A 46851-nucleotide genomic window follows, 5' to 3' on the forward strand; every position below is an offset into this window, starting at 1 on the left:
ATCACTAATGCCAAATCGTATATATTGCCCTTTTTGTCAAGTACAATTTATACCAAATTAGATGAGCTTACCCTGCTAACACTGCGTTGGTGCGGACGGAAAAGAGGTTATCGGTGGGTGCTCTAACCTGTCTGCCGCCACACAACTTTATCGTTATCTCGCAAACGCTGCCTGACCTTGGAGATGATTCGGAAGCTCGATCGAGAGCTTGACCTACAGAAACTTGGTAGAATAAATAGACACGCTTCGATCGCGCACCATGCAACAAGCTAGTAGATCCAATCTTTTCGCCAAACCTCGAACGAGGAGATTCTCAAATGCCATTGGCTGAACTAATGTCACAGATCCAGGAACTTTCAAAAATTGACAAGCTTCGGCTGATGCAGTTTCTGGCAACAGAACTCGTCAAAGAAGAAGATGCAACAAACTTTTTTGTTGCCGATCGAGAGTATCCGGTCTGGTCGCCTTACAATTGCTCTGAGGCTGCCAATGTTTTAATGAATCTTCTGACGACAAAACAACAAGAACAGAATGATTGACGCTCAGTGATTTCCCTACAAAATCATTGACAGCAGTTTTGGCATGGTCGATCGAATGCCGTATCTACCATTGACACTCAGCCTGAACGGTCAATCCTTGAACGCTGAGGGCTTACTAGATACAGGCGCAAGCGTTAATGTTTTGCCCTACGAGTTAGGGCTACAACTGGGCTTAGTCTGGGAAAATGAGACACTCTCAGTCGTATTGGCTGGGAATTTGGCTCGATTTGAAGCCCGCGCAGTCGTTGTTAATGCTCGAGTTAGTTCATTCCCAACGCTTAACCTGGCATTTGCCTGGACACAAGCAACCAATGTACCTTTGATATTGGGGCAAGCTAATTTCTTCTTCGAGTTTGATGTCTGTTTCTTCCGGGCACGTTCAGAATTTGAAATCCGTCCTAAGCAGAGTGAATAGAAATGAAGACACTCCAACTATACCGTTATCTCGTAAACGCAGCCTGACTTTGGAGATGATTCGGAAGCTCGATCGAGAATTAAGGATTCCGCTGGATAAATCTCGCCCTACATTACCAACACTAATTGCTGCTTTATTCTACGATTTATCAATAGATAAAAAAATCAAAATCCCTTCAATCGGTGAAAAACGGGAACGGGATTTGCGATTTCCTACAGCTAGGACTTGATATGATATCTACGAGCAAGCCAACTGGTTGAGCCAACAATCCCCGTTTTAGGTCGGGGAGTGTCAACAACAACTATCAAGGCAACTCAACCGAACTCGGTTTAGCAATGTGAGGCAAGCCCCAGCCCAATTTTTCCCGCAAAATGTGGAAAAACTCAAAAGATTGCACCCGAATAAACCGGGCTTGGTACGGAGCTCGCTCGACTTGCACCCAATCCTCCGGCAGAACATAACATCCGCCGTTCCCGTCTACCACCATTACCAGGCGGTTCGGACTTGCCGGCAAAATCTTGACCGGCTCGGTGTTGGAAAACACCAAAGCCCGCGAAGCCATGGAATGCGGGCAAATAGGCAGCAACTGCAGCACCGGCACTCCGGGAATGATGACAGGGCCACCGGCAGAAAGGGCGTAAGCTGTCGATCCTGTGGGAGTCGCGATGATGACTCCATCTGCGGCAATGTCAATAGAGGCGTGCTGGCCGATCGCCACTTCAAAATGACACATACAAGTCAGCGGTTCCCGGTGCAGCACCATTTCATTGAGACAAAGGGCTTCCCAGAGGCAGTCGTTTTCTCGAAACAGCCGCACGGCCAGCATTGACCTTTCTTCGATTTCGTATTCTCCGGCGATCGCCTTTTCCAAAGCTTGCGGCAGCAAGTTCAGGTAAGTTTCTGTCAAAAAGCCCATGTGACCGGTATTGACAGTCAGCAGTGGCACTCCGATGGGAGCAACTTGGCGAAATGCCGACAGCACCGTACCGTCGCCGCCCAAAACCACTGCAAACTCCATGTCGCTGTCAAAACCGGGGGGGACGAGTTGGTCGATCGGGTTGTGGCACAGGGGGCGATCGGGGCTAGAATAGCCCAGAATTCCTCCGGAACCAGAAACCGAGCAAACCTCCCAGCCGCGGGCAGTCAGCTTGTCTTGCAACTCTGCGGCGATACGACAAGCCACAGGTTTAACGTCGTTGTATATAATCCCAGCTTTCGGCACTTTAAAATGTAAAGGGCATTTTTTGTTTACTCCGTTTTTTAGTTTTAAGCTGCTCGTACTCTATTTCCTTGAGCTTCTTCAGAATCAGATTAAAGTATTCTTCCAGATAAGACTCCAAAGTAGTAGTTTCTTTAGGGTCGATTCCGAAGACACTGTAAACGTCATCCATCGGAGCTTTCAAGGGTTTTCCGGCTGCCAAAACTTCTGAAAAAGCCAATCTGTCAGCTACGTTCCAACTCCACTGAAAGAACTTAGCAAATTGACGAGTAGCCTTCAACAAGGCGTCTGGGGTGCGCGTAATTTTGGCTTGCTTCCCAGACAGCCGTTCGCACAACCGCACGATTTCTTCAGCATCCCAAGCGCGATTTCCCACAACCGGAAAGCTTTTTTTCTCGGTTTCGGGAACGGAAAGGGCCCGGACGGCAAATTTAGCAACGTCCTGAGTGTTCATGTAGGCAAGGGCTGACGGCTTGTTGGGCAGCCAGACTGCCTGATTATCCAAAATCGGCATTGCATACAGACTCAGCAGTCCTTGTAAAAAGCCGCAAGGTCTCAAGATTGTATAGTCTAGACCGGATTCTGCTAAGAACAATTCGGTACAGCGCTTGATTTCCAACAAGGGGACTTGGGGATATTTCTCGGCATCGAGAAAGGAAAAGAATATGTAACGCTTGATGCCTGCTGCTGCTGCTGCTTGAATCAGCGATACTTTTCCGTCCCAGTCTACTCTTTTGATGCTGACAGAATCCGCAGCACTGGCTGTTGCTGCATCGATAATAGCACTGACGCCTTCTAGGGCCGGAGGCAGACTGTCTGGCTGGCAAAGGTTCCCCGGTACGAGTTCAGCGCCCCATTCTTTCAAAAATGCAGCTTTTCTGTAACTTCTGACTAAACAGCGCACCTGGTAGCCCTCGTCTAGGGCGCGGCGGGCTATTTGGCGGCCGAGAGTGCCGGTGGCACCTAAAATCAATAAAGTCATCTAGGGATTAATTATGAATCTTAAACTTTCTATAAGATGGTATCAGGTTTTTGTTAAGTTTTTATAAAAAACTTAACAAAAACCTGAAATTTTCTCATATTAGGCTTGAGATATTCGGCAGAATGCTTGCTTTCGGCAGAATCTAGAAGGCAGAAGGCATAAGGTAGAAGGCTTCTGAATTGGTTGAAAAAAACTTATTCTTCGCCGCCTTGCAATTTGAGCAGGAGGAAGCCTCCACCTATACCCACGAAAATTAGGGAAAAGGACAAAAAGGCTGCATTGAAAATTTCAGGATTCATCAAAATTCCTCGGGTCTAAAACCCCGTCCTTACAGGACGGCTTTACATTTAATTTGAATCCCCTTGCGGGGTAGGGGGGTATGGTTGCCCCCCCGTGAGGATATGGTTGTCCTCAATCTCCCATTTCTGGGGTAAAGTTAGCTTTGCCAATGTTTAGTGAGCTTGTTAGGCTAGCAGCACTGTTCCAGTGACCTTAGAACTGTTTAACCACTAGCGACAGAGCAGGGAACTAGCTTCGCATTCGCCCGGTGTCGTGACTCAAAAAACGTAGTCAGTTAAGACTTAGGCGGATCAAGATGGCTTGTTAGATTTCTCTTTCAAGCCTCATGCCTTTAGGCTGAGGTTCTTGACGATTTGATATGTCCAATTGGGCGATCGCATTAAATAAAGATAATATAATTTGGGGCTACTAGCTACATGAATGCTAAAATTTCAGTGCCCAAATTCCTGTATTTTGTTGGAGAGAACTGCCTTGAGTCTCGATCGGGAAGCAAAACTAGCTGTAACTCTGGGAGATCCGGCGGGAATTGGCCCGGAAGTGATTCTCAAGGCTTTGGCAGATCCCGCTGCTGCTTTGAGGGCGACGGTTCTAGGCTCTAGGATAGTTTTGCAGCAAACTTACGATAAGTTGCGATCGAGCAATCCAGCAGCAGCAGCGGCAAATCCCGAAACATTAAACATTATTGATATCGAACCAGACAGCAAGTGGGGCGAAATTGTCCCCGGTGTCGGGAGTGCAGCTAGCGGGGCGGCTAGCTTTGCTTACATGGAAAGCGCGATCGCCCGTACCCTCGCCGGCGAATTCTCCGCCATCGTAACCGGCCCGATTTCTAAAACTTGCTGGCAGGCGGCCGGTTACAATTATCCCGGACAAACAGAACTCCTCGCAGAAAGGGCGAAATCGCAGCGGTTCGGAATGCTGTTTGCCGCCACATCTCCCCACAGCGGCTGGACGCTCGTCACTTTACTCGCTACCACACATATTTCTCTGCGTCAAGTCCCCGATGCTTTGAGTCCAGAATTGCTGAGTGAAAAACTAGAATTACTGATAGACTGTTTGCGGGAAGATTTTGGGCTGGAAAGACCGAAAATAGCGATTTCTGGCTTAAATCCTCACAGCGGCGAAAATGGCAAACTGGGAAATGAAGAGCAAGACTGGATGATACCTTGGTTGGAAACGCAGCGCGATCGCTTTCCTCAAGTGCAGTTAGACGGGCCAGTCCCCCCCGATACCCTGTGGGTAAAACCGGCTAAAGTTTGGTACGGTCTAGCCACAGAAGCTCACGACGGTTACTTGGCCATGTACCACGACCAGGGGTTGATTCCAGTAAAATTGATGGCTTTCGACAAAGCTGTCAACACTACAATTGGCTTGCCTTTTGTCCGCACATCTCCGGATCACGGCACAGCTTTTGATATTGTAGGTCAAGGGATTGCAGATGCCTCCAGCATGAAGGCAGCATTGCAGTTGGCGGCTCTGTTGGCTAGTCGCAGAACAGCAGTTAAAATAGGGCGAGAGCTTTAGTACGCCTGACGCTTGGAAAAATTGTGTCATTCCTATTGATTTTCGCTGGGGTGAGGCGGCAAGCAAGCTGATAATTTCCTTCGGTAGATTAAAATCACGTTTGGGTAGCGCAGTATGACACCATCTAATGATAATTCAGGCAAAATATATCAGTCAGAAAAAGAGGTTTCTGATGCAACTATGGCAAGTTCTCAAGCAGGAGAGCAACTTCAGGAATTGCTAACCATACTGACTGAATTTCAGTTATTAAAAAAATCAAAAAAAGAACCAAGCGAGCTGAAATTACCGCTTTCGGAAAAGTCTGTTCAGCGATTTGAGGATGAGGAAAATCGGCGCAACCAATTGTCTTTTCGGATCGAATCACCGCCTATTGTACCCGAAGTATTAACTGACAATGAAGAGATGCCCTCTCAAAGAGAAGAAAAAAATAATGAAAAACCTGATTTATCTATAATCGCGAATGTAGAAAAAAATTATAGACCGTCGGAGGAAGAATTAGAACAAGCAGTGGAGGAGTTTAAGCGGTTGCAGCAACTGCTGTTTGAAAGAGATTTACCGGAATTTTACAGTAATGTTTTGAGCGTGGAACAAAGGTTAGAAAATTTTGAGCAGCTCATGTCTGAACCCCAAGAGTTGATGAATTTACTGAGACCGTTAGTTCCTGAGTTAGTGAGAGAAGAGTTAGAGGGGTTGAAGTCTGAATTCAAAAAGGCGATCGAACTCGCGAGCAATAATAAAATTAATGGACTCGAATTGCCGACGAAATTAGCGGATTTGGAAAATCAAATTGCTAAATTCAACCAGCAGCAACTGCCGAATGCAGAACAGTTAATGCAACGGCTGATACCGGTGGTGGGCGAGCTGCTCAACCGCAAGCTAGAGGAGTCTAAGTTAGAAGTAGCTTCGGCGATCGCACCGACAGTCAATCAAGTAATTTACAATCAAAACGGACTTGAAAAACACGTAGTAAGAATTGAAGATAGAGTTGCGAATATTCAGCAGCGTTACCAGCAGCAACCACAAGATTTAATCAAGCAGCTAGTACCGGTAGTTAGCGAGTTGCTGAACCGGAAAATTAGTGAATTGAAGTTAGAGGTTATAGCAAGTGTCGCACCCTCTGTACAGGTAAGAATAGCTTGGGTAGAAATAGAAGAAAAAGTATTGAGTATCATCGAGCGCCGGCTGGCTACGCAACAGTCGCCCATTCAGAAGCCAGAAGAGATAATGGCGATGCTAATGCCAGCAATAACTGATTTGCTGAACCGGAAAATTGATGAATCAAAATTAGAGGTAGCAGCGGCGATCGAACCTTTGATAGAATCAGCAATTCTTCAAAGAGAAGTTCAAGGAAAATTGAGCGAGGTAGAAAGTAGACTAAATAATCTTCAGCGACAGCAAAAGTCTCAGCCGGAAGAAATAATGGCAAGGTTGATGCCGTTAATGATTGAGTCGCTGAACCGGAAAATCGACGAGACAAAGTTAGAGGTGAGAGAGGCGATCGCGCCGGCTGTCAACAGGGCTATTCAAAACAGCGGTATTGCAGCACAAATATTAAATAATGACAGTAAGATTGTCGCAGTTCAGCAGCAAGTTTTAGCCGAAATAGAAGGCTTGATGGCAAGAATAATGCCAGTGATTGTAGAGATGCTGTCCCGAAACATCGGCGAAGCAAAGCTAGAGATAGAATCTGCGATCGCCCCGGCTGTTGATGCAATCATTCAGAATAAAAGGATCGATCAAAGACTCGGGAAGATCGAACAACAGATTGTGGCGATAGAACACCGGATTTATGAATCGACAGACTTGTTTACAGATTTACTGAAACCTTTGATTGATGAGCTGATGGTTAGCCATCACGCCCAACTAAAAAAGTCGGTGCTCGAATCTATTTTACCATTGTTAGATGAAGTTGTAGGTTATAATTACAGACTCAACGATAAAGTAGGGGAACTCGATCGCAAAATTACTGATGCTGAATGGGGAGGCAATCGGGAAGAATTACTCGCCAGAATTAAAATCATCTTTCCCGAAATGATGATTCAAACAATTAATGAGTCAAAAAAATCATTTGCCGATACCATAGCTCCGATAATTGATGAAGTAATTAATACCAAAACCAGAGAAAACAGGCAATCTATGGGAGTAGCCATATCGCCCGCTCTTCCTGTAGGAATTAGCCACAGAATCAGTGAATCGCCCGATGAAATTGCAATGGCGCTCGCGCCGGAAATGGCCGCCGCTATCAAACAGCAAATTCATCTCAAGCGAGAAGCAATGTCGGATGCACTTTATCCGATTATCGGCAGCACGATTTTAAAATACATCGCAGAGATGATGCGGGAGATTAATGAAAAACTCGAATCATCTTTAAGCCCAGAGGGAATTAGTCGCAAAATTAAAGCCAAATTGCAGGGAATTTCTGAAGCAGAATTGCTGATGAAAGAAACAACACCACTGAGTGTGAAAGCTGTCTTTTTAATTCAAGCAAAATCGGGCTTAGTAATTTCAGCAGTGCAGCAGTCTGAACGCGAACAGCTAGAATCAGACATGGTAGCGGGGATGCTGACTGCTATTCGGGCTTTTGTCAACGATTGCATATCTCAGTCGGGAAATATTGCAGAGATAGATGCTATAGAATACGGCACATCTACGATCGTATTGGAAGTAGCGGGTTCGTGTTATCTAGCAGTAGTGATGCAAGGAGAAACTCGTCAGTGGTTTAAGTACAAAATGCGATCAATATTCAAAAAGATTGTTCAAGAATACGGGGTTCAAATCCAGTCATTTAACGGCGATCCAGCCACTGTGCCGGCAGAAGTAAACTCCTACTTGCAAAAATTAATAGATACAGAGGTAAAAGTTAAATCTCCTCAATTTCCAATTTTACCAATTATCTGTTTGGCAGCGTTAGGTGTAATTGGTGTACCTTGGGGAATTCATCAATACCGCAGCGGAGTTGAAGCGAGCTTAGAAGCAGATACGAATTTAGCTTTACAATCTGCTCCGGAGTTATCGGTTTATCGCCTCGCGGCAGATGTTAAAGATAAAATATTGGAGATTTCTGGACGAGTGCCGAATCAAAAGCTGCGATTGAAAGCGGAAAAAATCGCTCAGCAAGCGGCTCCAAAATTAGGAATTCAAAATAAAATTATAGCTGTTGAAGTACCTCCAGATCCGGTTTTAGTCGAAGCCGATGTCAAGCGGACGGCAGCTCTTTTGAATAAAGTAGAAAGCATTGATATCTCGGCTCGCTATGCAGAGGGAAAAGTGGCCGTTGCAGGCAGTGTGAGCAAAGTGCCAGATGCTCAGAAAATAACTCAAGCTTTTGAGAAAATTCCGGGGGTGAAGTCTGTAACAAATACAGTAATAATAGGAAGTCAACCGCCGGCAAAAATAATGGCAGTTCGCGTTTATTTCGCTACTGGTTCTGCAATTTTGCCGCCGAAAGACGTAGCACAAAAGCTTAGCAAAGTCAAGGAATATATGGAGGGAAATAGCACGAAGAATTTAAGGATAATTGGCTACAGCGATTTTAAAAGCACTCCGGTCGAAAATCAAAATTTGGCACTGGAAAGGGCGACAAATGTGAAAGGTATTTTGGTTAAACAAGGGATAAATGGCAACAGAATACAAGTTGCTTCTACTAAGGGTCGTCCCGAAGGTGTGGAGGCAAATCAACCGCTGTGGCTGAGCAGATTAGTAATATTTGAGGTGGTAAATTAAAATAGGGAATAGGGCATCGGGCATCGGGCATCGGGCATCGGGCATCGGGCATTGTTAATTGGGAATTTTCCCTAATGACTAATGACTAATGACTTTTTTCTCTTAATTTATAGTAAGTGGCAAGAAGGTTAGGACATTTTTGTTCGCTGAAAATATTGCTCTGACTGCATTTCCTTTCTTCCTTCTTCCTTCGGACTGACATCCGTTACATCCGTTGCCGAACTTCCTTCTTCCTCTTAAATTAATCGAACTCGGCCGGAGGTAAAGGCTTGTATTCGATCGCCCGCCAAGCATATTAGCAAGCGGCCGCATCCATCAATGCCCGCTGCTTCTCCGCAGATGGTTTCTGAGGAAAGTTCGATCGCCACCGGGCAGCCAATCAACGCATCGCGGCGGCGCAATTCCGGCAAAAGTAGCGCTAAACCGGACTTGGAGGCTGGCTTGTCTGTGGTAGAAAACATATCGGCTAGTTCGAGTAAATAGTGCCGCAGTCGATCTACCAAACACAGTTCATCTGGTACTGTACTAGCAATAGAATGCAAGCTTACCGCATTGCCGATCGCCCTTTCATCCAATCCCGCAGCCGCGAAATCTACGCAGCGGTTGAGTCCAATTCCCACAACGGCGCGAGTTGTACCCAAAGCATTGCCGTTCGTAGCTTCGCAGAGAATTCCGGCTAATTTGTGGCGATCGATCCAGACATCGTTTGGCCATTTCAGGCGCAGCATATCGCGACAGTCGGGAACCAAATCTTCGATCGCGTAAATCACAGCTAAACCCGCTGCTAAACTGAGCCCGGGCAACAGAGTGGGGTTGAGGTTGTCGAGAACAAAACTAACAGTTAAGACACCGGTTGGGGCGTGCCAGGTGCGCCCGTGTTGGCCGCGCCCGCTGGTTTGTCGCTTGGTAAATACTGCATCTCCGTGGTGGAGTTGGGCCGCGCGGGCGATCGCCCAACTGTTGGTACTCGGACAGGTATCCAAGGAGTGTAGCCAGTGAGGGAGGTTTGGGCGATCGGGTTCTGGGGTTGCGGGCACGGGAGTTAAGGGCAATTCAGACAAGGTGTGATTTGTAGTATTTGATATTTAAAAGCTGATTATCGCATTTTCCAGAAGTGCGACCTCGCGCGACGGCGAGAATTCACAGAAATTGGAGTGTAGTACAGTTTCAGCATCAGATTTACCTTACGCCACCACATCAGTTTAGCCGCACAATTTCTTGATTTATAAGGGTTTGGGGGAACACAGAGGGTTAGTTGGAGCGATCGATACCCCTTTAAAAAACCCAATTTTAAAAAAAGTTGTATTACCCCCTTGACAGCCTTGTATTATGTTATGTAGTATAAATGTATGGCGAAGAGGAAAGAGCTTCAAAGCCTTGCCCCACGAGCAATATGAACCTTGAAAACCGAATAGGAAGTTAATCGTGTCACATAATTGTGGACATCGGCGGTGTAGACTCCGGCAACAATAGCCCGATCGGGTTGTCGTACGCGGAATCAACCGCCACCCCGTCCCAACTTGAGTAATTCAAGGACAGAATATTGTTCATTTTCGCGGGGGTATAGCTCAACCGGTCAGAGCAGTCGCCTGTCGAGCGAAAGGTTGCGAGTTCAAGTCTCGTTACTCCCGTCAAAGTCCCGTAGGCAAAAGTCAAGCCGTCTCCCCCTCAAGGAGAAGATTGCGAGTGCAAACCTCGTCGGGACTCCCAGGTTAGGTGGCCGAGTGGTTGAAGGCGTCGGTCTGCAAAACCGAATTTCGCGGGTTCAAATCCCGCCCTAACCTCTGTTCCAAATCAGAAATTAAAAATTAGAAATTAAAAGATTAAACTAACAGTCTTTTAATTAATTTTTTTAACTTTGAAAAGGAACGAAGCGAAAGTGACATTGCAGCGTAGCTTAATGGTAAAGCGCCAAGTTCATACCTCGGTCAATGCGGGTTCAAATCCCGCCGCTGCAACCAAAAGCAGGGATGGTGTAACTGGCAACACTCTGGTCTCCAAAACCAGCATTCTGAGTTCAAATCTCAGTTCCTGTGCCAATTTATAGTGCTGTAGGCAAATGGTTTAAGCCGCTTGGTTTTCACCCAAGTGATTGCGGGTTCAACTCCCGTCAGCACTTCCCAACTGGGTCGGCCCTCCTATTGGCGTGGGTAGCTGTCTGTAAAACAGTAGCTTAAAGCGTTGCTGGTTCAATTCCAGCCCGACCCATTTGTAACTGTATTTAATCCGCAGTTGCAATTTTGAGAACGTGGTGTAGCCGGATAACATCTCAGTTAATAAAACTGAAGATTGAGGGTTCAAATCCCTCCGTTCTCGCACTCGGAGAGGTGGCCGAGAGGCTTATGGCACCTGTTTGCTAAACAGAATCGGGTAACACCGACGCAGGTTCAAATCCTGTCCTCTCCGTTTAAATTTCCCCCGATAGCTCAGTTGGTAGAGTGCTTGTGTGAAGAACAAGAGGTCGTCAGTTCGATACTGACTTGGGGGATTGCGTTGCCTTATAGCTCAATGGTAGAGCAAGCGGTTGTTAACCGCTAGGTTGTAGGTTCGAGTCCTACTGGGGCAGCCATTTTACACAACGTTAAAAAGTTGGTAAAGCATAGTGCCGAGCTCATTTATAATAATAATTACTTGAGTTTTACACTTTTCATGAAATACACCAAAGAAATCTTGGAAGAAGCTGTTAAACATTCATTTTCTATCAGTTGGGTTTTAAGGCAACTTGGTATAGCAGGTGGTGGAAGTCATGGTCACATAACTAAGCGAATTAAAGAGTTGGGTATTGATACCTCTCACTTTAAACAATCCAATCAAAGTTTGAAAGGGCTTAATCCCAAAAAGCCTTGCCAAGAAATTTTGGTTCTAAGTTCGCGCAAGCAAAGAACACAAACATTCCAACTTAGAAGAGCATTAATGGAGATTGGGAGAGAGTATAAATGTGAAAATACTAAATGTTTGGTGCAAAATGAATGGTTAGGAAATAATTTAGTTTTAGACATCGATCACATCAATGGAAATTGGCAAGATAATAGGCAAGAGAATCTGAGATTTCTTTGCCCTAACTGTCACAGACAAACTGAAACTTATGGAAGTAAACGCAAAGAGCCGGAAGCAAATAATTACATAGCTCACCAGAACAAAAGAGTTCCTCATATGAAAGCCAGAAAAGTTGAGCGTCCCTCTAAAGAGGAGCTAGAAAAAATGCTTTGGGAAAAACCAACCACTTGCTTAGCAAAAGAGTTTGGTATCAGTGGCAAGGCCATAGAAAAATGGTGTAAGACTTATGGAATTCAGAAACCGCCAAGAGGATATTGGAACCGAAATAAAAAATATTAAATATCTAAATATTTAGTAAGTTGAGTAAATGTTATTGGGAAGTCGCCTAATTGGTATGGCACCGCTCTTTGAAAGCGGAAAAATGCAGGTTCGATCCCTGCCTTCCCAGTTCTGCTATTACCAAAGCAGATCGCTCGTACTCCTGTAGCCCAATTGGCAGAGGCCGCAATTTCAAAAATTGTGTTGTGTGAGTTCAAATCTCACCAGGAGTACCAAATTTTCAACTGAGTTTCTAGTTGCTCCTGTGGCGGAATTGGCAGACGCGGCAGACTTAAAATCTGTTTTATTTTGAGTGTGAGTTCAAGTCTCACTAGGAGCATGAACGGGATGTAATTCAGCGGCCAGAAGCCATGCTTTGGGAGCATGGAGTCGTTGGTTCAAATCCAACCATCCCGACTTTACCCCTGTGATGTAATTGGAAAACATCACTCGCTCAGAACGAGTGTTTTTTGCAGGTTCGAGGCCTGTCAGGGGTATGAGGTTTTATTCAATCTCAAATCTCAAATCTCAAATCGGTTTTGCCCCTGTAGCCCAATCGGTAGAGGCGCTAGATTTAGGATCTAGTTAGTGCTGGTTCGATGCCAGTCAGGGGTATTTGGTGACATCGCGGGTGAAGTAGCCTGGGTAGGCTTGGAGGTCTCATAAGCCTCTTAATAGCAGGTTCAACTCCTGCCCCCGCCACCAAAAATGCAGGTGTGATGTAACTGGCAACATGAGGCTCTTGTAAAGCTTTCTTGCGAGTTCAAATCTCGCCATCTGCTTGTAACTACGCTAGAGATATTATTTCTGTTAATTTTTTGCTAAGGAATCAGAGAAAAAATTATGAGACGGATTGCGATCGCTCAAGACACACTAAAAATTATTGAAGCAGGCTACTATTGCTCTCCTGAAGGTAAACGCATTGAACTTGTTCAAAAAATAGCATACTGTGTTGAACAGACAAAATGCTATGAACCCGACGCTCTTTCTAAGATCAAACAAGGCGTTCTTTCTGGTACTCCCCAATTCTCAAACATTGAATTTGAAGTGAGGAATGAGACGACTTTGATGGGAGCAGAACGTATGGCAAGAGGACAACTGTTTCAAAAAATAGGAGTCCTTAATTTTGCTTCTGCTAAAAATCCTGGTGGTGGATTTCTCAAAGGCGCACAAGCTCAAGAAGAGAGTTTAGCACGCAGTTCTGCTCTTTACAAAAGTATCTTGAAATGTCGCGATCACTACGAATTTCATCGCTCTCATGATTCGCTCCTGTACTCAGATAGGATGCTATATTCACCTGATTGTCCAGTTTTCAGAAAAGATGATGGAACGCTATTAGAAACACCTTATCTTGTTGATTTCATCACAAGTCCAGCTCCTAATGCTGGTGAAGTTTGGAGAAAACAATCCCAGGATGCTGAAAAAATATGCGAAGTTCTGTATGAACGCGGTGCAAAATTGTTAAGCCTAGCTATTTCTAATGGCTGCGACGCTATAGTTTTGGGAGCTTGGGGATGTGGTGTATTTAAAAATAATCCAGCAATGGTTGCCCAAATGTTTGCAGACTTATTGTTGCCAAATGGTCAATTTAGGGGAAGAGTAAAAAGCATCTTATTTTCTATACTTGACTCTTCTGAACAAGCAAAAATATTGGCAGAATTCCAGAGTAGATTTATTTCCGGCAACTAAAACTTACACGACTTTCCAAAAATTTGCCATAATCGAGGTAGAGTAGTTCAAGGTTAAACTATGCTAACAACTGACAACACCTCAATGGGAAAAATTATTACCGCACTGACCGTGACTAACCGGATCGACCAGGCCGAAGTAGAACGCGGGATTATCCCTCCCGAACAAGTACGTTCCGTGACTCTGGATAATGTGCTAGTTGATACAGGGGCAACCACTCTTTGCTTACCACCGCAGATTATTGCCCAACTCGGTTTGTCGCTGCTCAAAGAAGTGGATGTAGAGACGGCTAATGGTATTGGGAAAGCCAGAATTTTTCAGGATGCTAAAATTTCTTTGGTAGGACGCGAAGGAACGTTTGAGTGTTTGGAATTGCCGGGAGGTATGAATCCTCTATTAGGCGTGATTCCTCTGGAAGCGTTGGGAATTGAATTAGATTTGAAAAATCAGCGGTTAATAATTTTACCCATCAGTCCAACGCAAACTTACTTGACAATTTTGTAGAGGCTGTATGTTGAGATTTAATAGTTGCAATCTGTAAAACTAATTGAAGTGCGGATATGGTGCAACGGTAGCATCTGAGTCTTCCAAACTCGCGATACGGGTTCGAGTCCCGTTATCCGCTTGGCTAAACAAGAAGTTTGTTAAATCCAAAATCTCAAATTTCAAATCTCAAATCGGTTTGCGGGTGTGATGTAAAGGCTAGCATCTGAGTATGCCATTCTCAGCGCATGGGTTCGAGTCCCATCATCCGCTTTTGTAGTCCTGAGCTTCGATGGTAGAGCGTTTGCCTTACAAGCAGACGCGGGGTAATATCCTGCCAGGACTACTAATTTATGGGAGTGTAGCTCAATGGATAGAGCGCCGCGCTTCGGACGCGGATGTTGTGGGTTCGAGTCCTGCCACTCTCGTTGTTTTTGCTTTAATTTAAGGAGGTTGATTCCATTGAATGGATAATTTTTTATATTAAGATCGATCGCCCTTTGCGTGTCCCAATCTTTGGAGCCTACATACTTTAGTACGAGAGGAAAGGTAACGCTGTCAAAATCAGCGGGCGTTTGAGAACGGGGAGTGCGATGAACCCGGCAGGTTGGCTTAAAGGTAGCCATCCTTTAAAGAGTGTGTAATAACTCACCGGCGGAGTCCCTCTAGTAACTGAGAAAACGCAATGCTCTGATAACTTGCACGGAAAGTGCGATCGCGCATTAACAAAAAACATGGGAGCGTAACTCAACTGGATAGAGTGTCGAGCTTCTACCTCGAATGTTGTGGGTTCAAGTCCTACCGCTCCTGCTGTCTGGGGTTCGTAGCTTAATTGGTAAAGCATCTAACTGGCTGTTAGAAAGATATCGGTTCAAATCCGATCGCAATCCACCACACCAATTTTAGATTTTAGATTTTAGATTTTAGATTTACTCCACAGGTGAATCTTTTATGCGCGGTCATTCGATTTTAGATTTTAGATTTTAGATTTTAGATTTACTCTACAGGTGAATCTTTTACGCGGGGTCATAGCTCAATTGGTAGAGCGCTTGCTTTGCACGCAAGAGGCCAGGAGTTCGATTCTCCTTGACTCCACTTCCGGTGTCTGAAGTCGAAGCGGTCGAGACGCTAGCCTGTGAAGCTAGTTATTAGCGGGTTCGAGTCCCGTCGGATACCCCTTGGAAGATGCCGCTAAACGGTTGGCAACCAGTCTTGAAAACTGGGGTACAGGTAACTGTAAGGGTTCGATTCCTTCATCTTCCTTTTAACCACCGGAAGTCGAAAAGTGAGACACCGTGCTGATAACGCGGCGATAGGAGGGGCAGTACCTCCTCGGTGGATGGATTGGTTTATAATAAGTCTAGATTTGCTAGTCATTCAACATAGAAGCCATGAGCATTCAAGTTCTCAAATTAGAATTGATTCAGTGGATTTTGTTATTAAAGGATATTCAACTTTTAAACGAAATCCAAAAACTGAAAGAAAAGTCACCCGAAAAGACTGCTGTTCTCAAACCTCGTCAATTTGGCTGTGGCAAAGGGATTTTTACTTACGTTGCAGATGATTTTGATTGTTAATCCTGTCAATTTTATTAACCGTATTGTTAATCAGATGGTGGACGGAAGCCGTATCCCTTTGCTCGTAGATTTACATCAGTCAACAAAAATACACATTCAAAATTTTAGCACTTGAGGGTAAATCAGGATATAGCCAAAAGCTTACAGGATATAAAGTTTTTAATAAAAAAGAATCCCCGCACTTATAGGGCGGGGAGTGTCAAGCACTTGCACGAGTTAAACCTCAGTTGCCCTTGAGGTCTAAATCGGGGTCATAGCTGCCGGTTGGCCGCAGTCTGGTCATCAACTGCCTCAGCAAGAAGCCATTGCAGTTCCAAGCGGTATAAGGATTAGCCCCTTTTCCCTTCAGCAACAAGGTTTGTCGAGCTTTGTTATGGCCGATATTTGCCAGCAGGCTGACGACTGATACTAAGCCGAGTTCATCGACAAGGGCTTCGAGTTCATCTTGAGTCACACGCAAACCTCCTGGGTTGAATATTCCAGAAATATCCTTATAGTACCCTTAAAGGGTACTATAAGTACCCTTTAAGTTACTCAAACTCTGGTTCGTCCACGAGGTTGTATTCCTTGACGGCCGCCATGACTAGCAGAGTGGACATGGGAACTCCAGTCTGCTGGGAGATTTTTCTCAATTTTTCGTGCAAACGCTTGGGAACTGTGACTTTAATCACAGCATTCTCTTCTTTGTCAGCCATTTCAAGCAGTCATGTTTAGTTGACACCAGCTTATCCTCTTTCGGAGTACCGATCGCGAGTTGCTGTGACTTTTGTTTGCATTTTGCGGACGATTTTTTGATTTGAGATTTGAGATTTTTGATTAGGACTTACGCACGCCTCCCAAAGAAACCAGGTTTTTACCTAATTGGCGGGCTACAAGGAAATATGTTCCTAAAAAACCCGGTTTATGGCCTCCCGTACATAAGTCCAAATCAATCAAAATTTTTACATGGAAGCTGCTGCCGCAGGGACGGCGACTTGTTTTGAAAACAAGAGTGCAGTTAACTGTAGGGGTTCAATTCCTCCAGCTTCCGTTGAGATTTTATGGGTGGTTAGCAAAGCGGTTATGCACCCGGCTTTTAACCGGTACCAGATAGGTTCAACTCCTATACCACCCACTCAATCGATTTTAGATTTTAGATTTTAGATTGAGGGATATCTGTGAGATTTTAGATTTTAGATTGAAGGGCATATTGTTGCATGGGATCTGCTGCATTTATCTGCGTTCATCTGCGTTATCTGCAATTATCTGCGGTTAAAAATCCCAAAACTTGGAAAGTGCGGCTGTGTGGACGGCAACTGGTTTGGAATACCAGCGTACAGCGACAACTGTAGAGGTTCGACTCCTCCACTTTCCTTTTTAATCATTAGTCATCATTCATTAGTCATTAATAACAGGCTAAGGACTAAAAACTCATGATTAGAAACCAAAAACAACTCTCAGAGGAGAATAAAATGTAATGTCACGCACTAAATTTGAACGGAACAAACCCCACGTCAATGTCGGTACTATCGGTCACGTTGACCACGGCAAAACAACCCTAACAGCGGCGATCACAATGACGCTGGCTGCACAGGGTCGGGCCAAGGCTAAAAAGTACGATGAAATCGATGCTGCACCGGAAGAAAAACAGCGGGGAATCACGATTAATACGGCTCACGTTGAGTATGAAACTGGCGATCGCCATTACGCTCACGTTGATTGTCCGGGTCACGCTGATTACGTGAAAAACATGATCGTGGGTGCCGCTCAAATGGATGGTGCAATCCTCGTCGTGTCGGCTGCAGATGGCTCGATGCCTCAAACTCGCGAACATATCTTGTTAGCGCGGCAAGTGGGAGTGCCGAAGTTAGTTGTCTTTTTGAATAAGAAAGATATGGTGGACGATGCGGAAATTTTGGAGTTAGTCGAGTTAGAAATTCGCGAACTTCTCAGTTCTTACGGTTTCCCGGGCGATGATATTCCAATTATCGCAGGTTCGGCACTGAAAGCGCTGGAAAAGATGACTGCTAATCCGAAAATACACCGCGGCGAGGATGAGTGGGTTGATGGCATTTACAATTTGATGGATGCGGTAGATGACTGGATTTCTACGCCCGATCGCGATATTGACAAACCTTTTCTGATGGCTGTTGAAGATGTGTTCTCGATCAAAGGTCGGGGAACTGTCGCCACGGGCAAAATCGAGCGGGGTAAAATCAAAGTCGGCGATACTGTGGAATTGGTGGGAATCCACAACACTCGCACGATAACTGTGATCGGTGTTGAAATGTTCCAGCAAATTCTGGATGAAGGAATGGCTGGAGATAATGTCGGTTTGTTGCTTCGCGGCATCCAAAAAGACGAAATAGAACGGGGTATGGTGCTTGCTAAACCCGGTTCTATTCAACCTCACACTGAATTCGATTCTGAGGTTTACGTGCTGTCGGAAAAAGAAGGCGGCCGCCGAACTCCTTTCTTTGCGAGATATCGCCCTCAATTCTTCGTGCGGACAACGGATGTTACAGGTACGATCGCATCTTTTACCGCTGATGACGGGACCGCGATCAACATGGTAGTTCCGGGCGATCGGGTTAATATGACTGTTAAGTTGTTGCAGCCGATCGCGATCGAACAAAATATGCGTTTTGCCATCCGCGAAGGTAATCGCACTGTCGGCGCCGGTGTCGTCTCCAAGATTCTCAAGTAGGCAAAAGGGCGATCGGCTAAAATCAGTAAGGTGGGCTTTTGCCCCCCTTACTAATTTTTACGATTATGTTTGAGTTAGTATGAGAGTAATTTAAATTATGAAATTCCCGTTATGAAGATTATTGAGTTAGAAAGCGGGCAGACACTAGATGAGGCGCTCGCCCTAGCAAAAGGCGAAGCAGTTGTTTTGCGCCAGCCTGACGGCAAAATGTTTGCCCTCGCGCCAATTGATGATTTTGAATTCGCAGTGGAACTGCTCAAAAAAAATACTTAGTTTATGGCTTTTTTGAAAAACTTATCTCAAAAGAAAGCAACAATTTCACTGAGTTTATTGCGAAAATAGTTAGGATTGTGAATACAGTCAAACATTGCGACCGTGTTTAATAAATAATTGAATTTAATCAAAAAATACAATGAGTGAGGAATTATGTCAAGCAGTTCGCTATCAGGATTTTGAGAGAGTTATTGCTCTCCTAGAGCGAGGTGACTATATAAATTTCCGAGATGAAAGTTGCTTAGATAGCAGCCCTCTACACCAAGCAATTATGATAAAATCATTCAGGATGGCTGAAATATTAATTGCTAGGGGCGCAGACGTTAACGCACCAGACAGAAGTAACTATACACCTCTACACTTATCTATCCACTATAAAAATATAGAATTAGCAAAATTGCTGATAGACTCTGGTGCTGATGTAAATTTCCGGTGCAGTTGTGGATCTATAAACACTCCTTTACACGCCGCAGCTTGGTACAATCAATTCGAGATAGTTGAAGCACTTATTGCTGCTGAAGCAAATATCAATACAGTCAACTCTCTTAACGAAACACCCATTCAGGTTGCCGCTTCTAGGGGACATCGAGAAATTGTAGAACTACTTTTTTCTAAAGGTGCGGTTATTAACACGCACGTTTCTGCTGCGCTCGGTAATATCCAGGATGTTAAGCTTTATCTCGAACAAGGGGGAGATCCAAATGCTCGTATAGTAAGAGAATCTAACGGTCATACTTTGTTGTTCTTCGCAGCAGCAAATAACCAGCTTGAGGTAGCTAAACTACTGATTGAATGCGGTGCCAATGTGAATTATGAATGCGCTCAGGGTTATTATGCCTTAAGCATTGCTTCCAATTGGGGTTTTGTGGAAATGGTGCGGCTATTAATCTATAATGGAGCTAATATAGATGTCGTTACAGATTGGGGTGATGGAGTCTTAGATTTAGCAGTAGATAACGGACACCAAGATGTTGTACAGCTATTGCTACAACGCGGACTTTCCGTAGAAGGAAGTCCTCATAGCTGGAATGGAAATCTTATCGATCGAGCCGCTGCTGGAGGACGAAAAAATCTTATTGAGTTTTTACTTTCTCAAGGAGGAACAATTAGCAAAAAAGCAATTCACTATGCTGCTGAACAGGGACATAAACCCGTTGTAGAACTTCTAATCACTTGTGGAGTTGATGTCAATGCTAAAGACTATAGCGAAAATACAGCTTTACACAAAGCAGCTCTAGAGGGACATTTGGAAATTGCGCAACTCCTCTTAATTTCAGGAGCATATGTCAATGCTAGAGATAATAACGGAGATACACCCTTACACAAAGCTGTTTTACTCGGTCATTTAAAGATTGTACGATCGCTGTTAGCTTCGGGAGCAATGGTGAATCCACAAAATCAACGGGGCTGTACCCCTATTCAATTGGCTAATTGCAGAAATTATCGAGATATCTTTGATGTTTTGCTCGCTCACTCGCTCAAAATAGGATTAAATCTGCGCTCGGCTGATAAGAAGCGATGTAAATCATTGTAAGATTTTACTGCAACAGACTCCTTATTTTATAAGGTATTATAAAAGCGATCGCCCACAAATTACGATTATGAATTCGACACCAAGCACTCAAACAAGCATTATCCGAACAGGACGCGGACTGACGATCGGAGGTACGCGCATTACCCTATACGACGTGATGGATTATGTCACCGCCAGTTATCCGCCAAAATTGATCCGTGAAAAGCTTTGTCTCACTGACGAACAAGTCAATGTCGCCCTTTCTTACATTGAAGCAAATCGCGCTCAAGTCGAGGCAGAGTATCAAGAAGTTTTGCAAATAGCAGAGGAAAATCGACAGTATTGGGAAGAGCGAAATCGCGAACATTTTGCTCGCATCGCTCAACTGCCACCGAAACCAGGTACAGAAGCTCTCTGGGCAAAACTCCAAGCACAGAAAGCAAGGCACGCATCAAACGCCTGAGTTTTTTGATAGACCACAATCTTGAGGGACACGCCGTTATTCTCTTAGGAAATATTGCCAATCAGGGCTGGCTTGCTCTCTTACCTATCCGCTTTGTTACCTTTGAAGAAGTTGGGCTATCAGTTGATAGTGACGATCGCATTGTCTGGCGATTTGCCCAAGAAAACCAGATGATTTTGCTGACCGCAAATCGAACTATGAAAGGAGAAGACTCCCTAGAACAGGTGCTTCGTGAAGAAAACACGCCCGATTCATTTCCCGTGCTGACAATCGGAAATGTTGATAGAATCGACGATCGCGATTATCGAAATCAATGTGCCGATAGAATAGTTGAGATTGCGCTCGATATCGAGCAATACATGGGGGTTGGTCGGCTATTTATCCCGTGAACCATCAAGCCTAGTTTACGTTCCATATATTGTAGGGGCGGGTTCACCAGTATTCTGAAATTCAAAGCCAACAAATTCATAAACCCGCCCCGCCATATCTTTGTGTCACGAATTCGTGCGGACAACGGATGTTACAGGTACGATCGCATCTTTTACGGCTGATGACGGCAGCGAGATTAACATGGTAATTCCGGGCGATCGGGTGAATATGACTGTGAAGTTGTTGCAGCCGATCGCGATCGAACAAAATATGCGTTTTGCCATCCGCGAAGGTAATCGTACTGTGGGCGCCGGTGTGGTTTCCCGAATTCTGAAGTAGACGCTTTCGGAAGCAATTAGAATCAGTAAGGTGGGCAAAAGTCCACCTTACTCATTAATTCACAGCAAGTTTTTCAGTGTGGATGCAGTAGAGCGCCAAGATGGAGTTAAGCGAATTGTCTAGATTGGAGATGGCCAAGTATCAGATTTGGTTGGATAGTCGGCCACAGGTTTTGCACAACTCTGGGGAGGTGCTTGAGGTCGATCGCGCTTGCATTCAAGTCAGAATCAGAGCGCTCGCATTTTAATTAGGTATTGAATAAGCAATAGTCCGGACAGTTTTTATAGGGCCCAATGGCTTATGTTCTAAGACTTCGCAGCCCCTGTGGATAATTAAATCAATGTCAGCTCCACCCCTGACTTACATTTAATTCGACTTTTTTATGCTCCTTGCCCCGCGTAAGCTTGTAGTATCGTTCCAAAAACTGTCCGGAGTATTGAATAAGGGCGATCGTGTAAAATAAAGTTGTTCTTTTAAGAAAATGCGTCGATTCTGCAATGAAAACGCTAGCTAAATGGTCTGTGGGCGACTATCACCGCATGATTGAAGCAGGGATTCTACGCGATCGCCGTGTGGAGTTGCTAGCCGGTGAAGTTTGCCAGATGAGTCCAGAAACCCCAATTCATTACAACACAACCAAACGAGGTACTAAATACCTCGAAGAACTACTCGCAGGTAAAGCTGATGTCCGCTTCAACGGGCCGATTACGCTATCAGACTCTGAACCAGAACCAGATATTGCGATCGTGCGATTGCCGGAGTCTGCTTACAACGATCGCCATCCCGAACCTCAAGATATCTTTTGGATTGTAGAAGTTGCTCAAACTAGCTTGAAGAAGGATTTAGAGTTGAAAGCCGCCATTTATGCCTCGGCAGAAATTCAAGAATATTGGGTTTTAAATTTATCTGCTAAGCAAACGATCGTGTTTCGCTATCCTCAGAATGGCGAGTACGCTACAGAGCAAAAGATCGAGGCGGGAACGGTTATACCGCTGGCATTTCCCGACATTCGCGTATCCGTTGAGCGGCTTTTCGGGTGATTGGGGCGATCGCCACAAATTTTTACAAAAAAAGTTGATTTTTCAGAACGGTTGTGTTATACTAGCTCAGATGCGGGAGTATAGCTCAGTTGGTTAGAGCAGGTGACTCTTAATCTCAAGGTCGAAGGTTCAAGTCCTTCTACTCCCATCCCAAATAACATACTACTCACAAGGCTTTGAGGCTTTAAACTGTCTCTAGTATATAGTTTTTCGCCCATTTTGCGCTCACGATAGCAGCCAATGGCGGTAGCGGTTGGATTACTGTGAGTGTTAGCGTTGTCGGATTTTTAATGCCGATCGACCTTTGGGCCGAGTCGATCAAGAAAAGTGCGATCGCCCAAGCTATTTTTCAACTGAATAACAACAGGAAATGGTGATTAGCTATGATGGCAAGTCTCTCGGCGCGCTGCTATGGGGGCGATCGCGATTTAGCTGCGATCGCCCATTTAATAAATACTTGCGAAGAAGTCGATCGGCTCGATGAAGGTACTTCCATCTCGGAACTACAACAAGAATTTAACGCGCCATTTCTAGACAAAGCCCGCGATATCCGCCTTTGGGAAGATGCGGAGGGAAAATTAATCTGTTTTGCTCAGTTGTCGGTTTCTGAACCGGGCGAAGTAATTGACGGTTGGCTGTGGTTTCGCGTCCACCCCGACGCGCGCGGAGGCGATGTGGAAGCAGCCGCGATCGCCTGGGGTGAAGTGCGGATGCGCGAGGTGTCTGCGATGCGGGGCGGGCGCGTGAAGCTGCGAACTTACGCGCGCGCTGAGGATTGCGATCGCATTTCTGTGCTGACAAGTTGCGGTTTTAAGGTCGATCGCTATTTTTGCCGAATGGCGCGATCGCTCTCTGAACCGATCCCAGAACCGCACTTCCCCAAAGGTTTCGCCCTGCGTCAGTTCCCCGGCGAACAGGATGCGGCAGCTTGGGTAGAAATGTTCAACCAGTCGTTTATCGATCACTGGAATCATCACGATTTAACGGTGGATAAATTTAAGCACGAGTTAGCTAAACCCGATTACAGAAATGATTTAGACTTGATTGCTGTTGCTGATGACGGCACTTTTGTCGCTTTTTGTTACTGCGAAATTAGTGTCGATGAGTGCGATCGTACCGGGCGCAATGAAGGCTGGATTGCTTGTCTCGGCACTAGGCGCGGCTTCCGCAAAAGGGGATTGGGACGAGCGATGTTGCTCGCTGGTTTGCATCGACTGAAAGCTGCCGGTGTTGCTACTGCTATTGTCGGCGTCGATGCTGAAAATTCCTCCGGTGCATTGCGTCTTTACGAATCAGTCGGCTTTCACAATATTCGCGACAGCATTTCCTATGTTAAGGATGTTTGATTGATATTTTTTGGTGAAACAACCCGGTTTCTGGCTACCCGTGCATAAGTCCTATCTAATTATGGGCGGGCAGGATGCCCACCCCACAATCAAATTCACGGGCGGGCAGGATGCCCACCCCACAATCAAATTCATTCTTTGTGGAACAGGCATCTTGCCTGTTCCTGACAATAGTGCAAGATATCCGATCTAAAAAAACTTTTGCTACCCCCTTGACATTTATGTAGTATATATGTAGTATATAAATATGGAAAGCGCAGGACAAGCAAAAACCTGTATTTTCCGTGCAAATTCTGAACCTTGACAACTAAATATTGCTCAATTTTTAAGGAACATCAATTTGAAAGTCTTGCAATAGAGACTCGATTGTCATGTTGTTACTTTATACGAGACTGTTCGGTTACAAACTGACTCGGCCAGAGTCAGATCCTGTACGAAATCAGTCTAATTTTAACGAATTTCATGCGGATTCAAAACAGACCAGCTCTGCCAGATTTCAATCAACCAAAAAGGCTGAGGAAATCCGCAAAATCAAACAAGCTTATCATTTAGAACGGCGCTTCTTTTAGTAAAGATTATCAGATTTCGTGAATCTTTACCGATACTGGCAATTTGCTAAGTCTCACAAAAAGCCAAAGTCGAGAGCAGATAAGCTACCAATCCCAAATCCAAAATTGCTCTAGGAGGTATCGGTAATGGTTCACATTCGTTTTGAAGGACGTTCCTATGACTTGGCAGAAAACCAAGTGGGTATCGCGGCAGGAATGAGCGATCGAGCTATTAAAGAACGTCTGGCCAACCATTTTGATGTCAAGGGCGATCGCTTCGAGTCTTACGTGCTCGATCGCCGTCCCAGCGGGGATTTAATTGTCCGCCCAGAAGCTGTTTACGGCTAGGAATTCACTTAAAGCACGTATTAGGCAGCGCACCCCAACTAAAGAAGCTTACAAACTGGATACGTTCGACTTAAAATCGAATTGTAGGTTCGAGTCCTACTTGCCGCGAGGCTAAAGCTTCTCTGACTTGTGCGCTGCCTTTTATAGCTGAATTTTTTATATCTATCGGGCGCTTAAAAGTTCCACTTCGCGCCCAAACAAAGGAAGCTTACATACTAGCTCTTGGTTGAGCATTTCTATTAAAAGAAAAGGTCGCAGGTTCAACTCCTGCGTATGTCCCAATGGCTTTCTTAACTTGCGCGAAGTGACTTTATCTATAAAAAAGCAAAAATAATTTAGCAATTTAGGAGAAATAAAAAGTCAAATTTTTCTAGTTTAGAGATTAGAAAAATCCTGTTCTGCGCCCTAACAAATGAAGCGCATACACACAATTCAACCGATTGGTCGCAGGTTCAAATCCTGCCAGTCCCGTTTAAGGGGCTGTAGCTCAGGGGTAGAGCGTTCTGCCTGTCAAAACGCTTTGCTAACTTGCGCGGAACATCTCATATCAAATCCGGTTTCAATATCTCCTTTCTCAGTCTCTTAGAGAGGAACTTTGTTTGAATTTTGAGCGGTTTCAACCGAGTACACAAGGGATTTTTAACGCTGATTTAGTATCTTAGGAAAAGTTGAGTTATGAGCGAACATCGCTTAGCTGAAAATGTCATTGAGCGGCCTCGTGGAGGGTTGAGAATCAGCTCAAGAAAGGTAAAAGGGCAAAAAACATCTCTGGTAAAACTAACTGAAGAAGCTACTACAGATGGACTGCTTAGCCCCTACTTAATTAAGCAGAGAAACAAGACAAAATGGTTTTCCGATTGTCTGGGCCCGCTGTACCAATGGCTGCAATCTCATGTAGGTCAGTATTGGGATGATGTTTACAGCAAACTGTGTCAAATTCTCGATATCACTACTTTATCCGGCCAACATATTGTCTCTCACGTATGGGGCTATGTGGAACGGAATGCTGTGTTAATTGATGGGGTTCCTTATCGAAAAAACCGTGAATTTTACGATACAGCTCTTCCTCTTGGTTATTGGTACAAGCAACTTTACGTCCATCCTGAGACTGGAATTCTTTGCTTAGCGAAGAGACTTCCGAAAGTACCTAAAAAAAAGCCAGATGATTTTGTATTCGTAGATGCTTATCATCATTATCGCAAAATAGATGATTTGTGGTATGCGTTCGAGCTAGCAGATATTGAACCCTTGGCAATAAACACAAATAAATCTTCTGTGAACCGGGAGAAGTACGTTGCGAGCAAACGTCAGTGCAACAAAAAACAAATTAAGTTAATTATGGAACAACTAGCTAAAACTAAGGACTGAAGTCCTGACTGCAAACGAAAGATGTGAAAGTGGTGAGGAAGGAGAATTAAATTATGAAAACTACAACTATAATTTACCGATCGCCCAGCGAGATAGACAGTCTGATTCATGCTTTCCAAGAATGCTGCTTGCCGCGAAGTCAATGGACGCACGAAGCGCATTTAACGGTTGCTCTGTGGTATCTGTTTTATGACTCCGAGCAAGAAGCAATCAATGCGATTCGCAATGGCATTAAACGTTACAACTCGGTTCAAGGAATTGAAACCACACAAAACAGCGGGTATCACGAAACGGTAACGCTATTTTGGGTGCGAATTGTTCGCCGATATCTCGCCGATGAAAGTCACAATTGCTCGATCGTACATCTGGCTAACGGTTTGATTGCAAAATATGCCGATTCCCTACGGGATAGCTCCGCTTCACGCACTTTACCATTTCGCTATTACACCCGCGATCGCCTGATGTCCTGGGAAGCCAGAAATAGCTGGGTTGAACCCGATTTGAAGTCCCTCGAATCCGAAACAGCCAGGGATTTCAATCCATCGCGGAATGAGGCGATAAGCACAAAATATTAGTTAACAATCAAAATGGGAGATTGTACAATGAATATGAATGCAGCCGAGCGGGATTTACGTTTGGAAATGCTCAACAGTCTGCTCACCACTCCTCACCGTGTATTAGAAAAAGTAGCAGAAATTCACAAGTTAATTATCGAATTAGACCCCATTTTTTACGGTCATTTAGCAGTGTGGTATCAGCGTCACGGCGACGTGCGCGATCACAAGGAAGTTTTTGCCGGAAATTTGCTGACTTCGGCGCTGACGGAACACCGAGATGCCGGTTTTATGATGCTGCAAGAGTTTCCTCCCTACGAGGTTTCGCGGATTGTGGACTTTATGAAGCGGCACCAGAATAAGGTGCCCCGCAGCGCGCGCACTGCTGTCACTCGCTATCTGAAATCGCGGGAAAAGAATCCGCAGTTTTTCGATCGCGCTGCCATCCGCAACCGCAAGGCGATGAAGCATTTGTACGCAACGCTGCACGTCAAGCCGAGCGATCGCGCTAACGCTATTCTCTTCAAAGACAATCCGCCAGAAGACTCTCTGGCATTCGTTTTGAAGCAGTTAGCAAAGGCGGCGACACCTGGGGAACAGGCGAATTTGATTGTTGAGTACAAGATTCCGTATACGATCGCAGTTGGTGCGATCAGACAGCTAACACCAACGGTTTTGGCCGCGCTGATTAACTCGATGTCGCCGCAGGAAGTTATCAACAATTTGAAATCGATTCAGTCGCGCGGCGCGATGGATCACCCGGAAGTCAAGCAGTTGATTGACTCGAAGCTGGATGAAGCGGCAAAGTGCGATCGGGTTTCTGCTTACAAAGCGAGTGTTGCGGGCGCGGGCGCGAACTTCGACACAGCAACGGCGGCGAAGCTGGAAGCGGTGACAAACGAACAGGTGAAAAAGCGCGGCAAGATTGCGAAAGCAACGGGTTTGTTGATTGACAAGTCGGGTTCAATGGAAAGTGCGATCGAAGTCGGGAAGCGTCTCGCTGCTTTGATTTCCGGCATTTCCGAGGCGGCACTGTTCGTTTATGCCTTTGACACGATGCCGTATCCAGTGCAAGCAAACGGCAGCGAATTGACAGACTGGGAACGCGCTTTCAAGCACATTCGCGCTGGCGGCGGCACAAGTTGCGGTTGCGCGGTGGAAGCAATGCGGATTAAAAAGCAGGTTGTCGAGCAATTCATTATCGTAACAGATGAAGGCGAAAACGCTGCACCTTATTTTGCAGATGCTTATCAGAATTACTGCCGCAGTTTGGGGGTAAATCCTGATGTTGTGATTGTGCGAGTTGGTGCTTGGTGCGAATATGTCCAGAAGCAATTAAAGGACAAACAAGTATCGGTGGAAACCTTTACGTTTGCGGGTGATTATTACTCCTTGCCGAATTTAGTGCCGATGTTGAGCCGTCCTTCGCGACTGGAATTGTTGATGGAAATTCTGGATACGTCGCTGCCGGTGAGGGATGACAAGTAAATTGTAGGGTGCGCCGCAGCGCACCTTACTTATTATATGCTAAAATTGGCACGGAGCCGAAGGATAACACACTATGAAACTAGCTGAAGCTTTAATTTTAAGAGCTGACTGTCAAAAAAGAATGGAACAACTGCGCTCCAGGTTGACAAGAAGTGCTAAAGTACAGGAAGGAGAAGAACCTCCAGAAAATCCCCAAGCACTGATTAGCGAATTAGATGCAGGGGTGCAAGAACTGGAAGACTTAATTAAAAAAATTAACAAGACTAATTCGCTGACAACTCTGGAAGATGGAGTGACTTTATCGGATGCTTTAGCCAAGAGAGATGCTCTCGGGCTTAAGCGCAGCATCTACAATTCTGTAGTTGACGCAAGTGCTTTGAGGCAAGACCGCTATACTCGATCGGAAGTCAAATTTTTCAGTACGATCGACGTTGGTGAATTGCAAACGCAAATGGATCGAATGTCTAGACAGTATCGGGAGTTAGATACTAAAATACAGCAAGCAAACTGGAATACTGAACTTATCGATTGAGCAAGTTGGTAGCCAATGCAATAGAAGCGAGCACAACCCCCCAACAGGGTTAAGTTGGATCGGCTTTTTGCTGATGGCATGAGGGGTCATGCTAAAACCTCACAAATTAAGCCCAATATTGTCACAAGCGTACAGGGCATTGTTAAAGTTACTACCGCGTGCAGGTCTATTGATATTGGTGAGGGTGGGTTAGGGGTTTCTTGCTCAATTGCAAAAAATATTGGGACTTCCAGTATGATGTCAACTGAGATTACATACACTGAAGCAGAAGCAAATTTAAAAAATCTGTGCGATCGCGCTGTTGAAACTGGGGAGGTAATAGTTATTACTAGACCGAGTGGCAAAAATGCGGTTTTGATTTCTGAGGCAGAATTAGAAAGTTTGCTAGAAACGCTTTATTTGCTGAGTTCGCCTGCCAATGCAACTTGTTTGTTTGCAGCATTAAAGAGAGCTAAATCAAGAGTCATTCAACCTCAGACACTCGATGAAATTTGCCAAAAATTTGGGATTAAGGAAGAGGATGATAGTGAAAATGAGGTAGCGATCGCCAGTTAAACCATTGATGACAGAATCACAATCTTCTACTATACTCTAAACTCGGGAGGAGCAGTTGGTGACTTCAATATTAATCAAAGATTTAGCAACCGAATTAGAGCTGGTCACCGAAGATCCCGTGGAAAGATTTATTACCAGCGGGGTAAGTTGGCAACAGTATGAACAACTACTGACTCAACTCGGAGATAGTCCTTGGTATCGGGTTACTTATTTAGATGAAGTGCTGGAAATTATGGCCCCAAGTCGCCGTCACGATCGAGATAAAACCAATATTGGGATGCTGCTAGAAGCGTATTTTCAAGAAACACGGACTCGGTTTTGGGGATTGGGTTCAACTACCTTCCGCATTCAAGCAAAAAAGGGCGGTACAGAACCGGATGAGTGCTATTGTATTGGTACTGAAAAAGAATTTCCTGATTTAGCGATCGAGGTTGTATTCAGCAGTGGCGGCCTGGACAAGTTAGCAGTTTACAAAAAGCTCGGAATCAGAGAGGTTTGGTTCTGGAAAAATCGTCGCTTTGAGGTTTATCATCTTCGGGGAGAGGAATATGAAAAAATGCAGCAAAGCGAGTTGTTGCCGAATTTGGATTTATCACTGATTGCAGAGTATGTACAACGCCCCGACCCCCTTGAGGCGGTGTTGGAGTTTCGGGAAAGAGTTAAAGAAAATTTAGGGGGAAGTTGAGATTTAATATCAATCTTTACTCCCAAACATCTCCCTCAATATCCTCAAGCGACAACTTTTTAGCTATTTTCAATTATTCTCTAGTTTGAGCGATAATTTCTAGTAATTCTGGATTAGCGATGGATGACACTAACTGGGAATCCGCAGCAGCCAAAGCCGCGCGCAACTTTTCTGAAGTCAGTGCAGGATATTTCTCTAACACCTGCTGTTCCGTCCATCCCGCAGCAAAGAGGCCCAGCAAGAATTCTACAGACAATCGAGTTTCTGGCGCTGCTGGTTGACTTGTTGAAGCTTTCGGGTTTGGATGAATGAGCTTTCGCCAGTCCATTGTTTTACTTAAACGATTGGGGAAGATTCCGCCGATTATACTGCATTTGGGCACAGTAAAAACACTGACCTCGTTGACTGACTTTGTAACAGTGCCACCGCAGGTCATACCATTTTAGATTTTAGATTTTGGATTTTAGATTGGGAAGCACTGAGGAATTAAGGGTTTGAAGCTTGGCTAGAGTCGCATTTTTTTTGAACTGGTGTCATTTCGCGGTTTTGCGATTAAATTGTTATTACGATCGCAGTACAGCACTTTCTTATAGAGTAGAGTGATGGGGTAGCGACGGGGCGATCGCCCTTTTTCCTTTTGTCCGTTTCAATACCAAACGGCGTTAGCGAAGCCCTCGAAGAGGATCGCACTAAATCTCAACCTACTGTGCAACCCACTGTGCAACCCACTGTGCAACCCACAATACAACTACTTTAACTTCTTAAAACTATGGGAAAAAAGTCGAAAGCCAAAAAATCCCAGGTCAAAAAACCCAGTTTGCTCTGCCAGCGACTGCAAGAAGCTCTCGATCGAGGCAGCAAAGTTTGGATTAAAACAAATAATAGCAGTTTCGGCGGCATCCCGATTAATCTGTTCGGGGACTTTGCGGAACTTTTGGTGATAGTTCCCCCTAACGAACAGGCGGAAAATATCGATGCTTACGGACAAGTTACGTGGCTGATTCGACTCTCTGATATTATTGCACTCGCTTATCCTACTGAATACTGGTCTAAAGATAGATTAGAAAGTTTGCTGCCACCTGATGCAGTTACTTCCGAAGTAGGAGATTCACTGTAAGGCGCGCAATGCGCACCCAACTTTTAGCGGAGTTGTATTTGGTAAGGTGCGCAATGCGCACCCTACGTTTCCTATTTTCTAAGCTGTTTTACGAACGAAAATATACACCGCTTGGCTCAAATTTTATCACTTTAATTAGTTGTTGCAAGCTGAAAGTTGGACTTTACAGTTGCCGCCATCTAGTTCGCTGCAACCGGCGAGAGCTTGAGCTTCTGCTGCTGCTTTATCGTCGCCCCAGCCCGCACCTGCTCCTCCTTTGCCTACGGCGATCGCTCCACAATTATTGCTATTAGATGTCAGCGGTTCGCAGTCGTTAGCACCTTCGCTTTGTTCATTGCAGACGGCTACTGCTGCGTTTAGTGCTTCTTTCTCTGTAGCATGATCCCAACTAATACCAGTGGCGTCAGAAGTCGGAGAATAAGCAGTAGCTCCATAGGTGTTCTGAGCTTTAGCTACCTGGGTAGAGCCAAAAATAGGAAGTGTCAGAGCTGTCACTACAACCAACTTATAAAAGAGTTTTTGCAGCATATTTACTTGAGATATTTACAAGGTTAAATTGGCAGGTTCGCTCAATCTTATATTAAGATATTGATTCGCGTCAACAGTATTTATAAATCTTTATATTTATTTAATTTAAAAGTGTGTTAGGTAAAAAAAATTAAGATTACGGAGGTCAATTCAGTGGCAGATATCCGCAAAATCCTCAGCCAACTCGCCGCCCAAGAAGGGCAGCTACTCGATACGCAATTCCTGGCTCCCTGCGTGCCCGGGGGAAGCGTGCGGATAAGGGTTAGCTCAATGATTTATACTTTTCAACCGCAGCCGCGCAACTTTGAAGGATGGGCTATTTTTGGGCCGATTAATGAGAAAATTGCTGCGGTAATTGAGGAGCCTAGTTTTCCGCAAGTGGCAGAGTATTTGCAACTGCTCGTACCCGTTCGCTTGCAGTTGGCTTGCGTGCTGCAAGGGCAAACTTGGCTGGCTTATCCTGTTAACGAATCTGACGCTAAACAGCGCACTGGTGTTGCGAAACCCGTACAAGTTCATTTAGTAACTGAAGGTTCGCAGTTTGAGCCGATAGTTGCGCGGTGGGACGGTGATTGTTTGTGGTTTGAAGAGATTGACAGGCGCGCCGATCCGCTGCCGTCAGAGAAATTGAAAGCAGCTTTAAAAAAGTTGATTTTGCCTCAAGATGTTCGTTTTAAAGGGATGACGCCGGAAATGCGAACTGTTTACGAATTGGTTTCCCGAAATATTAAAGATTTAGATCCGAAAGTGCGGGCTGAACAGCGCTTGCAGCGGGCGTTGAAGATGGGCGGCGGCGAGTTGCGGGATTTTTGCGATCGCGAAAATTATTGGCTGGTTGAATGGACTAGCGAGAGTGGAGAACATCACACTTCTGCGATCGCCAAAAATGATTTGACAGTTATGAGTGCTGGCATTTGTCTCAGCGGATTGGACAAAGACTTCGACTTGCAATCATTAGTTGGAGTAGTTGAAGATAGATAATGGGAATGGGGAATTGGGCATGGGGCATGGGGCATCGGAGAATATCTAATAGTTAGTTGTCAGTTGTTAGTTGTTAGTTGTTAGTTGATCCTGGTTTTTATAAAAAATAATCAAGAAATAACCAATGCCCAATGCCCAATGCCCAATGCCCAATGCCCAATGCCCAATGCCCAATGCCCAATGCCCAATTCGCAATTACTATGAGTATATTTTTTCACGAACAACTTTACAGAAGTGCCGCAGTGATGTCGCTGATAAAAAATTTCCCGGTAACGGTGTGCGGCGCGGGCGCTTTGGGTGCGAATATAACAGAAAGTCTGGCGCGATCGGGCTTTTGCCATTTAAAAGTCATCGATCGCGATCGCATCGAGGAACGCAACCTTTCCACTCAACCTTATTATAGATCGGACATCGGCGCATTCAAAGCCAAAATTCTCGCCAACAACCTCTACCGTGCTTTGGGAGTCAGCATTGACGCTCACTCAAAAGAATTGACACCCGCAAATGCCGATCGGCTGCTGGCCAACAGCGCCACAGTCATCGATACTTTTGATAACAGTGTCGGGCGGCAAGCAGTCAAGGATTACTGTGCCAGTGTCTCGATTCCCTGCGTGCACGTCGGATTAGCTGCCGATTACTCGGAAATAATTTGGAACCAACACTATCGGGTTCCTTCAGCGGCGAATGATGACGTTTGCGATTACCCGCTGGCGAGAAACTTGGTAATGCTGACAGTTGCAGTTGCCTGCGAAGTAATTGTTACCTTTGCTGCTACCAAAGAGCAACAAAATTTAACTTGCACGATCGGAGATTTTGCAGTAAAGCCACTTATATTGTAGAATGTCGGTTGACTGTTGCCAGAAACCCGGTAAATCGAGATTGGATGCCCCCATCCCAGAAACCCGGTTTCTCACCCTCAAACAATCGTCCAACTTGCAAAAAACGCTTGAAAATTTAACAGGGAAAGTATGGCAGGATCGCAGACTTTTTATTTTGTACTAGCAATTCTCGGTCTATTAGTTTTGACTGGCGCAAATGGAGCAAACTATGCAGCGGGCGACGCAGTTTGCCACACTAATGATTGCCATAGACCAGAGGTGAGACACCATAAAAGGATTTTAAAATGCGGCTCGAAAGGGCACGATGTGAAGAAACTGCAAAAGTTGTTGAACGCGCGGGGCTTGTCCCCACACCCGATCGTAATTGATGGCGTTTTCGGTCCGACAACCGAAAATGCAGTGAAAAGATTTCAGCGACAAGCGGATATTCCTGTAGACGGAGTTGTGGGAGGCAAAACTTGGGACAGACTGTTTGCTAGTTTGTAACTTTAAGCACCGGACAACAAAGGTTCCTAAGTCATCATTGCTAATCATTAATCGCTGCGGTTTGTAGTTGGACAGATAGCGCATTTTGTGCAACTACAGACACAGAAGCTTTAATCAACAATCAATCGCATATCTAGATTGCTAATGAAAGAAGTTTTAGATTTTTGGTTTGGTCGATCGCACTCTCCTGAGTTTGGCAAAGTCCACAAGAAATGGTTTGAAAAAGATGCGGATTTTGACGCCCAAGTGCGATCGCGCTTTCTGCAGCAATACGAACTAGCCGCCTCCGGTCAATTCGACTCATGGCAAGATTCCCCCGACAACTGCCTAGCATTAATTCTACTGCTCGATCAATTTCCGCGCAATATGTTTCGCGCGACACCTCAAGCATTCGCCACAGACAGCAAAGCTTTAGCCACCGCCGAATACGCTGTTAATCATAACTTCGATCGCGAATTGCTGACTGTACAAAAATCGTTTATTTATCTCCCGTTTCAACACAGCGAAAACTTAGAAAACCAGCAAAAATCTGTCAAACTATTTCGCCAACTCAGCGGCGAACCTGACAGCGATTCACTCATTGAATACGCGCAGCAGCATTTGGAAATAATCGAGCGTTTTGGGAGATTTCCCCACCGCAATCAAATTCTCGGACGCGAAACAACCCCGGAAGAAGCAAAGTTTCTGAGACAACCCGGTTCGGGATTTTAAAGCGCGATCGCAAAACCTCGATCGTTCTGATATATTCGAGGCTTGTAGAGGCGGTTTTAGCGCGCAATCAGAACCAATAGCAGGCAATTTCTGTAGGAAACCCGCCCCAACCCAGCGACTCTCAAATTGAATAGTGAAATTAGAAAAGAAGATAAATTGTTGATTCAACAAAAAGTATACGATGGTGAAGAATTTATCCATCGCCCAATCATCAGCCGCGATACTGCACCCGATAAATCCGGTTGTTTGCTTCCTCAGTAAACAGCAAACTCCCGTCAGGTAAAACCAGCAAACCAACAGGCCGTCCCCAAGTTTTCGGGCCTGACGGATCTGTGAGAAAACCAGTCAGAAAATCCTCATAATAACCTTGAGGGCGTCCGTTCGCCGCATTAAAAGGTACAAACACGATTTTATAACCAGTTCCAGCGTTCCGATTCCAACTGCCGCGAAACGCCACAAACGCCCCGTTCAGGAATCTTTTGGGAAACGTTTTGCCGTCGTAAAACTGAAGCCCCAAAGCCGCCGAATGCGCCTGAAACAGCACGTCCGGCATTAATGTTTTAGCCGCTAAATCAGGTCGATCGCTCGTACCGTTTCGCACGTGGCGCGGGTCGAGCAAATTCGGCTTAAAATAAGCGTAAGGCCAGCCGTAAAACTCGCCTTGACGAATTCTTGTCAAGTAATCCGGCACCAAATCATCTCCCAAACCGTCGCGTTCGTTGATTGTCGCGTAGAGTTGATTGGTTTTTGGGTGAAAATCCAATCCCACCGGATTTCGCAAACCGGAAGCAAAAATTTGCGGGTTCTTGCCGTCCAAACTCATCACTTGAACAGACGCCCTCGGCAGCGGTTCGACATCTGCATTAGACTGCGATCCAACTGATACGAAAAGCTTGCTATTATCTGGGGAAACGACAACATTTCGCGTCCAGTGTTGGTTGTAGCCGCCGCCAGGTAAATCGGCAATTTTTTGACCGCTACCGGTCAATTGTTCCTGCCCTTTTGTGTAGGGAAATCGGCGGACTTCATCGGTATTTCCGAGGAAAAAATAGCGATCGGCAAAAGCCATACCAAAGGGAATATTTAACCCGTTTTGAGCACTTGCAAAAGTCTTGCGAACCTCAGCAACCCCGTCGCCGTTGGCATCCCGCAACCGCGTAATCCGATTCTGCCGGGTTTCTGTTACCAAAACATCGCCTGTGGGCGTCAAAGCCAGCCATCGGGGAGCGTCTAAATTGTCAGCAAAAACATTGACGACAAAGCCAGGAGGCACTCGCAGCACTGGCGATGCGGGAATCGGTACTACTTGAGGGGATTTCGAGGCGCTTTCGCTGGCGAAAGGCTGCGGCAAAGAAGTTGCAACAATGCGGATTGGCTGCGGCGACAGCGGTTTGGTCGGTACAATTTGATTTGTCCGAACATTTGTCAGCGGTGCAGGGGAGGGAATTTGCGACAGGGGGCCGTTGTCGCCAACAGCAGGGGCGATCGCATCTGTAGCCCGATCGCACGCAATCAGCGGTAGCAGCAGAATTAGCAGCAAGAAACGCAGGTAATACATAGCAGCTATTTCTCAACAATTGCTGGACAATTCTATTATTCTAACTGTTATTAAACAGCGAAGCCACCGCGCACGCGGTGGCTTAATTTTGCTTACTCATACCCGTTGCAAAAAAAGAATGCAACTGTAGGCCCGCGATCTAAACCTTGAGCTTCATCAGTCAATAGATTTTAGATTTTAGATTTTAGATTTTAGATTGAAGAAAGCGACCCACTGATAAATCCGGGGGCTTGCGAATTGCTTTTGGTCATTCGCAATTCTCTAATCGAAAATCTAAAATCTAAAATGGTATAACCTAGCTCTACCAAAGTCCTCTCACAGGAGCCGGACGGGGAGCCGGAGCCGGAATCGGACGGGGAGCCGGAATCGGAGCCGGAGCCGGACGCGGAATGGGAGCCGGACGCGGTACCGGTGCTGGGGCCGGACGCGGTGCCGGTACTGGGGTTGGGGGACGAACAACCGTTGTGGCTACCACATCATAATCGGGGATCACCGCGATATTTTGTATTTGAGATCCGGCGACGGTGGCTCTGACTTTCATTCCCGGTACGAGGCCAATAATTCTCAGGACGCATCTTTGAATCCTGAGAGTCCTGTACGGCGCGTTTTCTTCGCGAATTGTTACTACGTCGCCGACAATACTTTTGACAAAACCGATAATAGTTCGACTGTTTGCTGTTGTGGTGGTCTGCGTTTGGGCTATTTGAGTTGCAGGGTTAGCCATCGCAGGATGCACTGAGACCGCCGAAATTAGCACGGACAGGGTTGCACCTGTCAATAATTTGATGTTCTGAAGACGCATTGAAACCTCACATTAACTGCTATTCAGGGTCGGGTTTGCTTCCGCTGCGCGAAAGTCCCAACCTCTAGACCTTATCTAGTTTAATCCCCAGAGTAGGAAATTTATGACAATCTCAAAAAAAGATTATCGAACAAGTATTAAAAGACTAAATTTTACATTATAAGTTCCCGGTTTACAACAAGTTCAGCGGTTCGCAACTCTAGAGTGTTGGCGTGATATATTGAGTTTGTTCGATCGAGCGTTGCAGTTGTTTTAAGCCAACCTAACTGTTACTGCTGGGCGGGAAAATCTCCCAAAAGACAGATTGTGCTTGCTGGATGCAGCAGCCCCATAGTTTCAATTCTCGATCGCCAGCCGGCCATTGCTAAAAAATCAAATTAGTCGGAGGTAAAATTTAATCATTTTCTTGCAGAATTTACGCATAAACCGGGTTCTTTCACGAAAATCTCTCGCGGAGTTCCCCTGATACCCTTATACAAACCCGGTTTTTTTGGTATTATTGCCTAAGCTTTGTATTGAGTTACAAGTTATCAGTTGTGGAATAATAAGCTAAAAAATGCGTAGCATTGGCAGTGAAAAAGCCATCTCAAAACTTTAGTGAGCGGGTGCAGTTTGCGGATAATTACATAGGAACTTTGTAGGAACTGCTGGTGAGGAGTGTAGCGAACAAAAAAATGGTGAACAGCAAATTTTTATTTAACCAGTTAATTGGGCTGAGCTTGAGTGCAGCGGCGCTGTCGGTCGGCCTACAGCAGCAGGCGGCTGCCGAACTGGTGCCTAATTCAAGTCATAGTGCGATCGCAGCGCAGTCGGTCAAGTCCGATCGCAAATTGCCGAATCTCGGAGCACCAGAATTGCCACCATTGGGAGAACCATTTCGGTATATTCCACAGGAACCCAAACCTCCGGTAACTCCAATTGAAGAAGTGCGTTTAGTGCTGAAATTGCGAGAACGCCGCGTCTATCTTTACCGACAAAATAAGGTGCAAGCCAGTTTCCCGGTTGCTGTGGGAAAAGGCGGCTGGGAAACTCCTACAGGCAATTTTAAAGTTATCCAAATGATCAAAGATCCAGTTTGGCAAAATCCTTGGACAGGAGAACTTATTCCTGCTGGGCCGGACAATCCATTAGGGAGTAGGTGGATGGGGTTTTGGACGGATGGCAAGAATGTGATTGGTTTTCACGGTACTCCGAATCCAGAGTCGATCGGCGGGGCGGCTTCTCACGGCTGCGTCAGAATGTTTGATAAAGACGCACAGGCTTTATTTGAGAAAGTCGCAGTTGGAACGCCGGTGATAGTTGAGCATTAATTATTAGGAGGTTGGGGTGCATTAAAACATCATCTCACTATAAAAACACTAATTCCCGGGGATTGAAATCGCTACACATACAAAGTCCGCCTGCGCGGACTAAAGAATTTGTTAGTCCGCGCAGGCGTACTTCGTTTGTATAGTAGCGGTTTCAACCGCCGAGCGATTTTGATATTAGATAGATTCCTGGTATTTTTCCAGCAACTCCGGGATGTAATCGTAGCCGTCAATACCGATCGCCGGAATGATGTTTGCTCGACTTCTAGCCAAAGATTCTTTAAAAGATTCTGCCCCCATTTGACCCCGCAAAATAATCAGCAAACCAGCCGATTGGCGCCACTCCGCCGCCCCAATTTGCTCCAAAGTATACATCCCCAAACTGCCAGCAAATATCGCTTGTTCTAGTGCGTTGATTCTGTAATAAGCTTGAGCCAAATAAGCCAAATTCAGACCTTGCAAATACAAGTCGCCCGAAAATTGGGCAGCTTGCCAACCTTTTAGCAAATATTCGATCGCACCTTCAGCATTTTCCAGGGCAATTTTAGCGATACCGAGACTGCTAGAACAAAAAGCTTGACTTTGCCTGTCTCCTAATTTTTCCGATAGCAACAAACCTTGTTCCAAATAACCGATCGCACTCTCATAAACCTCCGGTTCCACCTCCTCCAACTGCCGCGCTTGAAACACTTCGCTGTAACCCAAATTTGCCAGGGCATTTGCCTCGCCTTGTCGTTCTCCCGTTTGTCGTGCCATAATTAAAGCCCGCTGGCTGTAATTAATCGCTTCTTGATAATTTTTTTGGGCAACATAGTTGCGGCTGATGTGATTGAGATTGGCAACTTCGCAAGCTTTGTCTCCTTCCAAACGGGCAATTTCCAGCGCTTGCTTGTGCAGCAAGATCGATCGCTCGTAGGCCCCAGCCGCCTGCATCGAATAACCCAGAAGCGTCAGAATCCGAGCTTTCGCTTGAGTGCCTTCAACGCGCCGCAGCGGTTCGTCTAAATAATCCAAAGTATGGCGCAGAGACTTGCCATCAAACGAAGCAAAAATTCCGCCGTAAAGCGGAAAATATTCCCGCTGAGAAAAAGCGCGCAAAATTTGCAAAGTTACTTGAAAACAAGCATTTGCCAACTGCTCGCCGCTCTTGGTAGAATTATTAAACCCACTAGCTAACTGACTCCAAATTACAGCAAAAGTAATGTAAGTAGAAATTGAAGCTTTTGTTGACACTTTGGAATCGTAAACTTGCTTATCAAACCATGTCGCTAACGCCCGCTGCAAGCACTGCAAGATAATCGCTAATTCCACCAATCCGCCTAATTCTAAATTCGATTGCTTGGCTGCGAATTGAACTACCGATTCACCGAGCGCAATAGTATTCAAAAGTGCCTGGGGAAAGGGACTATTAACTTTTTTTGCCCAAAAAGCCCAAGGCCCATTTTGTTCGGGACTACCTGCAAATCCTAGCTGCTGCGGCTGATAAATCCAGCCGACGAGTTCTGGTTCCAACCGCTGCCAAGATTCTAAACCTTTGGCAATACCGGCGGTGATTTGCTGCAAATCTCGCTCGGTTTCGGGATTGGCAGTTTGCAGCATTTGTTGGTGCAGAGATTTTGCCAATTGCTGCAATTGAGCCAGAGTCAACGGATGTTCTTTATTCGGATCGATTACTTGCAATAATGCCAGGAGGCGGCCGTTAGATTCGGCGGTAAGGATTTGTTGGATTGAGGATGCAATTTCGCGATCGACGCGGTTATCTTTCTGCCAGCGTTCCCATTCTCCTTGGATGGTTTTGAGAGCTCGAAGGGTACGATTTGCCTTTGCTTGTTTGATTTCGTCTTTTTCATTTCTGAGTTGATTTTCGGCGGCATCAAGGCGTTCGCCGAAACAGCGTTCAAAGATTTCGCCGGTACCGGCGCTAATGTCTTGCACCAGCATTTGATAGACTTGTTCTTTAGAGCGAATTTGACCTTTGAGGGTGATTTCGACAATTTTGTCGATTAGGGTTAAGTAGCGATCGCGCAATGAGGTAGATTCTGGCATAATTTATTTTTAGTTAATAACTTTTTATGGACAGCGCTTGCAGCTTGCACCATTTCATGCTGCTATTTAATTTTACAGCTCCTCTGGATTAATGCCCATTGCTCTGAGGCGATCGGCTAATCGATTTGCCCGCTGACTTTCTAATTCAGCTCGCTGACTTTCTAATTCAGCTCGCTGCCTTTCAAACTCCTCTGGAGTCAGAACCCAATCGCCACTGACATCGTACCAACGCAGCCACAACCTCGAACAACCTTGATAACAACCTTCCCACAAACCTATACCTAATTCTAATTCCGGTATCCAGAATCGCGGCTCGGTTAAAACTTGTTCGGCGTAACGATTGCCAATCAAACGAAATACTCTCAGTTGATTGTTGTACCGACTGAAAACAAAGTAGTAAGGAATCTGCAAAATCTGTTCGTAAACTCGCCACTTAGTAGGGGGTTTATTTCGTGCTTCTTCTGTGATTCCTAAATCCTCATCTTCAGTTCCAGGTGACAGCAGTTCTACTACTACCAGAGGACTGACATTTTCTTGCCACATCACGTAGCTGAGGCGTAATTCGTCACCTCGATAAAATCTCGGAGCCCCCAATACGACAAACCAATCAGGTCTTTTGTACCAATTGAAATGGTTAGAATCGTAGTAGAGATTGAGGTCTGTCGCTATAAATATTTGTTCTGGCGGATGATTTGCGGGGCGGCAGGTTAGACGCAGCAGTTCGGGTTGAAATTCGTGAAATTCGTCAGGCAAACCGGGTTCCTCCGGGTCTTCACTGGGTAAATCATACATCGTAGGGAGGACTTTTGTTTGCGAAGGCTGCGAATCCGGTACGTACATCGTCATAAGATTACCCGGGCTAGACGGCTTGAGGAGATTGAGGCGGCACGGCAATTGTAACATTATAGCGCGATGTGATTTCTTGCGACAGAAAGTCAGTATCTTTTGCACCGAGAATTTTATCGAGATAGCAATCTTTTACCGCTAACAGAAAGCTTTTGATCGCTTCTGGTGAATTTTGGGAGTCTGCTACCTGCAAAAAATATTGCCATTTACTCTCATCTTTGCCGTTAACATCTAGCAAATGCAACGCAGCTAAATACTCGGCTACCGGCTCTAAAGCAAAGTGGATTTGGTCGTGGGCTACACCTTTTGTTTGGATGATTTTGAGTTTGTCTTCTAAATAGTTGAGCCGCGATTCTGCATTCTGTTCACCCAGAGCATCTATCGCATTTTGACGGTTTGCCGCTGCGGGCCGATAGGTTGGCTTCAGGCATTCCCAAGCTATGATTTTAGAATCTTTTTGGACGGTGAAATCGCTGAATTTATTCTCTGTTACGCTGCAATTGAGTTGGTTTAAGTAGTACAGCATTAATTCGGCAATATTATTCGGTAAATTGCCGTCTGTTGTGCCTTCTTTCTTGGCAATGATTTGGTCGGCATAGAGTTTGGCTAGCAAAACGGTGATGTTTCTGTCGCCGGCTATAGTTGATAGTTGGCTACAGGCATTGAAAAATTCTGTATCGCTGAATAAGTCGCGCTTTTTTCGTTGGCTGAGATAGCTTTCCATGAACGATGACAGTCGGTTTCCGGCAATGCGGAGGGGTTTGATTTCTGTCTTCGTGACTAGACCTAAAGGTTCTTCCAGCCGCGAAGTTACGAGCAAAGCATTAACCGGAAAATTTGGCATTTCCGGTCGAATTGCTGTTTGTGTCTGTTCGCTCATTTCTGAGAAGTTATCGACGATTACTAGGATGCGCCGCTGTTTGAGCAACTGTTCTAATAATTCTTCACAAATCGGCTCGGCAGTATCGGTTAAATCTTGCAATTGACCGCGAATTGCTTCGAGGAATGGCTGTTGGCATTCTGCTACTTTCATGTTTAGTTCTGATTCGATGAGAACTGGCAGCATCCGATGATTGCAAATGCGTTCTTCAGGAGTATCCGACATTGCCCATTTGCCAATCAGACAAGCTAAACTGGTTTTTCCGGCTCCCCCTTCTTCCCAAATCAACAAACAGCCGCGCTTTTGAGCAAATGTGGGCTGCAAATCTTTGCCTTTGAGGGTGGCAATTGTGTTATTGTCGAGGATGACGGGGATGGGGACGATAATTTTGCGCTCGCGCACTATTTCCCGCTTCTGAAATTCGTCTCGCGTGGCTTCGATCTGTGCTGCCACCCAAGCATCGAGAACTCTGGGATGGTATTTTAAAAATATCAAGTTGCCGAGAGATAGATCTGTGCCGAGAACTGGTATTTTGAAGGCGATAGGTTTTAATTTTTCGTAAATTTTCAGCAGCCACAATGGGCGGATGGCAAAGGTTCCGAAGAGTAAAAATAAGTAAATGCCGGTTCCCCAGAAGTAGGGTTTTCGGATAATTGATTTTACGAATAGGCGATCTGTTTGTTCTGCTTTGAGAACATTGAGGGATAAACGGAGATATGCGATCTTTGATTTTTGGAAATTAGCTTTAGGTTCTTCCATAATTTTCAAGGCTGATTCTAAGTTTGATACAGCCAGATTTAACTCCGTTGGAGCTAGCGTATTTGCTTTTCCTTGAAGGCTAAGAGCAATACTCACCAAGGCCTTGGCGGCATTCGTATTCACACCTGGATTGGAATTTTTAAGCAGGGAAACTAGCTGCGGCAGTACAGTTTTAGCTTCTGCACCGAGACTGTCGAAAACCTCGGCGACACTGCTACGCACACCTGGATTGGAATCTTTAAGCAGGGAAACTAGCTGCGGCAGTACAGTTTTAGCTTCTGCACCGAGACTCCCCAAAGCAGAGGCGGCACTGCTACGCACATCTGCATTGGAGTCTTGAAGCAGGGAAACTAGCTGCGGCAGTGCAGTTTGAGCTTCTGCACCGATTCTCCCCAAAGCCAAGGCGGCACTGCTACGCACATCTGCATTGGAGTCTTGAAGCAGGGGAACTAGCTGTGGCAGTGCAGTTTGAGCTTCTGCACCGATACCCCCCAAAGCCTCGGCGGCACGGCTACGCACATCTGCATTGGAATCTTTAAGCAGGGGAACTAGCTGCGGCAGTGCAGTTTGAGCTTCTGCACCGATACCCCCCAAAGCCTCGGCGGCACTGCTACGCACATCTGGATTGGAATCTTGAAGCAGGAAAACTAGCTGCGGCAGTGCAGTTTGAGCTTCTGCACCGATACCCCCCAAAGCATAGGCGGCACTGCTACGCACATCTGCATTGGGGTTGTTCAAAGCTTGAGCAAGGTCAGGAATAGCAGGAGGGCCAATTTTTGCGAGAACCTGGGCAGCACTCCGGCGGACTGGCAAATTCTTATCCTGCAAAGCTTTCATCAAAGCAGGGATGGCTGGTTCACCTATTTTTCCTAACTTCTTAATAGCTGCAGAAAGTTCCCTTTTATCGTTAGTCTTTAACTTCTCGATGAGGGAGGCAATCTCTTTGGGATTAGCTGTGGGTTCGTCCACCCTTGCAGCAGCAGCATTGCGAGTCAACAGCAAGGGCGATGTGAAAGATAGAAACGAGAGGGCAATTACGGCAATTAATCTTGGTCGGTAGTGCTTCGTCATGGGCTAGAATCCTGATATTGGATGAGCAGTCTCAGCCATTTGAATAATTGTATCTACATTCTAATCAAATTGGTTCCAGAGTCAGGGCGATCTAAATTGGTGCTTGTCTGTGGTGAAATCGATCGCCCTTAATACTGCTTAAAAAGCGGCACTTTAAGAACATTCCGCAGTCTAAGGCATAATTAGATATCTTATATTCTATGATTTGTTTATGATTTCCGAACCCCTTACCCTCTCAACCACCAATCCTGTTTTAGCAGCGAAAGGATTAACTCGCCGCTTTGGCGGTTTAATTGCTGTAAACGACGTATCTTTCACAGTTCAAAAACACGAGATATTTGGATTGATCGGCCCTAACGGTGCTGGCAAGACCACTCTATTTAATGTAATGACTGGACTGATACCTGCCTCTAGTGGCAATCTGATTTATCAAAACGAAAATATTTCTAAACTGCGACCTTATCAAATTGCTAATAAAGGTATAGCCCGAACTTTTCAAAATATTCGGTTGTTTGGGGAACTTTCTGCTGTGGAAAATGTGGCGATCGCCCGACACATCCACAGTCGATCGGGCAATCCAGTTTTATCGGTGCTGGCGGGGATTTTCGGCTTGCCAGCATCTAACGCAATGGAACGCAAAACCCAGCGAAAAGCCTTAGAATTGTTGGATTTAGTCGGATTGGGCGATCGCGCGGGCGAACAAGCCAAAAACTTACCCTACGGCGACCAGAGGCGCTTAGAAATTGCCCGCGCTTTAGCCCTAGAACCGCAAATACTCTTGTTAGATGAACCGGCTGCGGGGATGAATCCCAATGAAAAGCACAAATTAAGCGAATTTATCCGAGAAGTGCGCCAACAATTCAGTTTAACTGTAATATTGATCGAGCATCATGTACCGCTAGTTATGGGATTGTGCGATCGCATTGCCGTCTTGCATTTCGGTCAGCTTATTGCCTTGGGCGAGCCTGCTGTTGTGAGAAATGACCCGGCGGTGATTGAGGCTTATTTGGGAGATGAAACTTAGATAAATTGAAATTATGTCATCTTGAGTCACCGCGTAATTGGAAATCGTGTCTACACACAAAGTCCGGAGGTTACACGGACTAAGAATAATAGTTAGTCCTAAATGTATCTGCCAGCCTTCATAGGACTTCAGCTATGAACCTGGGGTTTCAATCCCTGGCGGAATCGCGGACTTACTGACTCGCGAGCTGCTGGAAAAAAGACAGTTTTTTATCAAGAATAAAGTCACAAAAAATGCAACATACTCCACCCGAAACAGCGCAAAATATCCTCTTAGAACTAAAGAATATTTGTGTAAATTACGGAGGCATTCAAGCCCTGCGAAATATTAATTTAACCGTGAATGCGGGGGAGGTTGTCAGTCTCATCGGCGCTAATGGTGCGGGCAAAAGTACCACACTCAGGGCTATTTCCAAAATAGTTAATATAAACCAAGGACAAATTATTTATACCGGGCGCGATATTACCCGCCGTCAAGCTCACGAAGTTGTGAAATTGGGAATCGCCCACAGTCCAGAAGGGAGGCGCGTTTTGGCGCAGCAAACGGTGTTGACTAACTTAGAATTAGGGGCGTATATTCGATCGGACTCGGCGGCGGTAAAAGCCGATTTAGAGCGCCAATTTGAGATATTTCCGCGCCTAGCAGAAAGGCGCCGCCAGCTAGCAGGAACCCTCAGCGGCGGGGAACAGCAAATGCTGGCGATCGCCCGTGCGCTGATGAGCCGCCCGAAACTGCTATTATTAGACGAGCCTAGTTTAGGCTTAGCACCCGCGATCGTCAAAGAAATTTTCGCAATCATTCAAAACCTGCGTTCCACAGGCGTTACAATCCTCTTAGTCGAACAAAATGCCAGTTTAGCACTGCAAATTGCCGATCGGGGTTACGTACTAGAAGCTGGTAATATTACCCTCACAGGTATAGGAGGGGATTTGCTAAACGACGAGCGAGTCAGGAGCGCATATTTAGGTTGACTTGGTTAATTTTTGGAATCTTGACCGCTTTCTTTGAAGCCGTCAAAGACGTTTTTGGCAAACAAAACCTCAAAAAAAGTGACGAATATGTCGTCGCTTGGTCTCTCTCATTTTTTTCAGTCATCTTTTTGATTCCCTGGGTATTATATACAGGAATTCCGCCATTAAACTCTCAATTTTGGCTCGCCCTATTAATCGGAGGTAGCATCAACGCTGTCACATCCCTCCTCTACATCAAAGCCCTCAAATTATCAGATTTATCCCTGACAGTACCGCTGCTAGCTTTGACACCATTATTCATGTTGGTAACTTCACCGTTAATTGTCGGTGAATATCCCAAGTTTTTTGATTATATTGGCATTTCGCTAATCGTAGCAGGCTCTTATTTATTAAATATCAAAGAGAAATCTAAAGGATATTTAGCCCCATTCAAAGCACTGCTGGATGAACCAGGACCAAAATTGATGTTAATCGTTGCATTTCTATGGAGTATTGCCTCAAATTTTGACAAAATAGGAGTTACAAATTCTTACCCTATTTTTTGGATATTCTCTTTGTTTGGTACCATGAGTGTTTTGCTACTGCCAGTTTTATTGCACAAAACGCCAAATCCAGGGCAAAAAATTCTCAAACAATTACCAATGCTAGCTGCTATGGGGTTTATCAATGCTACTGGAATAATTTTTCAAATGCAAGCTTTGACATTAACTTTCGTAGTGCGAGTGATCGCGATTAAGCGTACTAGCGTGTTAATGGGTGTATTGTTCGGTCATTTCATTTTTAAGGAAAAAGATATTCAAGAAAGATTATTAGGGGCCGGAATCATGATTTTGGGAGTTTTATTTATCAGTTTATAGGTTGAGATTTCGGGGACTTTGACGCTCATTCTCTCCCCGAATGTAGGGGCGGTGCCAAGAGTGCTCGCCCTCTCTCGGTTGGGCGGGGATGTCTGGGTGGGAAACACGCCCTCGCCTCTATTAGACCTCTTGCAAAATAATTTTATGATATAATGGAAAGTTTTGCTTTACTGGATTTAATCCCAACTATTAACT

The 46851-nt window shown here is 45.3% G+C and carries 46 protein-coding genes, 30 tRNA genes, 1 pseudogene and 1 other annotated feature; of the genes and pseudogenes, 64 read left to right on the forward strand and 13 right to left on the reverse strand.

The window, feature by feature from the left end:
* Window positions 1-317: 317 nt before the first annotated feature.
* Genes QUA78_RS20725 through QUA78_RS20735 form a run of 3 tightly spaced genes read left to right on the forward strand, consistent with a single transcriptional unit; the run spans window position 318 to window position 1183 of the window.
* Window positions 318-539, forward strand: coding sequence for a hypothetical protein (locus QUA78_RS20725; RefSeq protein WP_333203042.1), 222 nt, complete (start codon window positions 318-320; stop codon window positions 537-539).
* 43 nt (window positions 540-582) lie between these two features.
* Entirely contained in the window at window positions 583-954 is a 372-nt protein-coding gene (locus tag QUA78_RS20730; RefSeq protein ID WP_333307493.1) for an aspartyl protease family protein, read from the forward strand.
* Window positions 947-1183 carry a hypothetical protein gene (locus QUA78_RS20735; protein ID WP_333307495.1) on the forward strand — a complete coding sequence of 79 codons (237 nt, stop codon included), beginning with the start codon at window positions 947-949 and terminating at the stop codon, window positions 1181-1183. Before QUA78_RS20730 ends, QUA78_RS20735 begins: the two co-directional genes overlap by 8 nt.
* 75 nt (window positions 1184-1258) lie before the next feature.
* On the opposite strand, the gene QUA78_RS20740 is transcribed toward QUA78_RS20735, so the two are convergent.
* From QUA78_RS20740 to petM, 3 genes are all read right to left on the reverse strand, one after another.
* Window positions 1259-2176: an NAD(+) kinase gene (locus QUA78_RS20740; RefSeq protein WP_333398999.1), complete on the reverse strand. Its 918-nt coding sequence runs from the start codon at window positions 2174-2176 to the stop codon at window positions 1259-1261.
* Window position 2177: 1 nt separating this feature from the next.
* Window positions 2178-3155: an NmrA family NAD(P)-binding protein gene (locus QUA78_RS20745; protein ID WP_333354659.1), complete on the reverse strand. Its 978-nt coding sequence runs from the start codon at window positions 3153-3155 to the stop codon at window positions 2178-2180.
* Window positions 3156-3349: 194 nt separating this feature from the next.
* Window positions 3350-3454, reverse strand: a complete 105-nt coding sequence (gene petM / locus QUA78_RS20750; protein ID WP_172189541.1) for a cytochrome b6-f complex subunit PetM — start codon at window positions 3452-3454, stop codon at window positions 3350-3352.
* Between the two features lie 421 nt (window positions 3455-3875).
* On the opposite strand from petM, the gene pdxA reads away from it, so the two are divergent.
* Window positions 3876-4979, forward strand: coding sequence for a 4-hydroxythreonine-4-phosphate dehydrogenase PdxA (gene pdxA, locus QUA78_RS20755; RefSeq protein WP_333301721.1), 1104 nt, complete (start codon window positions 3876-3878; stop codon window positions 4977-4979).
* Between the two features lie 114 nt (window positions 4980-5093).
* Window positions 5094-8702 (forward strand): OmpA family protein, encoded by a 3609-nt coding sequence (locus QUA78_RS20760; protein ID WP_333301720.1) that lies wholly within the window; start codon window positions 5094-5096, stop codon window positions 8700-8702.
* 236 nt (window positions 8703-8938) lie between these two features.
* Here the strand turns inward: QUA78_RS20760 and QUA78_RS20765 are convergent, their stop codons facing one another.
* Window positions 8939-9763, reverse strand: coding sequence for a biotin--[acetyl-CoA-carboxylase] ligase (locus QUA78_RS20765; RefSeq protein WP_333301719.1), 825 nt, complete (start codon window positions 9761-9763; stop codon window positions 8939-8941).
* A 496-nt stretch (window positions 9764-10259) separates the two neighbouring features.
* Here QUA78_RS20765 and QUA78_RS20770 point away from each other — a divergent pair.
* The 30 genes from QUA78_RS20770 to QUA78_RS20915 all read left to right on the forward strand — a co-directional run bounded on the left by QUA78_RS20770 (window position 10260) and on the right by QUA78_RS20915 (window position 15766).
* Window positions 10260-10333, forward strand: a tRNA-Asp gene (locus QUA78_RS20770).
* A gap of 4 nt (window positions 10334-10337) precedes the next feature.
* Window positions 10338-10412 (forward strand) — tRNA-Glu (locus QUA78_RS20775).
* Window positions 10413-10486 (forward strand) — tRNA-Cys (locus QUA78_RS20780). It begins immediately after the preceding tRNA gene.
* A 102-nt stretch (window positions 10487-10588) separates the two neighbouring features.
* A tRNA-Met gene (locus tag QUA78_RS20785) sits at window positions 10589-10663 on the forward strand.
* A gap of 3 nt (window positions 10664-10666) precedes the next feature.
* A tRNA-Trp gene (locus QUA78_RS20790) sits at window positions 10667-10741 on the forward strand.
* A gap of 6 nt (window positions 10742-10747) precedes the next feature.
* Window positions 10748-10821, forward strand: a tRNA-Glu gene (locus tag QUA78_RS20795).
* A gap of 7 nt (window positions 10822-10828) precedes the next feature.
* Window positions 10829-10910 (forward strand) — tRNA-Tyr (locus QUA78_RS20800).
* A gap of 34 nt (window positions 10911-10944) precedes the next feature.
* Window positions 10945-11018: transfer RNA gene (locus QUA78_RS20805), tRNA-Tyr, on the forward strand.
* A gap of 5 nt (window positions 11019-11023) precedes the next feature.
* A tRNA-Ser gene (locus tag QUA78_RS20810) sits at window positions 11024-11108 on the forward strand.
* Between the two features lie 9 nt (window positions 11109-11117).
* A tRNA-Phe gene (locus QUA78_RS20815) sits at window positions 11118-11190 on the forward strand.
* A 6-nt stretch (window positions 11191-11196) separates the two neighbouring features.
* A tRNA-Asn gene (locus QUA78_RS20820) sits at window positions 11197-11271 on the forward strand.
* A gap of 80 nt (window positions 11272-11351) precedes the next feature.
* Window positions 11352-12038: an HNH endonuclease signature motif containing protein gene (locus QUA78_RS20825; protein ID WP_333301718.1), complete on the forward strand. Its 687-nt coding sequence runs from the start codon at window positions 11352-11354 to the stop codon at window positions 12036-12038.
* Window positions 12039-12073: 35 nt separating this feature from the next.
* Window positions 12074-12147: transfer RNA gene (locus QUA78_RS20830), tRNA-Gln, on the forward strand.
* A gap of 29 nt (window positions 12148-12176) precedes the next feature.
* A tRNA-Leu gene (locus QUA78_RS20835) sits at window positions 12177-12253 on the forward strand.
* A 23-nt stretch (window positions 12254-12276) separates the two neighbouring features.
* Window positions 12277-12357: transfer RNA gene (locus QUA78_RS20840), tRNA-Leu, on the forward strand.
* A gap of 4 nt (window positions 12358-12361) precedes the next feature.
* A tRNA-Pro gene (locus QUA78_RS20845) sits at window positions 12362-12434 on the forward strand.
* 4 nt (window positions 12435-12438) lie between these two features.
* Window positions 12439-12514, forward strand: a tRNA-Leu gene (locus tag QUA78_RS20850).
* 44 nt (window positions 12515-12558) lie between these two features.
* A tRNA-Leu gene (locus QUA78_RS20855) sits at window positions 12559-12632 on the forward strand.
* A gap of 95 nt (window positions 12633-12727) precedes the next feature.
* Window positions 12728-12799: transfer RNA gene (locus QUA78_RS20860), tRNA-Thr, on the forward strand.
* Between the two features lie 61 nt (window positions 12800-12860).
* Window positions 12861-13706: a TIGR02452 family protein gene (locus QUA78_RS20865; protein WP_333301717.1), complete on the forward strand. Its 846-nt coding sequence runs from the start codon at window positions 12861-12863 to the stop codon at window positions 13704-13706.
* 60 nt (window positions 13707-13766) lie between these two features.
* Window positions 13767-14210 carry a retroviral-like aspartic protease family protein gene (locus QUA78_RS20870; protein WP_333301716.1) on the forward strand — a complete coding sequence of 148 codons (444 nt, stop codon included), beginning with the start codon at window positions 13767-13769 and terminating at the stop codon, window positions 14208-14210.
* A gap of 50 nt (window positions 14211-14260) precedes the next feature.
* Window positions 14261-14331: transfer RNA gene (locus QUA78_RS20875), tRNA-Gly, on the forward strand.
* Between the two features lie 59 nt (window positions 14332-14390).
* Window positions 14391-14462 (forward strand) — tRNA-Gly (locus QUA78_RS20880).
* A gap of 82 nt (window positions 14463-14544) precedes the next feature.
* Window positions 14545-14617, forward strand: a tRNA-Arg gene (locus QUA78_RS20885).
* Window positions 14618-14788: 171 nt separating this feature from the next.
* Window positions 14789-14844 (forward strand) — a sequence feature (23S ribosomal RNA rRNA prediction is too short).
* A gap of 81 nt (window positions 14845-14925) precedes the next feature.
* Window positions 14926-14999: transfer RNA gene (locus tag QUA78_RS20890), tRNA-Arg, on the forward strand.
* Between the two features lie 7 nt (window positions 15000-15006).
* Window positions 15007-15083, forward strand: a tRNA-Ala gene (locus tag QUA78_RS20895).
* 128 nt (window positions 15084-15211) lie between these two features.
* Window positions 15212-15284 (forward strand) — tRNA-Ala (locus QUA78_RS20900).
* Window positions 15285-15290: 6 nt separating this feature from the next.
* A tRNA-His gene (locus QUA78_RS20905) sits at window positions 15291-15365 on the forward strand.
* 4 nt (window positions 15366-15369) lie between these two features.
* Window positions 15370-15452, forward strand: a tRNA-Ser gene (locus tag QUA78_RS20910).
* A gap of 128 nt (window positions 15453-15580) precedes the next feature.
* Entirely contained in the window at window positions 15581-15766 is a 186-nt protein-coding gene (locus tag QUA78_RS20915; RefSeq protein ID WP_333301715.1) for a hypothetical protein, read from the forward strand.
* Window positions 15767-15989: 223 nt separating this feature from the next.
* Here QUA78_RS20915 and QUA78_RS20920 read toward each other — a convergent pair whose 3' ends face one another.
* Both QUA78_RS20920 and QUA78_RS20925 read right to left on the reverse strand, forming a co-directional pair.
* On the reverse strand, window positions 15990-16220 hold the full coding sequence (locus QUA78_RS20920) for a hypothetical protein (protein ID WP_333301714.1): 231 nt from the start codon (window positions 16218-16220) through the stop codon (window positions 15990-15992).
* A gap of 76 nt (window positions 16221-16296) precedes the next feature.
* Window positions 16297-16461 (reverse strand): ribbon-helix-helix domain-containing protein, encoded by a 165-nt coding sequence (locus tag QUA78_RS20925; RefSeq protein WP_333301713.1) that lies wholly within the window; start codon window positions 16459-16461, stop codon window positions 16297-16299.
* A gap of 252 nt (window positions 16462-16713) precedes the next feature.
* Between QUA78_RS20925 and QUA78_RS20930 the strand changes: the two genes are divergently transcribed.
* The 20 genes and pseudogenes from QUA78_RS20930 (at window position 16714) to QUA78_RS21025 (ending at window position 29873) form a co-directional block, all read left to right on the forward strand.
* Window positions 16714-16796: transfer RNA gene (locus QUA78_RS20930), tRNA-Ser, on the forward strand.
* Between the two features lie 12 nt (window positions 16797-16808).
* A tRNA-Lys gene (locus QUA78_RS20935) sits at window positions 16809-16880 on the forward strand.
* Between the two features lie 82 nt (window positions 16881-16962).
* A complete protein-coding gene (locus tag QUA78_RS20940) occupies window positions 16963-17097 on the forward strand; it encodes a hypothetical protein (protein WP_333301712.1) in 135 nt (44 codons plus the stop codon).
* 125 nt (window positions 17098-17222) lie between these two features.
* Entirely contained in the window at window positions 17223-18452 is a 1230-nt protein-coding gene (gene tuf / locus QUA78_RS20945) for an elongation factor Tu (RefSeq protein WP_333301711.1), read from the forward strand.
* A gap of 111 nt (window positions 18453-18563) precedes the next feature.
* Window positions 18564-18725, forward strand: a complete 162-nt coding sequence (locus QUA78_RS20950; RefSeq protein WP_333301710.1) for a hypothetical protein — start codon at window positions 18564-18566, stop codon at window positions 18723-18725.
* Window positions 18726-18864: 139 nt separating this feature from the next.
* Complete coding sequence (locus tag QUA78_RS20955; RefSeq protein ID WP_333301709.1) at window positions 18865-20259, forward strand: ankyrin repeat domain-containing protein; 1395 nt, start codon at window positions 18865-18867, stop codon at window positions 20257-20259.
* A 67-nt stretch (window positions 20260-20326) separates the two neighbouring features.
* Window positions 20327-20701: a DUF433 domain-containing protein gene (locus tag QUA78_RS20960; RefSeq protein ID WP_333033731.1), complete on the forward strand. Its 375-nt coding sequence runs from the start codon at window positions 20327-20329 to the stop codon at window positions 20699-20701.
* A 5-nt stretch (window positions 20702-20706) separates the two neighbouring features.
* Complete coding sequence (locus tag QUA78_RS20965) at window positions 20707-21090, forward strand: ACP S-malonyltransferase (protein WP_333301708.1); 384 nt, start codon at window positions 20707-20709, stop codon at window positions 21088-21090.
* A 112-nt stretch (window positions 21091-21202) separates the two neighbouring features.
* Window positions 21203-21409: pseudogene (gene tuf, locus QUA78_RS20970) on the forward strand (elongation factor Tu); the annotation flags it as partial.
* A gap of 497 nt (window positions 21410-21906) precedes the next feature.
* Window positions 21907-22449 carry a Uma2 family endonuclease gene (locus QUA78_RS20975; protein WP_333301707.1) on the forward strand — a complete coding sequence of 181 codons (543 nt, stop codon included), beginning with the start codon at window positions 21907-21909 and terminating at the stop codon, window positions 22447-22449.
* 74 nt (window positions 22450-22523) lie between these two features.
* Window positions 22524-22597, forward strand: a tRNA-Lys gene (locus QUA78_RS20980).
* 235 nt (window positions 22598-22832) lie between these two features.
* The gene (locus tag QUA78_RS20985; protein ID WP_333301706.1) at window positions 22833-23795 is read left to right on the forward strand and encodes a GNAT family N-acetyltransferase; all 963 of its coding nucleotides are present in this window, start codon (window positions 22833-22835) and stop codon (window positions 23793-23795) included.
* Window positions 23796-24490: 695 nt separating this feature from the next.
* Window positions 24491-24691: a hypothetical protein gene (locus QUA78_RS20990; RefSeq protein WP_172191997.1), complete on the forward strand. Its 201-nt coding sequence runs from the start codon at window positions 24491-24493 to the stop codon at window positions 24689-24691.
* 210 nt (window positions 24692-24901) lie between these two features.
* Window positions 24902-24972: transfer RNA gene (locus tag QUA78_RS20995), tRNA-OTHER, on the forward strand.
* Window positions 24973-25366: 394 nt separating this feature from the next.
* A complete protein-coding gene (locus tag QUA78_RS21000; protein ID WP_333301705.1) occupies window positions 25367-26059 on the forward strand; it encodes a hypothetical protein in 693 nt (230 codons plus the stop codon).
* 53 nt (window positions 26060-26112) lie between these two features.
* Window positions 26113-26634, forward strand: a complete 522-nt coding sequence (locus QUA78_RS21005; RefSeq protein WP_333301704.1) for a hypothetical protein — start codon at window positions 26113-26115, stop codon at window positions 26632-26634.
* 27 nt (window positions 26635-26661) lie between these two features.
* Window positions 26662-28101, forward strand: coding sequence for a hypothetical protein (locus QUA78_RS21010; RefSeq protein WP_333301703.1), 1440 nt, complete (start codon window positions 26662-26664; stop codon window positions 28099-28101).
* A gap of 73 nt (window positions 28102-28174) precedes the next feature.
* Window positions 28175-28633 (forward strand): DIP1984 family protein, encoded by a 459-nt coding sequence (locus tag QUA78_RS21015; protein WP_333301702.1) that lies wholly within the window; start codon window positions 28175-28177, stop codon window positions 28631-28633.
* Between the two features lie 234 nt (window positions 28634-28867).
* Window positions 28868-29188 carry a type II toxin-antitoxin system Phd/YefM family antitoxin gene (locus QUA78_RS21020; RefSeq protein ID WP_333301701.1) on the forward strand — a complete coding sequence of 107 codons (321 nt, stop codon included), beginning with the start codon at window positions 28868-28870 and terminating at the stop codon, window positions 29186-29188.
* A 58-nt stretch (window positions 29189-29246) separates the two neighbouring features.
* The gene (locus tag QUA78_RS21025; protein ID WP_333301700.1) at window positions 29247-29873 is read left to right on the forward strand and encodes a Uma2 family endonuclease; all 627 of its coding nucleotides are present in this window, start codon (window positions 29247-29249) and stop codon (window positions 29871-29873) included.
* 73 nt (window positions 29874-29946) lie between these two features.
* On the opposite strand, the gene QUA78_RS21030 is transcribed toward QUA78_RS21025, so the two are convergent.
* The gene (locus QUA78_RS21030; protein ID WP_333031675.1) at window positions 29947-30201 is read right to left on the reverse strand and encodes a DUF433 domain-containing protein; all 255 of its coding nucleotides are present in this window, start codon (window positions 30199-30201) and stop codon (window positions 29947-29949) included.
* A 441-nt stretch (window positions 30202-30642) separates the two neighbouring features.
* Here QUA78_RS21030 and QUA78_RS21035 point away from each other — a divergent pair, with 441 nt between their 5' ends.
* Entirely contained in the window at window positions 30643-30990 is a 348-nt protein-coding gene (locus QUA78_RS21035) for a hypothetical protein (RefSeq protein ID WP_333301699.1), read from the forward strand.
* A 135-nt stretch (window positions 30991-31125) separates the two neighbouring features.
* Here QUA78_RS21035 and QUA78_RS21040 read toward each other — a convergent pair whose 3' ends face one another.
* On the reverse strand, window positions 31126-31518 hold the full coding sequence (locus QUA78_RS21040; protein ID WP_333301698.1) for a DUF4189 domain-containing protein: 393 nt from the start codon (window positions 31516-31518) through the stop codon (window positions 31126-31128).
* A gap of 153 nt (window positions 31519-31671) precedes the next feature.
* Here QUA78_RS21040 and QUA78_RS21045 point away from each other — a divergent pair, with 153 nt between their 5' ends.
* From QUA78_RS21045 to QUA78_RS21060, 4 genes are all read left to right on the forward strand, one after another.
* Window positions 31672-32499: a hypothetical protein gene (locus tag QUA78_RS21045; protein WP_333301697.1), complete on the forward strand. Its 828-nt coding sequence runs from the start codon at window positions 31672-31674 to the stop codon at window positions 32497-32499.
* A 200-nt stretch (window positions 32500-32699) separates the two neighbouring features.
* Window positions 32700-33338 (forward strand): ThiF family adenylyltransferase, encoded by a 639-nt coding sequence (locus tag QUA78_RS21050; RefSeq protein WP_333301722.1) that lies wholly within the window; start codon window positions 32700-32702, stop codon window positions 33336-33338.
* Between the two features lie 129 nt (window positions 33339-33467).
* Window positions 33468-33824: a peptidoglycan-binding domain-containing protein gene (locus QUA78_RS21055; RefSeq protein WP_333301696.1), complete on the forward strand. Its 357-nt coding sequence runs from the start codon at window positions 33468-33470 to the stop codon at window positions 33822-33824.
* A 144-nt stretch (window positions 33825-33968) separates the two neighbouring features.
* On the forward strand, window positions 33969-34535 hold the full coding sequence (locus QUA78_RS21060) for a DUF924 family protein (protein WP_333301695.1): 567 nt from the start codon (window positions 33969-33971) through the stop codon (window positions 34533-34535).
* Between the two features lie 211 nt (window positions 34536-34746).
* Here QUA78_RS21060 and QUA78_RS21065 read toward each other — a convergent pair whose 3' ends face one another.
* Window positions 34747-36093 carry a sorbosone dehydrogenase family protein gene (locus QUA78_RS21065; protein WP_333301694.1) on the reverse strand — a complete coding sequence of 449 codons (1347 nt, stop codon included), beginning with the start codon at window positions 36091-36093 and terminating at the stop codon, window positions 34747-34749.
* A gap of 301 nt (window positions 36094-36394) precedes the next feature.
* Window positions 36395-36895, reverse strand: a complete 501-nt coding sequence (locus QUA78_RS21070; protein WP_333301693.1) for an autotransporter — start codon at window positions 36893-36895, stop codon at window positions 36395-36397.
* 674 nt (window positions 36896-37569) lie between these two features.
* Between QUA78_RS21070 and QUA78_RS21075 the strand changes: the two genes are divergently transcribed.
* Window positions 37570-38205, forward strand: a complete 636-nt coding sequence (locus QUA78_RS21075; protein ID WP_333301692.1) for a L,D-transpeptidase — start codon at window positions 37570-37572, stop codon at window positions 38203-38205.
* A 174-nt stretch (window positions 38206-38379) separates the two neighbouring features.
* On the opposite strand, the gene QUA78_RS21080 is transcribed toward QUA78_RS21075, so the two are convergent.
* From QUA78_RS21080 to QUA78_RS21090, 3 genes are all read right to left on the reverse strand, one after another.
* Window positions 38380-40248 carry a tetratricopeptide repeat protein gene (locus QUA78_RS21080; RefSeq protein ID WP_333301691.1) on the reverse strand — a complete coding sequence of 623 codons (1869 nt, stop codon included), beginning with the start codon at window positions 40246-40248 and terminating at the stop codon, window positions 38380-38382.
* Between the two features lie 72 nt (window positions 40249-40320).
* The gene (locus QUA78_RS21085; protein ID WP_333301690.1) at window positions 40321-41094 is read right to left on the reverse strand and encodes a Uma2 family endonuclease; all 774 of its coding nucleotides are present in this window, start codon (window positions 41092-41094) and stop codon (window positions 40321-40323) included.
* Window positions 41095-41107: 13 nt separating this feature from the next.
* Complete coding sequence (locus tag QUA78_RS21090; RefSeq protein ID WP_333399000.1) at window positions 41108-43804, reverse strand: HEAT repeat domain-containing protein; 2697 nt, start codon at window positions 43802-43804, stop codon at window positions 41108-41110.
* A gap of 211 nt (window positions 43805-44015) precedes the next feature.
* On the opposite strand from QUA78_RS21090, the gene QUA78_RS21095 reads away from it, so the two are divergent.
* The 3 genes from QUA78_RS21095 to QUA78_RS21105 all read left to right on the forward strand — a co-directional run bounded on the left by QUA78_RS21095 (window position 44016) and on the right by QUA78_RS21105 (window position 46656).
* Window positions 44016-44828, forward strand: a complete 813-nt coding sequence (locus tag QUA78_RS21095; protein ID WP_333301688.1) for an ABC transporter ATP-binding protein — start codon at window positions 44016-44018, stop codon at window positions 44826-44828.
* A gap of 233 nt (window positions 44829-45061) precedes the next feature.
* Complete coding sequence (locus QUA78_RS21100; protein ID WP_333301687.1) at window positions 45062-45799, forward strand: ABC transporter ATP-binding protein; 738 nt, start codon at window positions 45062-45064, stop codon at window positions 45797-45799.
* Entirely contained in the window at window positions 45796-46656 is an 861-nt protein-coding gene (locus tag QUA78_RS21105) for an EamA family transporter (protein WP_333301686.1), read from the forward strand. Before QUA78_RS21100 ends, QUA78_RS21105 begins: the two co-directional genes overlap by 4 nt.
* Window positions 46657-46851 lie beyond the last annotated feature (195 nt).

Origin of the sequence: Microcoleus sp. K4-B3 (assembly GCF_036704615.1) — a bacterium.
Taxonomy (GTDB): Bacteria; Cyanobacteriota; Cyanobacteriia; order Cyanobacteriales; family Microcoleaceae; genus Microcoleus.

Excerpts from the sequence above, each read along its gene's own strand:
- QUA78_RS20725 (WP_333203042.1), top strand. The coding sequence starts at position 318 with ATGCCATTGGCTGAACTAATGTCACAGATCCAGGAACTTTCAAAAATT.
- QUA78_RS20730 (WP_333307493.1), top strand. The coding sequence starts at position 583 with ATGGTCGATCGAATGCCGTATCTACCATTGACACTCAGCCTGAACGGT.
- QUA78_RS20745 (WP_333354659.1), bottom strand. The coding sequence starts at position 3,155 with ATGACTTTATTGATTTTAGGTGCCACCGGCACTCTCGGCCGCCAAATA.
- petM (WP_172189541.1), bottom strand. The coding sequence starts at position 3,454 with ATGAATCCTGAAATTTTCAATGCAGCCTTTTTGTCCTTTTCCCTAATT.
- pdxA (WP_333301721.1), top strand. The coding sequence starts at position 3,876 with ATGCTAAAATTTCAGTGCCCAAATTCCTGTATTTTGTTGGAGAGAACT.
- QUA78_RS20760 (WP_333301720.1), top strand. The coding sequence starts at position 5,094 with ATGACACCATCTAATGATAATTCAGGCAAAATATATCAGTCAGAAAAA.
- QUA78_RS20825 (WP_333301718.1), top strand. The coding sequence starts at position 11,352 with ATGAAATACACCAAAGAAATCTTGGAAGAAGCTGTTAAACATTCATTT.
- QUA78_RS20865 (WP_333301717.1), top strand. The coding sequence starts at position 12,861 with ATGAGACGGATTGCGATCGCTCAAGACACACTAAAAATTATTGAAGCA.
- QUA78_RS20870 (WP_333301716.1), top strand. The coding sequence starts at position 13,767 with ATGCTAACAACTGACAACACCTCAATGGGAAAAATTATTACCGCACTG.
- QUA78_RS20915 (WP_333301715.1), top strand. The coding sequence starts at position 15,581 with ATGAGCATTCAAGTTCTCAAATTAGAATTGATTCAGTGGATTTTGTTA.
- QUA78_RS20925 (WP_333301713.1), bottom strand. The coding sequence starts at position 16,461 with ATGGCTGACAAAGAAGAGAATGCTGTGATTAAAGTCACAGTTCCCAAG.
- QUA78_RS20940 (WP_333301712.1), top strand. The coding sequence starts at position 16,963 with ATGGGATCTGCTGCATTTATCTGCGTTCATCTGCGTTATCTGCAATTA.
- tuf (WP_333301711.1), top strand. The coding sequence starts at position 17,223 with ATGTCACGCACTAAATTTGAACGGAACAAACCCCACGTCAATGTCGGT.
- QUA78_RS20950 (WP_333301710.1), top strand. The coding sequence starts at position 18,564 with ATGAAGATTATTGAGTTAGAAAGCGGGCAGACACTAGATGAGGCGCTC.
- QUA78_RS20955 (WP_333301709.1), top strand. The coding sequence starts at position 18,865 with ATGAGTGAGGAATTATGTCAAGCAGTTCGCTATCAGGATTTTGAGAGA.
- QUA78_RS20960 (WP_333033731.1), top strand. The coding sequence starts at position 20,327 with ATGAATTCGACACCAAGCACTCAAACAAGCATTATCCGAACAGGACGC.
- QUA78_RS20975 (WP_333301707.1), top strand. The coding sequence starts at position 21,907 with ATGAAAACGCTAGCTAAATGGTCTGTGGGCGACTATCACCGCATGATT.
- QUA78_RS20985 (WP_333301706.1), top strand. The coding sequence starts at position 22,833 with ATGATGGCAAGTCTCTCGGCGCGCTGCTATGGGGGCGATCGCGATTTA.
- QUA78_RS20990 (WP_172191997.1), top strand. The coding sequence starts at position 24,491 with ATGGTTCACATTCGTTTTGAAGGACGTTCCTATGACTTGGCAGAAAAC.
- QUA78_RS21000 (WP_333301705.1), top strand. The coding sequence starts at position 25,367 with ATGAGCGAACATCGCTTAGCTGAAAATGTCATTGAGCGGCCTCGTGGA.
- QUA78_RS21005 (WP_333301704.1), top strand. The coding sequence starts at position 26,113 with ATGAAAACTACAACTATAATTTACCGATCGCCCAGCGAGATAGACAGT.
- QUA78_RS21010 (WP_333301703.1), top strand. The coding sequence starts at position 26,662 with ATGAATATGAATGCAGCCGAGCGGGATTTACGTTTGGAAATGCTCAAC.
- QUA78_RS21015 (WP_333301702.1), top strand. The coding sequence starts at position 28,175 with ATGAAACTAGCTGAAGCTTTAATTTTAAGAGCTGACTGTCAAAAAAGA.
- QUA78_RS21020 (WP_333301701.1), top strand. The coding sequence starts at position 28,868 with ATGATGTCAACTGAGATTACATACACTGAAGCAGAAGCAAATTTAAAA.
- QUA78_RS21030 (WP_333031675.1), bottom strand. The coding sequence starts at position 30,201 with ATGGACTGGCGAAAGCTCATTCATCCAAACCCGAAAGCTTCAACAAGT.
- QUA78_RS21035 (WP_333301699.1), top strand. The coding sequence starts at position 30,643 with ATGGGAAAAAAGTCGAAAGCCAAAAAATCCCAGGTCAAAAAACCCAGT.
- QUA78_RS21040 (WP_333301698.1), bottom strand. The coding sequence starts at position 31,518 with ATGCTGCAAAAACTCTTTTATAAGTTGGTTGTAGTGACAGCTCTGACA.
- QUA78_RS21050 (WP_333301722.1), top strand. The coding sequence starts at position 32,700 with ATGAGTATATTTTTTCACGAACAACTTTACAGAAGTGCCGCAGTGATG.
- QUA78_RS21055 (WP_333301696.1), top strand. The coding sequence starts at position 33,468 with ATGGCAGGATCGCAGACTTTTTATTTTGTACTAGCAATTCTCGGTCTA.
- QUA78_RS21060 (WP_333301695.1), top strand. The coding sequence starts at position 33,969 with ATGAAAGAAGTTTTAGATTTTTGGTTTGGTCGATCGCACTCTCCTGAG.
- QUA78_RS21065 (WP_333301694.1), bottom strand. The coding sequence starts at position 36,093 with ATGTATTACCTGCGTTTCTTGCTGCTAATTCTGCTGCTACCGCTGATT.
- QUA78_RS21070 (WP_333301693.1), bottom strand. The coding sequence starts at position 36,895 with ATGCGTCTTCAGAACATCAAATTATTGACAGGTGCAACCCTGTCCGTG.
- QUA78_RS21075 (WP_333301692.1), top strand. The coding sequence starts at position 37,570 with ATGGTGAACAGCAAATTTTTATTTAACCAGTTAATTGGGCTGAGCTTG.
- QUA78_RS21080 (WP_333301691.1), bottom strand. The coding sequence starts at position 40,248 with ATGCCAGAATCTACCTCATTGCGCGATCGCTACTTAACCCTAATCGAC.
- QUA78_RS21085 (WP_333301690.1), bottom strand. The coding sequence starts at position 41,094 with ATGACGATGTACGTACCGGATTCGCAGCCTTCGCAAACAAAAGTCCTC.
- QUA78_RS21090 (WP_333399000.1), bottom strand. The coding sequence starts at position 43,804 with ATGACGAAGCACTACCGACCAAGATTAATTGCCGTAATTGCCCTCTCG.
- QUA78_RS21095 (WP_333301688.1), top strand. The coding sequence starts at position 44,016 with ATGATTTCCGAACCCCTTACCCTCTCAACCACCAATCCTGTTTTAGCA.
- QUA78_RS21100 (WP_333301687.1), top strand. The coding sequence starts at position 45,062 with ATGCAACATACTCCACCCGAAACAGCGCAAAATATCCTCTTAGAACTA.